At 73.4% G+C, this 57671-nt stretch carries 41 protein-coding genes and 1 riboswitch; of the genes, 24 read left to right on the forward strand and 17 right to left on the reverse strand.

Annotation, left to right across the window (positions count from 1 at the left end):
• A partial coding sequence (locus LV78_RS00005) for a transposase (RefSeq protein WP_253842427.1) occupies positions 1-316 on the forward strand: 316 nt, incomplete at its 5' end.
• Positions 317-527: 211 nt separating this feature from the next.
• A riboswitch (guanidine-III (ykkC-III) riboswitch) is annotated at positions 528-593 on the forward strand.
• Between the two features lie 31 nt (positions 594-624).
• Positions 625-939: a DMT family transporter gene (locus LV78_RS00010; RefSeq protein ID WP_253842428.1), complete on the forward strand. Its 315-nt coding sequence runs from the start codon at positions 625-627 to the stop codon at positions 937-939.
• Between the two features lie 378 nt (positions 940-1317).
• Here the strand turns inward: LV78_RS00010 and LV78_RS00015 are convergent, their stop codons facing one another.
• From LV78_RS00015 to LV78_RS00025, 3 genes are all read right to left on the reverse strand, one after another.
• Positions 1318-2166: an SGNH/GDSL hydrolase family protein gene (locus tag LV78_RS00015; RefSeq protein WP_253842429.1), complete on the reverse strand. Its 849-nt coding sequence runs from the start codon at positions 2164-2166 to the stop codon at positions 1318-1320.
• 198 nt (positions 2167-2364) lie between these two features.
• Positions 2365-4683, reverse strand: a complete 2319-nt coding sequence (locus LV78_RS00020; protein WP_253842430.1) for a hypothetical protein — start codon at positions 4681-4683, stop codon at positions 2365-2367.
• Between the two features lie 414 nt (positions 4684-5097).
• Entirely contained in the window at positions 5098-5667 is a 570-nt protein-coding gene (locus tag LV78_RS00025; RefSeq protein WP_253842431.1) for an HhH-GPD-type base excision DNA repair protein, read from the reverse strand.
• 62 nt (positions 5668-5729) lie between these two features.
• Between LV78_RS00025 and LV78_RS00030 the strand changes: the two genes are divergently transcribed.
• From LV78_RS00030 to LV78_RS00040, 3 genes are all read left to right on the forward strand, one after another.
• On the forward strand, positions 5730-6335 hold the full coding sequence (locus tag LV78_RS00030; protein WP_253842432.1) for a phosphoribosylanthranilate isomerase: 606 nt from the start codon (positions 5730-5732) through the stop codon (positions 6333-6335).
• Positions 6336-6468: 133 nt separating this feature from the next.
• On the forward strand, positions 6469-7806 hold the full coding sequence (locus LV78_RS00035; protein WP_253842433.1) for a hypothetical protein: 1338 nt from the start codon (positions 6469-6471) through the stop codon (positions 7804-7806).
• A gap of 58 nt (positions 7807-7864) precedes the next feature.
• A complete protein-coding gene (locus LV78_RS00040) occupies positions 7865-9079 on the forward strand; it encodes a WxL protein peptidoglycan domain-containing protein (RefSeq protein WP_253842434.1) in 1215 nt (404 codons plus the stop codon).
• Between the two features lie 30 nt (positions 9080-9109).
• Here LV78_RS00040 and LV78_RS00045 read toward each other — a convergent pair whose 3' ends face one another.
• Positions 9110-9790 carry a TetR/AcrR family transcriptional regulator gene (locus tag LV78_RS00045; RefSeq protein WP_253842435.1) on the reverse strand — a complete coding sequence of 227 codons (681 nt, stop codon included), beginning with the start codon at positions 9788-9790 and terminating at the stop codon, positions 9110-9112.
• Between the two features lie 76 nt (positions 9791-9866).
• Between LV78_RS00045 and LV78_RS00050 the strand changes: the two genes are divergently transcribed.
• On the forward strand, positions 9867-11003 hold the full coding sequence (locus LV78_RS00050; RefSeq protein WP_253842436.1) for an FAD-dependent oxidoreductase: 1137 nt from the start codon (positions 9867-9869) through the stop codon (positions 11001-11003).
• Between the two features lie 39 nt (positions 11004-11042).
• Here the strand turns inward: LV78_RS00050 and LV78_RS00055 are convergent, their stop codons facing one another.
• From LV78_RS00055 to LV78_RS00080, 6 genes are all read right to left on the reverse strand, one after another.
• Positions 11043-12083 (reverse strand): HtaA domain-containing protein, encoded by a 1041-nt coding sequence (locus LV78_RS00055; protein ID WP_253842437.1) that lies wholly within the window; start codon positions 12081-12083, stop codon positions 11043-11045.
• Complete coding sequence (locus LV78_RS00060; protein WP_253842438.1) at positions 12080-13180, reverse strand: hypothetical protein; 1101 nt, start codon at positions 13178-13180, stop codon at positions 12080-12082. The genes LV78_RS00055 and LV78_RS00060 overlap by 4 nt, the downstream gene beginning before the upstream one ends.
• A complete protein-coding gene (locus LV78_RS00065) occupies positions 13180-14013 on the reverse strand; it encodes a heme ABC transporter ATP-binding protein (protein WP_253842439.1) in 834 nt (277 codons plus the stop codon). The genes LV78_RS00060 and LV78_RS00065 overlap by 1 nt, the downstream gene beginning before the upstream one ends.
• Positions 14004-15086, reverse strand: coding sequence for a FecCD family ABC transporter permease (locus LV78_RS00070; RefSeq protein ID WP_253842440.1), 1083 nt, complete (start codon positions 15084-15086; stop codon positions 14004-14006). Before LV78_RS00070 ends, LV78_RS00065 begins: the two co-directional genes overlap by 10 nt.
• Positions 15083-16177, reverse strand: coding sequence for a heme/hemin ABC transporter substrate-binding protein (locus tag LV78_RS00075; protein WP_253842441.1), 1095 nt, complete (start codon positions 16175-16177; stop codon positions 15083-15085). Before LV78_RS00075 ends, LV78_RS00070 begins: the two co-directional genes overlap by 4 nt.
• 131 nt (positions 16178-16308) lie before the next feature.
• Positions 16309-16713, reverse strand: a complete 405-nt coding sequence (locus LV78_RS00080) for a cysteine/serine endopeptidase inhibitor (protein ID WP_253842442.1) — start codon at positions 16711-16713, stop codon at positions 16309-16311.
• A gap of 183 nt (positions 16714-16896) precedes the next feature.
• Here LV78_RS00080 and LV78_RS41425 point away from each other — a divergent pair, with 183 nt between their 5' ends.
• A complete protein-coding gene (locus LV78_RS41425; protein ID WP_253842443.1) occupies positions 16897-18471 on the forward strand; it encodes a nucleotidyl transferase AbiEii/AbiGii toxin family protein in 1575 nt (524 codons plus the stop codon).
• 1173 nt (positions 18472-19644) lie between these two features.
• On the opposite strand, the gene LV78_RS00090 is transcribed toward LV78_RS41425, so the two are convergent.
• Positions 19645-26352, reverse strand: coding sequence for an RHS repeat-associated core domain-containing protein (locus LV78_RS00090; RefSeq protein ID WP_253842444.1), 6708 nt, complete (start codon positions 26350-26352; stop codon positions 19645-19647).
• 931 nt (positions 26353-27283) lie between these two features.
• On the opposite strand from LV78_RS00090, the gene LV78_RS00095 reads away from it, so the two are divergent.
• Positions 27284-27811, forward strand: a complete 528-nt coding sequence (locus LV78_RS00095) for a hypothetical protein (RefSeq protein WP_253842445.1) — start codon at positions 27284-27286, stop codon at positions 27809-27811.
• 1288 nt (positions 27812-29099) lie between these two features.
• Here the strand turns inward: LV78_RS00095 and LV78_RS00100 are convergent.
• Both LV78_RS00100 and LV78_RS00105 read right to left on the reverse strand, forming a co-directional pair.
• On the reverse strand, positions 29100-29804 hold the full coding sequence (locus tag LV78_RS00100; RefSeq protein ID WP_253842446.1) for a YbaB/EbfC family nucleoid-associated protein: 705 nt from the start codon (positions 29802-29804) through the stop codon (positions 29100-29102).
• On the reverse strand, positions 29801-30127 hold the full coding sequence (locus tag LV78_RS00105; protein WP_253842447.1) for a type VII secretion target: 327 nt from the start codon (positions 30125-30127) through the stop codon (positions 29801-29803). The genes LV78_RS00100 and LV78_RS00105 overlap by 4 nt, the downstream gene beginning before the upstream one ends.
• Before the next feature lie 282 nt (positions 30128-30409).
• On the opposite strand from LV78_RS00105, the gene LV78_RS00110 reads away from it, so the two are divergent.
• The 3 genes from LV78_RS00110 to LV78_RS00120 all read left to right on the forward strand — a co-directional run bounded on the left by LV78_RS00110 (position 30410) and on the right by LV78_RS00120 (position 37571).
• Positions 30410-33163 (forward strand): exo-rhamnogalacturonan lyase family protein, encoded by a 2754-nt coding sequence (locus LV78_RS00110; protein WP_253842448.1) that lies wholly within the window; start codon positions 30410-30412, stop codon positions 33161-33163.
• Positions 33164-33621: 458 nt separating this feature from the next.
• Entirely contained in the window at positions 33622-36048 is a 2427-nt protein-coding gene (locus LV78_RS00115; protein WP_253842449.1) for a nucleotidyl cyclase domain-containing protein, read from the forward strand.
• A gap of 44 nt (positions 36049-36092) precedes the next feature.
• Positions 36093-37571 carry a type 1 periplasmic-binding domain-containing protein gene (locus LV78_RS00120; protein WP_253842450.1) on the forward strand — a complete coding sequence of 493 codons (1479 nt, stop codon included), beginning with the start codon at positions 36093-36095 and terminating at the stop codon, positions 37569-37571.
• On the opposite strand, the gene LV78_RS00125 is transcribed toward LV78_RS00120, so the two are convergent.
• A complete protein-coding gene (locus LV78_RS00125) occupies positions 37568-37969 on the reverse strand; it encodes a hypothetical protein (protein ID WP_253842451.1) in 402 nt (133 codons plus the stop codon). The genes LV78_RS00120 and LV78_RS00125 overlap by 4 nt on opposite strands.
• 377 nt (positions 37970-38346) lie before the next feature.
• On the opposite strand from LV78_RS00125, the gene LV78_RS00130 reads away from it, so the two are divergent.
• Positions 38347-39084, forward strand: coding sequence for a DUF8817 family protein (locus tag LV78_RS00130; RefSeq protein WP_253842452.1), 738 nt, complete (start codon positions 38347-38349; stop codon positions 39082-39084).
• A 30-nt stretch (positions 39085-39114) separates the two neighbouring features.
• Here LV78_RS00130 and LV78_RS00135 read toward each other — a convergent pair whose 3' ends face one another.
• Entirely contained in the window at positions 39115-39675 is a 561-nt protein-coding gene (locus LV78_RS00135; RefSeq protein ID WP_253842453.1) for a TetR/AcrR family transcriptional regulator, read from the reverse strand.
• Between the two features lie 111 nt (positions 39676-39786).
• Here LV78_RS00135 and LV78_RS00140 point away from each other — a divergent pair, with 111 nt between their 5' ends.
• Positions 39787-41364, forward strand: coding sequence for an MFS transporter (locus LV78_RS00140; RefSeq protein WP_308208652.1), 1578 nt, complete (start codon positions 39787-39789; stop codon positions 41362-41364).
• 93 nt (positions 41365-41457) lie between these two features.
• Here LV78_RS00140 and LV78_RS00145 read toward each other — a convergent pair whose 3' ends face one another.
• Positions 41458-42438 carry a helix-turn-helix transcriptional regulator gene (locus LV78_RS00145; RefSeq protein WP_253842454.1) on the reverse strand — a complete coding sequence of 327 codons (981 nt, stop codon included), beginning with the start codon at positions 42436-42438 and terminating at the stop codon, positions 41458-41460.
• A 105-nt stretch (positions 42439-42543) separates the two neighbouring features.
• Between LV78_RS00145 and LV78_RS00150 the strand changes: the two genes are divergently transcribed.
• The gene (locus LV78_RS00150) at positions 42544-43227 is read left to right on the forward strand and encodes an alpha/beta fold hydrolase (RefSeq protein WP_253842455.1); all 684 of its coding nucleotides are present in this window, start codon (positions 42544-42546) and stop codon (positions 43225-43227) included.
• Positions 43228-43586: 359 nt separating this feature from the next.
• On the opposite strand, the gene LV78_RS00155 is transcribed toward LV78_RS00150, so the two are convergent.
• Positions 43587-44255, reverse strand: coding sequence for an SDR family NAD(P)-dependent oxidoreductase (locus LV78_RS00155; protein ID WP_253842456.1), 669 nt, complete (start codon positions 44253-44255; stop codon positions 43587-43589).
• A gap of 319 nt (positions 44256-44574) precedes the next feature.
• Here LV78_RS00155 and LV78_RS00160 point away from each other — a divergent pair, with 319 nt between their 5' ends.
• From LV78_RS00160 to LV78_RS00205, 10 genes are read left to right on the forward strand one after another with little or no spacing between them, the layout of a single operon-like run.
• Entirely contained in the window at positions 44575-45678 is a 1104-nt protein-coding gene (locus tag LV78_RS00160; protein ID WP_253842457.1) for an ABC transporter substrate-binding protein, read from the forward strand.
• 16 nt (positions 45679-45694) lie between these two features.
• Positions 45695-46777 carry an ABC transporter ATP-binding protein gene (locus LV78_RS00165; RefSeq protein ID WP_253842458.1) on the forward strand — a complete coding sequence of 361 codons (1083 nt, stop codon included), beginning with the start codon at positions 45695-45697 and terminating at the stop codon, positions 46775-46777.
• On the forward strand, positions 46774-47613 hold the full coding sequence (locus LV78_RS00170; RefSeq protein WP_253842459.1) for an ABC transporter permease: 840 nt from the start codon (positions 46774-46776) through the stop codon (positions 47611-47613). The genes LV78_RS00165 and LV78_RS00170 overlap by 4 nt, the downstream gene beginning before the upstream one ends.
• Positions 47610-48431 carry an ABC transporter permease gene (locus LV78_RS00175; protein WP_253842460.1) on the forward strand — a complete coding sequence of 274 codons (822 nt, stop codon included), beginning with the start codon at positions 47610-47612 and terminating at the stop codon, positions 48429-48431. The genes LV78_RS00170 and LV78_RS00175 overlap by 4 nt, the downstream gene beginning before the upstream one ends.
• Positions 48428-50500: a hydantoinase/oxoprolinase family protein gene (locus LV78_RS00180; protein WP_253842461.1), complete on the forward strand. Its 2073-nt coding sequence runs from the start codon at positions 48428-48430 to the stop codon at positions 50498-50500. Before LV78_RS00175 ends, LV78_RS00180 begins: the two co-directional genes overlap by 4 nt.
• Positions 50493-52358 (forward strand): hydantoinase B/oxoprolinase family protein, encoded by a 1866-nt coding sequence (locus tag LV78_RS00185; protein WP_253842462.1) that lies wholly within the window; start codon positions 50493-50495, stop codon positions 52356-52358. Before LV78_RS00180 ends, LV78_RS00185 begins: the two co-directional genes overlap by 8 nt.
• Positions 52355-53275 carry an LLM class flavin-dependent oxidoreductase gene (locus LV78_RS00190; RefSeq protein WP_253842463.1) on the forward strand — a complete coding sequence of 307 codons (921 nt, stop codon included), beginning with the start codon at positions 52355-52357 and terminating at the stop codon, positions 53273-53275. Before LV78_RS00185 ends, LV78_RS00190 begins: the two co-directional genes overlap by 4 nt.
• Positions 53272-54873, forward strand: a complete 1602-nt coding sequence (locus LV78_RS00195) for a M20 metallopeptidase family protein (protein WP_308208653.1) — start codon at positions 53272-53274, stop codon at positions 54871-54873. Before LV78_RS00190 ends, LV78_RS00195 begins: the two co-directional genes overlap by 4 nt.
• Positions 54870-56594, forward strand: coding sequence for a thiamine pyrophosphate-binding protein (locus tag LV78_RS41430; protein WP_253842464.1), 1725 nt, complete (start codon positions 54870-54872; stop codon positions 56592-56594). The genes LV78_RS00195 and LV78_RS41430 overlap by 4 nt, the downstream gene beginning before the upstream one ends.
• A 14-nt stretch (positions 56595-56608) precedes the next feature.
• A complete protein-coding gene (locus LV78_RS00205; protein ID WP_253842465.1) occupies positions 56609-57262 on the forward strand; it encodes a GntR family transcriptional regulator in 654 nt (217 codons plus the stop codon).
• Positions 57263-57671 lie beyond the last annotated feature (409 nt).

Below are 57671 nucleotides of genomic sequence, written 5' to 3' on the forward strand. Positions count from 1 at the left end.
CGACCAGCTGCTCTACCTGGTCATGGACAACTTCTCCCCGCACCGGCACCCCGACGTCCGCGCCTGGGCCGCCGACAACAACACCGAACTGGTGTTCCTGCCGATCTACTCCAGCTGGTTGAACTGGATCGAGTCCGAGTTCGCCGCCCTGCGCTACTTCGCCCTCAACGGCACCGACCACCGCAGCCACACCGAACAGAACGCTGCCATCGCCTCGTTCATCCGCTGGCGCAACGCCCGAGCCCGACCCAAGACCGGCTTCGCCACCGACTCACCCATCCGCACCTGGACCGATTACCCGGCCAGGGCTGCGTGACAAGCCACTAGTACGGCTCAAGGCTTTCATCTCGGCACCAGTCCACAACCGGAACAGCACCGACGAGCGCACCCACAGCAGCGAGCACCACCGCGTTCGGGCCTGCCACCAGTTTACCGGAGAGTGCGACAACAAAGCGACGATCTGAATTCACCCGAAAGCTGCGACTCGGATCACCCGCGCTTTGCCGCCGGGCGGTGCTATTGTCTGTCCCAACGTCGCATTGACGGCGTTCCGGACGAGCGCGCCGTACCCGGTCAGGACAAGACGGTGCAGTGGACCACTGGACACTGCGGAAGGCGTTCGTCATGGCATGGGTCGTTCTTGTGCTCTCAGGGATCTTCGAGACGGTGTGGGCCGCAGCGCTGGGCGCGTCACGCGGGTTCACCCGACTCGGCCCGAGCCTGCTGTTCGGCGCGGCCCTGCTGGTGAGCATGGGCGGACTGGCGTTCGCGCTGCGGACCATCCCCCTGGGCACCGGGTACGCGGTGTGGGTCGGCATCGGCGCGGTCGGCACGGTGGTCTACGGCATCGTCGCACTCCAGGAACCCGCTTCGATCCTGCGGTTGCTGTGCGTCGCCCTGATCGTCGGCGGCGTGCTGGGCCTGAAGGTCCTGCACTAGCGGGAGTCCCACCCCGAAGCGCGCGGCGGCCCGCTCCAGGCCGTCGTGCACAGGACCCCGGCTCCGCCCGTCCTTTCCGGGTGTGACCGGCGGGGTCGGGGTCTCCCGCACCACCCGCGATTCGGCCTCGTTCGCGGGTAAGCGCCACTTGCGATTCCGCACCGGGCAGCCCTCACGCACGGAAGAGCTGAATGATGTCGGCTATCCGGATACTCTGGATAATCAAATTTGCCGAACATCCGAATACCTGGGCAATCAGAAATCGGATTGCGCCGCGCGGTCGCGGAGGTCGGTTCACATCGCCTGGAACGGTGCCACGTCCAGGCGGCGATGTGGCGCGCGCTTTTCCAGGAGAGCCGAGCAGCCGGTGAGCGAGGGTCAGGACCGCTCTTGCTCCCACGAGTGCGCGGCCACCAGTTCGGCCACCGCGGCCATGCCCGCTTCGTTCGGGTGGTACCCGACGCGACCGGGCGGTGGGACGTAGGGCTCCATCCACGGTTCGGCGGAGCAGACCCCGTGGTCGCGGGTGATCGGCGTGGTGTCGACGACGGTCACGTCGTGCGCCTGCGCGGCGCGCCTGGTGGCCGCTTCCAGCCTGGTGACGACGGTGCGCTCGAACGCGAGCTGGTCGTCGGTGAGCGGCAGACCGGCGCACGAGGGGCCCTCGGGCGGGAGCACGGCCTGGTAGGTCAGGGCGAACACGCGGGCGGCGGGCGCGCGGCGGTGGATCTCGGCGTAGACGGCGCCGATCCGCTCGTGCAGGGTGTCCAGGCCGCGCAGCATGGCGGCGCGGTCCACGGTGGGGCAGGCCTTGGTCCGGTCCTTGGCGGCCTTGCTGTTCTGGCAGCCGTACGCCATCAGGCTGCCCATGTAGTTGACGTCGTTGCCGCCGATGGTCACCGTGACCACGTCGGCGTCTGCGGTGACCGCCTGGATCTGCGGGGGCAGGCCTGCCTGCTCCTTGCTGAGCACGTTGGCCGTGGTGGCGCCGCCGCAGGTGACGTCGACCAGGGTCGCGCCCTTCGCGGCGGCAGCGAGCGTCGGGTAGTTGCGGGTGGACCGGCCGCACGCGCCGGGGACGCCGGGTTTGAGGTCGGGCACGCCCGGCCCCGCGGCGAAGGAGCTGCCCAGCGCGACGTAGCGCGGGCTGCCCGAACCGTGCGCGGCGCCGGCCGCGACCACGACGGACATGAGCAGGGAACCCACGACGAGGGCCCTGAAGAGCACCCGTCTCACGGGCGGCTTGCGGTGCGACGACGGAGCCACGGGACGAGCGTGCCTGGCGGATAGGGGTTTCGGGAACACCGGTGGCGAAGGTGACCTGTTCGTGTCCCGTGTGCCCGGTCACGTTCCCGGTCGGCGAGCGGTCCCGCGACACCGGACCGGGTGGTCCGGCGTCGCGGGATCACGGCTCAGGGGCGCGCTCTAGGACATCGCGCCGCCACCCGTGGAGCCGCTGTAGCCCGAGCCGCCCTCGGGGCCGTCACCCCGGTCGGTGCTGGACGGGTCGCTGTCGTTCTGGTTCGGCGTGGAGTCGTTGTCGCCGGACCGGCCGTCACCGTCCGCGTCGGACGGGTCGCCCGAGGAACCGGTCGACCCGGACCCGCCGGAACCCGAACCGCTGGAGCCACCGCTGCTCGAACCACCCGACGAGGAGCCGTTCGAGGAACCGCTGCCGGACGAGCTGCTCCCGGAGGAGCCGCTGCCGGACGAGTCGTTGGACGAGGACCCGCCACCGGACGAGGACCCGCCCGAGGAACCGGACCCGCCGGAGCTCGACCCGTTGGAGCCGGAGCTGCCGGAACCGGAGCTGTCGGAACCGGAGCTGTCGGAACCGGAGCTGTCGGAACCGGAGTCCGAGCCGTTGGAGGACCCGGAGTCACCGCCACCGCCGAACCCGGAGTCGCTCCCCCGGTCCCCGGAGGAGCCGCTGTACCCCGAGCCGCCCTCGGGACCGTCGCCCCGGTCGGTGCTGGACGGGTCGGTGTCGTTCTGGTTCGGCGTCGAGTCGGCGCTGCCGGACAGCCCGTCCCCGTCGGAGTCCCGACCGCCGAGCCCGCCACCGGACGTGCCCCCGAGGCCACCCGAGCCACCGGAGTCGCTCCCACCATCAGAGCCACGACCACCCGTTCCGGTGGCCGCGCCGGACCCGGAGTCACCGGAACCCCCGAGGCCATCGGCCCCGCCGGACCCCTCGGACCCGTTCCCGGCACCGCCGGACCCGTTCCCGGCGCCACCGGCTCCCTCGGGCGCGTTCCCCTCGGCCCCGTCCCTGGAGTCCCCGCCACCGTCAGACCCGCCGGAGCGCCACTCGCCTTCGAGCCCCCAGGTCTCGCCGGGCTCGTCCGGGCGGGACAGGTCCCACCCGCCGTGGGAGCGCGGGCTGGTCTCCGGCCCGTCCCCCCGCTCGGCGCTGGTCGGGTCGCTGTCGTCCTGGTTCCAGGTCGGGTCGAGCGAGTCCGGCTTCCCGTCCCCGTCGAAGTCCCCACCGCTCCCGGCGGGCGGCTGCGCGGGCGGCGGGTTGACCACCCGGTCGCTGCCGTACCCGGCCCCGCTCTCCGGCCCGTCACCACGATCGGCGCTGGCCAGGTCCCGGTCGTTCTGGTTCGGCGTGCTGTCCTCGGCGTCGGGGACGCCGTCGTGGTCGCGGTCGGGCAGCGCGTCCCGCTCGGCCGCCTCGGCTGCGGCGGCCCGGTTGCGGGCGTGCTCCAGCGCCTCCCGGTGAGCCAGGTCGGGCCGGTTCTCGGCGCGCCACTGGTTCTTCCGCGCTCCCTCCTCGCGCAGCCTCTCCAGCAGCTCGGGCACTTCCTGCCGCGTGGTGGGCGGTTCGGGCGCGGGCTTGAACGTCTTGTCGAAGCTCAGCCCGAACCCGAGGTCGGACCAGCGCCCCTTGTCGTTCTTGGGCGCGGTGCGCGGCACCTCCGGCACCGACGCGCCGTCCGGCGTCTTGGGCGCGGGAGCGCTCGGGGGCGCCTGCGGCGCGGGTGCCTTGACCTCGGGGCTCTTGCCTGGCGAGAGCGGGTCGGCGGACTTCTCGGTGCTCACCGAGCCGCCGCCGGGCACCGGGGTGCTCTCGGTGACGCTGTCCGGGGTGTTGAGGTGCCACGACCCGTCGGCGCGGCGCTCGAGAGTCACCCCGATCTCGCGACTGCGCCCGTCCGGTGTGGTGACGGAGGCGGTGCCCTTGTAGCTGAACGTCACCTTGCCGTCGGGCGAGATGTTCAGGCTGAGCTTGGACTGGTACTGGGCGCCCAGCACGTCGAGGCTGTCGCTGAGGTCGGTGTTGAACCCGTCGCGCTTGGGCCCGATGTCGGTGAACTGCGGCCCCGGCGGCTTGCCCACCCGAATCCCGCCGCTGAGGAAGCCCTCTTCCTTGTAGCGGTCGTAGGCGGCGGTGCCGGTGACCGAGCTGCGCGGCCCGATGGGCACCCCGCCGGAGATCCCGACCCCCTTGGTGTCGGACGGGGCGCTCAGGAAGTGCTGCCCGCGCGCTTCCATCTCCCTGGTGATCTCCCTGGCGCGCACCGGGTCGTTGCGGAACACGCGCCCCAGCTCGTCCCGGAGCTCCTGATCGGTCATGGAGCGCGCGGCGACACCGCCGAGGGGCGCGGACTCGGAGGTCGCGGGCTCGGCCGAGGCGACCCCGACCACCGCGCCCATGCCGACGGCGGTGAGCGCGGCTCCCACGACGACCCGCCGGACGACGCCGAGCGGGTGCCCGGCAGGTAACAGCGGATTAACCATGAAACATCCCGACTTCCGTGTTGGCAGTTTTCCCGTACAACGAGTATCCGGTGGCAGGGAAACGCTAACTACCCCTTACGGTCAGTTCCACTGCACCGAATGACGGCTATGCGCCGAAAACGTTCGGTGAAATGCTTTTCACGCTGCGGTCGAGCCGTCGGAAGGGTTTTCCGGAAATTCCGGGCACACCAAAAGAGCCGGAGTCGTCACCCCGAGGCGCTTCGTACCCTGCGCATACCGCGAACGCCACCCGGCACCGGCGTCCCGGCCGCGACGACCGCCTGATCGCCGCCGACTACCCGCGAACTCCCCTCTTCCCGCAGCTAGAGCCCTTCACGACTTCCACTGTGACGCGCCTGCGGACCGCCAGGTTCCCCAAAACTCACCCGACGGCCGGATTAGGGAAGCGCCCCCTCACTTGGCGGCGGCTTTGGCGGCCTTCTTGAACTCGCGGACCTCCAGCAACGAGGCCGAGTCGGTCACGTCGGCGACGCTGCGGCGCGACCCCTCTTCGCCGTAGGCGCCCGCGGCCTCCCGCCACCCCTCCGCGTCCAGTCCGAACTGCTTGCCGAGCAGCGCGAGGAAAATCGCGGCCTTCTGCGCCCCGAATCCCGGCAGCGCCTCCAACCTCTTCCGCACCTCCGCCCCAGTGGGCTCACCCCTGGTCCAGATCAGCGTCGGCTGACCGTCGTAGTGCTCGACGAGGTGCTGGGCGAGCACCTGGAGCCGCTTGGCCATGGAGCCGGGGAAGCGGTGGACGGCGGGCTTCTCGGCGACGATCCCGGCGAACTCCTCGGGGTCGGCCTCGGCGATCCGGTGCACGCTGAGCCCGCCCATGCGGTCAGCGATGATCTTCGGGCCCTTGAAGGCCTTCTCCATCGGGATCTGCTGGTCGAGCAGCATCCCGAGCAGCAGGGCCAGGGGGTTGGTGGCGAGCAGGTGGTCGGAGTCGGGGTCTTGCGCCAGGCACAGCTCGGGGGTCATGGCGCGAAGCATGGCACGGCCGTTCGGGCGGGCGGCCCGCTCGCCCGGGATAGCGTGGCCGGATGTTCGTGAAGCTCTGCGGGTTGCGCACCGAGGCCGATGTCGCCGTCGCGGTGGAGGTGGGGGCCGACGCGGTCGGGTTCGTGTTCAGCTCCAGCCCCCGGCAGGTCGACCTGGCCACCGCCACCCGGTTGGTCGCGGACGTGCCCGACGGGGTGCGGTCCGTCGGGGTGTTCCGCAAGACGCCCGTGGACGAGGTCGCGAGGCTGGCCACCGCGAGCGGGGTCGGCGCGGTCCAGCTCCACGGGGATTACCCGAAAGAGGCGTTCGAGGCCCTCGCGCACCTCGGGGTGCCGTTGATCCGCGCGTTCGCCCCCACCCCGGACAGCGACCTGCGGGTGGGCGCGTTCGGCGAGGAGCTGCTGCTGCTCGACTCCCCCGTCGCCGGGTCCGGCGAGCGGTGGGACGCGGCGGCGCTGCGCGACCGGGTCGACGGGCGCTGGCTCCTCGCGGGCGGGCTCGGGGTGGACAACGTGGCGGCGGCCGTCGCGGAGGCGCGGCCGTGGGGGGTCGACGTCTCCAGCGGCATCGAGTCCGAGCGCGGGGTCAAGGACCACGGGCTCATGCGCGCGTTCACCTCGGCCGCCCGCGCCGCCCAGACCGGCTGACCCCCGTGACGCGAAGCCCGCGGTGGATCTCCCGCCGTGGGCTTCGCCATGTCCGGGGGCAGCGATCTTGTCCTCGGCAATCACTCCACCATAAGGTGAGCCTTGCCTAACCTTTTGGTGGAGAGGCTCAACCATGACCAGACCCAGTCGCCAGTGGCGCGTCCTCGGGCTGTGCGGCGCGCTCTGCGCGGCGTCCGTGCTCGCGGCCGCACCGGCGCAGGCGCAGTCCGCCGAGAACGTCCAGGACGCGTCGTTCGTGTGGGGCCTCAACGGGTACGCCCAGGCGGGCATCTTCGGCCCGTGGACGCTCAAGGACTTCACCGGCAACGCCACCCAGCTCACCGGCACGGTGTCCGGCGGCTCGCAGACCGAGTACGCGGTCGACCCGCTGCCCGCGACCTCGATGCCCGTCTCCTCCCCACAGAAGACCCCGAACGCGGTGAAGTTCACCGGCGGCACGGGCACCGTCGACCCGGTCACCGGCGCGGGCACGCTGTCCTGGACCGGCAGCTACACCGTCAACGCCTACCCGGCGCAGTTCAACGCCCCCAACGAGATCTACCGCGACCCGGTGCTGACCGTGGCCGCCGACGGGTCGGGCAGCGTCACCGCCGAGTTCAGCGTCGGCGGCGGCAACGACATGAGCGGCAACCCGATCCCGCCGGAGGAGCTGGGCAGGCTCACCGTCATCACCTTCGACGCGGGCTCCCTGGACGGCCTGACCAGCACCGGCTACCGGGTCACCCCCGACTACCGGGGCGTGACCGTCGACCTGGCCGAGGGCACGCCGCAGGTCCGCACCTGCTCGGACGCGGGCGGCGCGACCGGCTGGTGGGGCTCGTGGCCCACCGAGTTCGTCACCAAGGCGCCCTCGGCGGTGCGCTCGCACTTCTACTCGACCGGCTGCGGCGGCAACCAGGACTACAAGGCGCCGCTGCCCTTCGACGTCGCCTACACCACCGCGGCCACCCCGCCCTCGGGCTCCGACAAGGACCAGGACCTGAAGGTCGTCGTGCCGCAGGCCCCGACCGAACCCGGCGAGTTCGTGTGGACCGTCGACGGCAGCAACGGCCTGGTCGACCTCGGCACCGCGACGCAGCGCGGCGACCACTACCTCGCGACCGGTTCGATCAACCCGATCCGGGTGACCGACACCCGCGAGAACGCCCCGGCCTGGTCGGTGTCCGCGCAGGTCAGCGACTTCACGGCGGGCACGACCTCGTTCGACGGCAAGTACCTCGGCTGGACCCCGGCCGTGACCGAGAACAGCGGCAGCGCGGTCCCCGGCGCGGCGGTGGCGCCGGGGTTCGACTCCGGGGCCGGTCTGTCCTCCCCGGCCACGCTGGGCAGCGCCCCGCTCGGCCACGCCTCCGGGTCCGCCCGGCTGGGGGCGGAGCTCGTGCTGAAGACGCCGCTGAGCGTCGGCGCGGGCTCCTACTCTGCGACGCTCACGCTGACCGCGCTGAGCTGACCGCACCGGGGCGGGCCTCGCGCCCGCCCCGCACCCCTCCCCCACCGCTGAGGACACCATGACCGCCCGGACGCTCGCCGCGCTCCTGATCCCACCACTGCTGCTGCTCGGCCCGGCGCCCCTCGCCGCCGCGCAGGAGAGCCCGAGCGTGACGTGGGGCGTGCGCCCCGCCGACAACGCGCTGGGCAAGGCGCGACCGAACTTCGGCTACACCGCCGCGCCCGGCGCGGTCATCGCCGACGAACTGCTCGTCACCAACCACGAGCGGCGCGCGCTGACGTTCCGCGTGTACGCCGCCGACGCCTTCACCACCTCGTCCGGGCAGCTCGACCTGCTGCCCGCGGGCACCCCGTCCGAGCACGTGGGCACGTGGGTCGCCTTCCCCGAGGGCGAGGTGACCGTGCAGGCCGGGCAGACCGCGCAGGTCCCGTTCACGGTGACCGTCCCGGCGTCCGCGACCCCCGGCGACCACAGCGGTGGCGTGGTGACCTCGCTGGGCGTCGCCGACGCCTCCTCCGGCATCACCGTGGACCGCAGGCTCGGCTCGCGGATGCACGTCCGGGTCGGCGGCGCGCTCGCGCCGTCGCTTCAGGTCCGCGACCTGACCGTCGACTACGCGGGCTCGGCGAACCCGGTCGGCCCCGGCTCGGCGAAGATCAGCTACACCGTCGTCAACACCGGGAACACGCGGCTGACCGCGACCCAGTCGGTGCGCGTCGACGGGCCGTTCGGGTGGTTGGGCGCAGACGCCGAGGCAGCCGCGCTCCCCGAGCTGCTGCCCGGTGAGAGCGCGACCCGCGAGGCCGTGGCGAGCGTCCTGCCGTCCGGTCGGATCACGGCGGCGGTGACGCTGGTCGCCATGGTACCCGGCGGAACGGCGTTGGAGCCGGTCGTCGGCTCCGGCGGGGCGCTCGCGATCCCGTGGGCGACGGTGATCTCGCTGCTCCTGCTGCTGTGCGCGGTGTTCGGGCTGCGGGCGCGGGCACGGGCGCGCAAGGCGGGTGAGGAGCGCCGGATCGCGGCGGCCGTGGACGCGGCGCTGAACCGGGACCGGGGCGGGAGCAAGGCGGACGCGGCCAGCGCTGAGAAGGCGAAGGCGGACACGGCCGTCGACCCGGCTGCGCCCATCGACCGCGCCGAGCCTGCGGACTCCGCTGCCCCCGCTGAGCCCGAGACCGCCGAGACCAAGCCCGCTGGTCCCGAGACCGCCGAGACCAGGATCGCTGAATCCAAGGCCGCCGAGACCGGGACCGACCAGGCGGCGAAGCCCTAGCCGGACCCGGATCCGAATGGCGCGGCACCGCTACCGGATGGTCGCGATGCCCGCCAGGATCAGGTCGATCCCGGCGAGGAACTGCGCCCGGTCGTCGTGCTCGACCAGGTGCGCCGCCATCCGGTGCGCGTGCGGGTGCCGCTCGGGGTCCTGCCGCCGCCACCGCTCGGCGACGGACTCCAGGAACTCCGCCCGGTCCACCCCCTTCGGGGCGAGGCGGGCGTTGGCGGCGTTCTGCCCGGCGACGCCGAGCACGTAGTTGCCGAGCGCGGACGCGCAGTCGAACTGCGCCCGCTCCGGCACGCCCAGGGCGTCGACCAGCCCGCCGATGGCCTCGAAGACCTCCAGCAGCGCGGGCTGCCACGGCTCGCGGGCGAACTGGGCCCCCACCCACGGGTGCGCGTCGATCGCGTCGAACAGCCCGAGCGCGAGCGCGCGGACGTCCTCCTCGGGTTCCGCGCCGCCCCGCACCCCGGCCAGGACGCGCCCGATGACGTCGTCGGTGGCGACGGCGAGCAGTTCGTCCTTGTTCGCGACGTGCCAGTAGATGGCCCCCGCGCCGGTCGCGAGCCGGGTGGTGAGCGCGCGGAAGGTCAGCGCCTTCTCGCCCTCCGCGTCGAGGATCTCGATCGCGGCCTCGACGATCCGCTCCTTCGAGAGCGCGTCGGCGCGCCGCCTCCCCCGCTGTGCCCCGCTCGTCATGGGCACCATCTTGACACGACTGGAACAACGTTCCAAACTCACCGCTGGAACGCCGTTCCATTCACCGTCGAGCAAGGAGCCCCCGATGGCAGCACAGGTCACGATCGTCGGCGCGGGCCTGGGCGGACTCACCCTCGCCCGAGTCCTCCACGTCCACGGCGTCACCGCCGAGGTCTACGACGCCGATCCCTCACCCCAGGCCCGCACCCAGGGCGGACAGCTCGACATCCACGAGCACAACGGACAACCGGCGCTGGCCGAGGCGGGCCTCACCGCCGAGTTCCGCGCGATCGTCCACGAGGGCGCCCAGGCCACGCGGGTGCTCGCCCCGAACGGCGCGGTGCTGCTCGACGAACCGGACGACGGCGCAGGCGTGCGCCCCGAGGTCCTGCGCGGCGACCTGCGCCGCGTCCTGCTCGACTCGCTGCCCGCCGGAACGGTGCGGTGGGGCAAGAAGCTCGTCCGGGCCACCCCGCTCGGCCGGGGCAGGCACGAGCTGACCTTCGCGGACGGGACCACCACCGACGCCGACCTGCTGGTCGGCGCGGACGGCGCGTGGTCGAAGGTCCGCGCGCTGGTGTCGGACGCGGCCCCGGAGCGCACCGGCATGATCGTGATGGAGACGTACCTGCTCGACGCCGACGAGCGGCACCCCGAGGCGGCGGGAGCGGTGGGCGGCGGCGCGATGTACGCGCTCACGCCCGGCAAGGGCATCGTCGCGCACCGCGAAGCGGGCGGAGTCCTGCACGCCTACGCCCAACTGCTGCGCGACGCCGAGTGGGTCGAGGACCTGGACCTCGCGGACAGGGGCGCGGCGACCGCGCGGATCGCCGCCGAGTTCGCCGGGTGGGCGCCCGAGCTGACCGCGCTGATCACCGGCAGCGACACCGCGCCGGTCGCGCGCGTGATCCACGCGCTGCCGGACGGGCACCGCTGGGAGCGCGTCCCCGGCGTGACGCTCGTCGGCGACGCCGCGCACCTGATGCCGCCGTCCGGCGAGGGCGCGAACCTGGCGATGCTCGACGGGGCCGAGCTGGGCAGGGCGATCGCGGCGCACCCCGGTGACGTGGAGAAAGCACTGGCGCTGCACGAGGAGGCGATGTTCGCACGCAGCGCGGCGGAGGCCGTCGAGGCGCACGGGACCGTGGACCTGTGCCTGGGCGACGACGCGCCGTTCGGGCTGATCGCGCTGCTGGGCGGGAACGCGCCCGCGCACGCGTGACCCCGGCCCCGGCGTCGGGAGCGCCGGGGCCGGACGGGGTCAGCGGCGCGCGGGTCGGTAGGCCGCCAGCAGCACCGCGGTTCCGGCCAGCAGCAGCGAAACCCCCAGCCACAGCACGTTCTCCACGTCGCTGCCGGTGTTCGCGAGCTGCTGGGTCGGCCGGTGGCGGACCTCGGGCACGAGATCGCCGCCACCACCGCCTGACTGCGCGGGCGGCGCGGCGGGCGGGGGCGCGGCGGGCGGCCCCTCGGGGAGCTTGGCGCAGTCGGCGGCGACCGCGAGGTCGACCGGGTCCAGCGCCGTGCCTGCCTGGTAGAAGCCCGCGAACGCCTCGGCGGTGGTCAGCGCGGCCGGGACCCCGGTCCAGGACAGCGCTTCCGCCGTCCCGGTGTGCGCTCCCCCGCCGAGGTCCAGCTTCGCCAGCGCCACGTCCGGCAGGTCGACCGGTTGCGCGGGCGCACCGGGCTGGGCGCGCAGGGCGATGTCGGCCTGCATCGTCGCCGTCGTCCCGCTGACCGTGATCGACGGGTCCTTGAGCACCAGGGTGAAGAAGTGCGTCGGGTAGGCGAACTCGACCTTGCCCCGGTAGTGCGCGGTGAAGTCGCTCTTGGTGCGGAACTCCGCGCTCTGGAAGGAGAACCGGTAGGCGCCGGTGGGCACGCCGGTCGGGTTGGGCTTGCCGTCGCGGACCACCTCGTCGACCGCCGTGATGGTCGCGCCGTCGGCGGCGGTGATGGAGTTGCCGGTCGCGCCGCCGATGCCGACGCCCACGTACTGCCGGAAGCTCTTCTTGAAGCCCCACAGCAGATCGCCCTTGCCGACCGTGGTCGGGGTCAGCTCGCAGGTCTGGGGCGCGGTGGTCGTCGTCGTGGTGGTGGCGCTGCTCTCCTGGGCCTTGCGCACCTCGGACGTCGGGTTCGCGGCGGAGCTCGGCGTGGAGTCCGAAGTGGACGGCGCGGCCGAGGAGGGAGCCGTGGTCGTCGTCACCGGGGGCTCCGCGCTCTCCTCCTGCGCCAACGCCGGTCCGGGAGCCACGACGAGCAGCACCCCGGCCGCGAGGACCGCGCTGGTGAGCCTCACTGCCCGACCTCCGCCCTGCGCCGCTTGCGCAGCACCACGATCCCGGCCACGACGACGACCAGCGCGGCAACACCCACGCCCACGAGCAACCAGGTGTTGTCGCCTTGCTCGGGCGTCTGCTGCGTGGCGGTGTCGGTCGCGGCCTGCTGGGTCGCTGCGGCGACCGCGAGATCGACGCCGCCCAGCGCGCGGGACTTGGTCCCGGTGAACTCCAGCCGGTACTGCCCGGCCTGAGTCCCCTCCGGCACGACCGCCGAGTAGGTCAACGCCCCCGCCGCGTCGGCCGTGGCGACGGGCAGGAACAGCGCGCCGGGCTGGAGCAGCACCTGCACCGGCTCGTCGGCGGCGAACCCGGACCCGGTCACCTCGACCGGTTGCCCGACCTCGGCGGTGCCGCTCGCCGCCGCGAGCACCGCGGCGGGTTGCTGCGCCTGGGTGTTCTGCGCTTCGGGCTGCTGCGGGGCCGGTTGCTGCGCCGTGCCGGGGGGAGCCTGCTGCGGGGTGTTCGGCGCGGGCTGCTGGTTCGGCGCGGCGAAGGTGATCGGCGTGAACGTCTCGTTGTTCGGGTTCACCACGCCGTGCGCGCCGATCGTGATGATCCCGCACTGGACCAGGGTGCAGTCGACCTGCGTGGTGTTGCCCGCGCGGTCGACGGCCGGGAAGCGGGCGCCGGGCACGACCAGCCTGGTGCTCCACGAGCCGTCGGCGGACACCGTGCCGCCGTTGGCGCTGCTGGCGGTGTCGCTGCCGGGGAAGGACACGAAGCGCTGGAAACCGTTGTTGTCCTTGGCCTCGCTGTCCTGCACGTACCGGTAGGTCGACCCGACCTGGCCGCCCGCGCTGGGCCGCCAGCTCCCGCCGGGGTCGGACACCCAGCCGAACAGCACGTAGACGCCGCCGTGCGCGTTGGGCACCGACTGGAACCCGCTGCCGCGCAGGTCGATCGTGGTGGCGTAGTCGGGATCGGCGGTGGAGGTCGACAGCTCGACCCGGCCCGCCGCGTGCGCCACCGGCGCGCCCACCGCCACCGCGCAGGCGACCGCGCCCGCCACGGCGGTGATCCCCGCCAACCGTCTGCCGAAGTCCTTGCTGGACATCACACTCCGCCTTCCCCGCGTACCGGCAGGACGACCGGCTTGCCGGTTCGGGGGTGCGGGAACACCTCGACCGGGTGCTGGTACACCTGCGTGAGCAATTCGGCCGTGCACACCTGTTCCGGCGGCCCGACCTCGATCAGCCGACCGTCCGCGAGCACCGCGACCCGGTCGGCGTGCGCCGCGGCCAGCCCGAGGTCGTGCAGCACGACCAGGACGGCGGCGCCCGCGTCGGCGCGCCTTCGGGCCAGCGCCATCACCTGCTCCTGGTGGCGCACGTCCAGGGCGGCGGTGGGCTCGTCAAGCAGCAGGACCCCGGTGCCCTGGGCGAGCACGCGGGCCAGCGCGGTGCGGGCCTGCTCGCCTCCGGAGAGCCTGGTGTGCGGGCGGTTCGCCAGTTCCACGAGCCCGGTGTCGGCCAGCGCGGCGGCGACCTCGACCTCGTCGTGGTCCTCGGCCTCGGTGCCGCGCCAGGGCGCGCGCCCCATCTCCACGACCGCGCGGACCGGGAACGGGAACGCCACCGGGTTGTGCTGCGGCAGCACGGCGCGGGTGCGGGCGAGCGCGGCGGGCGGCCAGTCGGCGGCCGGGCGCCCGGCGATCTCCACGACACCGCCGTCGACCTCGCGGTCACCGGCGAGCGCGGCGAGCAGGGTGGACTTGCCCGCGCCGTTCGGCCCGACCAGCACGAGCACCTCACCGGCGACCAGGTCGACGCTGACGCCGTCCACGAGCCGGTTTCCCCGCGCCAGCACGACGACCTCGCGGGCGCGGGCGGCGACCTGGCCCGGTTGGGCGGCGAAGGGCTCCACGACGTCGAGGGGCTTCACAGCCATCCCCCTTCCACCGCTCGGGTCCGGTGCAGCAGCCAGAAGAAGAACGGTCCGCCGACCAGCGCGGTGACCATGCCGATGGGCAGGTCGGCGTGGGCGACGAGGGTGCGGGCGAGCAGGTCGGCGGCGGACAGCAGCACCGCGCCGCCGAGCAGGCTCGCGGGCACCAGCACGCGGTGGCCCGGCCCGACCGCCATGCGCACCAGGTGCGGCACCACCAGTCCGACAAACCCGATCACCCCGGTGTAGGACACGGCGGCGGACACGCCGACCGCGACGAGGCAGATCACCAGCAGCCGCAGGCGTTCCACGTCGACGCCGACGTGCCGGGCCTGCCGGTCGCCGAGCGCGAGCAGGTCGAGCTTGCGGGCGACGGCGAGCGCGCCGATCGCGGTGACGACGACGAGCGGGGCGACCAGCGCGACGTACGGCCAGCGGCTCCCGGCGAGCGAACCCAGTTGCCAGAACACGATCTGCTCGCGCGCGGCCTGGTCGCCGAGGAACACCAGCAGCGCGATGGCCGCGCCCGCGACGGCGTTGACCGCCACGCCGGTGAGGATCATCGACACCACGCCGGTGCGGCCGTCGGAGCGGGCCAGGGCGTAGACGGCGAAAGTCGTTGCCAGACCGGCGATGAAGGCGACGCCGGGGGTGGTGAAGGCGCCGAGGAACGTCCAGTTGAAGACGATGGACAGGCACGCGCCGACCGCCGCGCCCGAGGAGACGCCGACGACGCCCGGTTCCGCGAGGGGGTTGCCGAAGGTGCCCTGCATGAGCGCGCCGCAGACGCCGAGGACCGCGCCGACGAGCGCGGTCATCACCACGCGCGGGAAGCGGATGGCCCACAGCGCGCTGTCGGTGAAGCGGTCCAGCGGCGCGGGCGCCAGCCCGACGCGGTGGGCGAGGGAGGCGAGCACGTCGGAGACCGGGACGCCGAGCTGGCCGGTGCCGGTGGAGACGAGCGTGACGACGACGAAGGTCGCGACGAGGCCGGTGAACAGGGCCAGGACGCGGAGCCTCCCCGGTCGTTCGGGCAGCGATCCCGTTGCGGCGGAACGGGTCTCGGTGGCGGTCACGAGCCCTCCGGCGCGTACAGGGCGCGGGCGAGGCCGTCCAGGACCGAGGCGGTGAGCGGGCCGAAGCCGAGCACCTGGTGGTCGCTCATGTCCACGAACCTGCGGCGCTCCCCCGCCGGGGTCTGCGCGATGCCGGGCACCTCCAGCGCGCCCTCCGCGCCGCCGACCGATTCGAGGCCCTTGGTCATCATCAGGATCACGTCCGGCTTGGCCCTGGTGAGCGCCTCGGGGTTGACCGGGCGCATCCCGTCGATGCCGACCTCGGTGGCCACGTCGACCGCGCCGAGCGCGGTGATCAGCGAGTCCGCGCCGGAACCCTTGCCGAACAGGTAGTACACGCCCGCCTGACCGCGCAGGTAGAGGAAGACGACGCGGAGCTTGCGGTCGGGTTCGGCGGGCGCGAGGCGGGAGATGGCCTCGGTGGTCGCGGCGATCTCGCGGTCCATGCGGTCGGCGAGCGCCTGCCCCTGCTCGGGGACGCCGAGCGCGGCGGCGACGGCGTGGACGATGGCGGCGTTGGTGTCCATGCCGCGCTTGTGGGTCACGACGACGACCGGGACGCCCATGTCGCGCAGCTGGAGCATCGCGTCCCACGGGCCGAGCGTGGTGTCGGTGAGGATCACGGTGGGGCGCAGGTTGACGACGGCCTCGGCGTTGAGCTGGTGGCCGTTGACGGTGACCAGCGGGAGGTCCTTCGCGGCGGGGAAGCCGGTGGAGACGTCGCGGCCGACGACGTTCGGGCCGAGGCCGAGCCCGAAGACGGTGGCGGCGAGGGTGCCGGAGACGTCGAGGGCGAGGATGCGGGAGGCGTCAGTGACCGTGGTGCTGGTGCCCTGGTCGTCGGTGACGGTGGCCGGGAGGACGGGTTTCGGGTCGGTGGCGACCGGGGTGATGTCGGCCTGCTCGACGACGGCGGTCGTGGGGCCGGTGCGGCTCCTGGGATCGGCGAGGCCGGTGAGCTGGGCCAGCGGTGTGCGGGGCGCGCCCGGCCGCGCGGGTTCCTCGGCCGCGCCGGGCGGCGGGACGGCGACGCAACCGGCGAGCAGTCCCGCCACGCAGGTCAGCAGGGCAGCTCGGAGACGTCCGCGCATCACAACTCATCCTTCGGTTAGGTAAGGCTAACCTAGTGGATGGTCGATCTCCGGCGAAAGGGGCAGGTCGGGCGCTGTCGATCACACGCGGCGGCGCGGGCGCGACCGTCCGTCGCGCCCGCCGGGGCGGATCAGGAGCGGACGAACTTCCAGGTCACCCCGACGTTGCCCAGGTTCGGGTCGGCGAGCTGGCGGAACGCGGGCAGGCTCAGGTCGATGTGCCCCGGCGCGCAGCTCGGGCACTTGTCGCGCACCGGCACCTTGACCGTCTTGCCGTTGCGGGTCACCTCCACCGAGATCCCCTTGCACAGCGGGTCGTTGTTCGGGTTCGCGGTGGTCCAGTAGCTCGCCGAGACCGCGACCAGCAGCTCGGTCGAGGCGTTGAGCCAGGTCCCGCAGGCCCCGTAGCCGGAGTCCGTGTAGTAGGTGGTGTTGCCGCTGACGGGCTGGCCGATCGGGATGGCCGCCTCGGCTGTGCCGGGCAGGACCAGCGCCAGCGCCGCGGCCAGGGCGGCGCTCCAGCGGGTCGCTCGCATGGGGACTCCCTCGTGCTCGGTGGACTTGTGAGAGCGCTTCCAAGCCTTCCGGATTGGTCTGGACCTCTGTCAAGGAAGTGAGGGGGGCGGTTACCCGGATGGCCGACACCCGGCCGTTGCCACCCCGCACCGCCTTTAGTCAAGTCGCCCTCGCCGCGCGAGCTGGAATGCGAGGATTCCGAGGTGTTCAGCGGTGACTTCGAAGTGCGCGTGACCGGCTCCGAGTGGGAGGCCGACGGGTTTGCCGCGTTCGCGCGCGAGCACGGGGTGAAGTTCACCCACATCGTGCTCGCGCGCGGGACCAGCCCGTCGCAGCCCATGCTGTCCTTCGGCGCGCGCGGCACGCTCGACGAGGTGCGCGCGCTGGCGCGGCGGTGGCGCGAGGACCTGGCCACCGAGGGGCTGCGGGTGCTGCGGACCAAGGTCGAGGCGGCGCCGTCGGCGGCGGGCGTGCCCACCAGCGACGAGCAGGCCAGGCCCGACCTGTACTTCGAGCACCACGTCAAGCTGCTGCTCACCCGGTCGGACGCGGCGGTGCTGCACGAGCTGGGGCACGCGGTGCAACCGCACAACGCGCACCTGTCGGCGAACGCGCTGCGCGTGCCCGGCGGTGACCACGAGGAGCGGTTCGTCACGCAGCGCTGCCACGGGGTCGGGCGGGAGACCGCGCGGGAGCGGTTGGCGGCGCTGCTGGCGGCGGTGCGCGGGGTGCTCGGCGAGGGTGAGCGGGTGCTGGAGGTCGAGGAGGAGTACGTCGTGCACGACGACGCGCTCGACCTGGACCGGGGGTGGCTGGAGGGTTCGGCGGACCGGCACGCGTGGCACGAGGAGCGGTTGCGGACCGCGCCCGCAGGGGCGCCGGACTTCCCCGTGACCTACCAGCCGATGCGGGTGCACCCAGGGGTCGGGTTCCAGCAGCGGGCGGTGTTCGACCCGGCGGTCAAGCAGTACGGGCACTCGTTCCGGGCCGGTGAGCCGGTGTTCGACGACCCCGAGCAGGGGGCTCGGTGGTTCGCCGCGCGGCGGGAGGCGGTGGCGCACGTGCTGGAGGTGGTGGCGCGGTCGCCGTGGGCCGGGAACCTGGTGCTGCGCGGGAGCGCGCTGCTGCGGGCGTGGTTCGGGGACGCGGCTCGGGAGACCGGTGACCTGGACTTCGTGGTCGTTCCCTCGACGGTCGGGGTGCGGGACCACCTGGCCGAGGAGCTGCTGGCCGGGTTGGTGGTGGCGCTGCTGACCGAGCCGGGGCCGGGGGTGCGCGGCGAGGGGGTGACCTCGGTGGACATCTGGACCTGCGAGCGGGCGTCCGGGCGACGGCTGGTGTTCCCGTTCGACGTTCCGGGGCTGCCCGGCGGGTCGGTGCAGCTGGACCTCTCGTTCGCGGAGGAGCTGCCCGCGCCGCCGAGCCGGGTGGTGGTGACCCCGCTGGGGACCACGCTGCTCGCGGCCTCGCCCGAGCTGGTGCTGGCGTGGAAGGTGCAGTGGTTGATGACCGACATCTACCCGCAGGGCAGGGATCTGCACGACGCGGTGCTGCTGGCCGAGCGCGCGACGTTGCCGCTGGAGGTGGTGCGCGGGTTGCTGGAGCCTGAGCTGGGTGAGCAGGGGCGGTTGTTCACGGCCGGTGACCTGCGGTCCTTGGAGGGCGAGGTGGACTGGGCGAACTTCGCCGACGAGGACCCGGTGGCCTCGGCCGGTGGGGACGCTTCGGCTTTGCTGGACCGGTTGGTGGCTGCTCTGGAGCGGCAGGTTCGCGCGTAGTCGCGCTTCGCCGGGGGCGTTCCAGGGCTGGTTTCACCTGCGCCTTTCCCCGAAAGAGTGATCCTGAAATACGTGGCTCGCAGGGTCTTAGCACAGCCTGTTCCACCGTGGAACAATTATCAGCAGGACGACGCGAAGCCCGCGATCGAGCATTGCGCGAACGGCCCGGACCGGTCAGGTGCACCCCGGTTTCCGCGCCCGTTCCGCAAGCCTGATTTTCGACTTCGCGCGCTCATGCGCACTCGACACCTGACAGCGCGTTCCAGGCGTGTCCTCGCCTGGGCGCACTGGGAAAGGAGGAACTGCTGAACGCTGAACCCACAACTGAATGCGCAAGACGACCGCGAAGGCCGCGGGCCGGGTCGGTCGGGCCATCACCTGCGAGCACCACGTCCGACGGTGCCGTGACGACCTCCGGGAGCGCGCCCCGGCGGTCCTCTCACCTCCGCTCGGACGAGCAGGCCCGACCACCCACAGAGGCGCCGTCTGGTGCGAACCGACCCGAGCCGAATCGAGAGATGGCGCCAACTCGATCCGGACGAGGGCGAATTCCACCAGCGGCGCCTCACCACCATAACCGGGCAATAACTGTGCAGCATAATCAAACACAGGTCGCCCCGACCGACCGCTGGGACACCCCGGTGGCACAACAGCAGCATTTCCACCTAAGCACACGCGGCACGCCCGGTTGCGTCGACAAGCCAGTCAGCCTCCCCAACTGTTCAGCCCCAGAAAACGCTCACCAAAGGCTGTGAATCAACTCGATAATCGGCCACTCAGGTGAATGGGTGAGCCTTTTCATCGTGACGTCGCAGGTCAGCACGGGCTAAGCGGTGGAAGCGCAATGGGCGAGGCTTGCGGCAAGACAGTAGTCGACCAAGATCCGATGTCTCGACCAGAGCGGCACCGCCCTGCCCTGCCGTGATCCCGCTGTCCAGCCACGCCTCGTCCGCCCGGCCAAGCCGCACTACTGCCCACGCCGAGCAACCGTGATCATGGCGGGGTGCGAGTGATCGACACGATCACGGGCGGCACCCCGGCACCCACCCGCGACCACCGCTTCACAGCCGGATCCAAGAACCAACCGCAACGACCAAACCGTCCACCGAGAATCCGGCATCGCCCACATCCACAAGTACCGAGCACCCTGACGGCTATCCGGTGCTCAGGGGACTACCGCTCGCCTCCGCTCCGGTGACTCCCAGCAGTGCCGTCCACGTACAGATCGCGCTGATGACGGTCGGCCAACTCCTGCAAACGGGACCCGCAGGTCCCGGACATCGGTCCAGCCACCACAGACGGCTCCCCCACACCAGGTACGCCCGTCCACGCCCGTCCAGGCCCCGAGTGCCAGGGCCCGAGTTCAGCGTGCGCCGGATACGCACGCCCGACCTCGCCCACGCCGTACCCGCGCTGCGGGAACGGTGTGGTCGCGGACGGCAGCAGGCGCTCGGGAGACGCAGCCCCGAAGCGCCCCACCGGTGGCGCCCAGCCGCTCAGGTAGCCGCTCACCGCACGCCCGGACAGCGGCGAGCACGGAACCAGTCCCACCAGGTCGACCGCAGCCGTGGGGTTCTCCGCGTAAGTCCACGGGTTCGACCTGGGGGCCAACCCCAACGGGTCGCGGGTCAGGTAGCGACCGGTCGCCGGGTCGTAGTACCGGTGCACGTCGTAGTGCAGACCGGTCTCCGCGTCGTGCTGCTGACCGGGGAAGCGCAACGGCGTCCAGGAGTGCCCCGAGGACAGCCCCCACAGGGTCGCAGGACGCCTGGGGAGGATCGACCCGATGTCCGGGTCGACCAGATCCGCAGGCGCGCCGACCAGATCGGTGACGACGGACAGGAAACGACGGTCGGCCCACTCACCACCCGCTTCACCCAGCTCCGCGCGGTCCACGGCCTGCTCAGACCGACCACCGTGCTGCTCCGCCCGGCCAATGGACTCGCCGTGGCCCGGCTGTCCAGCAGCGCCGATCAAGTCGGCACGGCTGACCTGCTCGGTACGCCCGTCCTGACCAACTCGCCCGACGTGACCAAGCGGTTCACCACGCCCGCTCTGAGCGACCTGCCCGAGCTCGCTCGACTGCTCAGCACGATCAGCCGTCCCACCGACCTGGTCAGAACGCCCAACCTGCCCACCGCGCCCGACCTGGTCAGAATGCCCAACTTGCTCACCGCGCCCGACCTGCTCGGCAGGACCTGCCTGTCCACCCCGTCCAGCTTGCTCGACAGGCCCAGCCTGTCCGACACGTCCGGCTTGCTCGACACGTCCAGCCTGGTCGCCGTACCCGCTCTGGTCGCCGTACCCACCTTGGCCGGAGTAGCTGACCTGACCAGCGTGGTCACCCTGGCCGGAGTGGTTGTTCCACTCACCGGCCCCCAGGCGCGCAACCTGATCATCCTCACCGCTCCGACCGCCTTGGCCGAGGCGAGCGGCGTAATCGGGCTGCCCCTGCACCGCCCCGGTCAGCGGCTGCTGAGCCGCAGCACCCTGCACCGGTGCGGACCGGGTGGCAGGCGCGCCCAAGGCTCCCCCCGCCACCCGTGAGCGCTCGGTCTGGGTCACCACGTGGCCGGTGGTCGGGGCGTGGTCCCACACCAGGGACTCGGCTCCCGTGAACTGCTCTGCGGGAGCCGCGCCGTCCCAGGTCAGGTCGACGCGTTCCACCGAGGTCACGCCGTCGTCCGCCATGCGCTTCTTCCAGACCCTGCGCCCGAGGGCGTCATAGCCGTAGCGCCACAGGGCACCGCTCGGGGTGCGCGCCGACAGCAGGCGGTCCTGAGCGGACCACTCGAACTCCCAGGTGTCCACGCCACCGTCCGGGCGCTGCACAGAACGGCTGGAGGTGCGGCCCGCCTCGTCGTACCTGAAGGTCAGGTCGCCCGCTCGGGTCACCCGCATCAGGTCGTGCTCGCGCGGGCCCGCACCCGGTTCGGCGTCGGACCAGTGGGCGTGGACCACGTTCCCGGTGCGGTCGTACTGGTAGACCTCGGTACCCGAGGAGCCGCGCACGGCCAGCACCCGGCCGACCTCGTCCAGGTCCAGCACTTGACCGCCGGTGACCTGGTCGTACACCGACACGAGCTTGCCGTCCGGCCGGTAGCCGTAGGTGCGGCGCTGGGCCAGCGCGGGCGCCGTGGAGCGCAGGCCGGTGACCACGGTCTGCGAGCGCAACCGGTCCACCTCGTCCCACACCTGGGCCACCAGCACGCCGTCGTCGACCCTGCGCTCGACCTCGCGGCCCACCGCGTCGAAGCTGAACCGCGTGGTGCGCCCCGCCGCGCGCAACGCGGTGGGACGTCCCAGCAGGTCGTAGGCCCACACGCTCAACGCCCCGGACGGGGTACGCCGGGTGACCCTGCGGCCCAGGACGTCGTAGCGGGACTCCAGGACCCGGCCGTCGACCGACTCGCTGAGCACCCGCCCGCACGGGTCGTACGTGAGGACCAGGTCGGCGTCGGGCCCCTTCGCGCGCAACAACCTGCCGACCGGGTCGTAGGCCAGGTCGGTGCGCCCCTGCGCGGTGTGCACGGCGACGACGCGGTCACGCGGGTCGAGGTCGAGCATGACGCTCTCGCCCCGCTCGTTCGCGTGCCCGTGCAACCGGCCCGCCTGGTCCCACACGTAGGTGGTGATGCGCTGGTCGAAGTCCACCTCGGACACCAGATGCCCTCTGGAGTCGTAGGCGTACCGCCACTCCTGGCCGTGCTCGTTGACAACGGCGACCGGGCGCAGCTCGGTGTCGTAGCGGAACTCCAGGCGCGAGCCGTCCGGGCGCACCTCGGCGACGGGCAGGTCGAACGGTCCGACCTCGATCGAGGTCACCGCGCCCGTGGCGTCGGTGTGCTCCCTCAGGTTGCCCTCGCCGTCACGGCGCAGGACAGTGCGCGCCCCGTCCGGGTCGACGCGTCCCGCGAGCCTGCCCTCAGGGGTCCAGGTGAACCGGGTGCGCCCACCCGCGGGGTCGATGACGACAGCGCGGCGGCCGAGTTCATCGTACTCGTAGCGGGTCGTGCCGCCCATCGGATCGGTGACCGATTCGACCAGGCCGAGCGAATTCACCTCGTAGTGGGTGGTGGCCCCGCTGGCGTCGGTGACCTCGACCAGGTCGCCGCCCTCGTCGTAGGTGCAGGTGGTGCGCGCGCCCATGGGGTCCACGACGGCGGTGAGCGCGCCGTTGGGCCCGTACTCGCGCCGCCACACCGCCCCGTCCGGGTCGGTGATCACCACGGGCCTGCCCGTGTCGTCGTGCTCGGTGCGCACGCGCGCGCCGTCGGGCAGGACGGCCTCGACGAGGTCGCCGCGATCGTCGTAGCGGTACGCCGTCCTGAGCCCGAGCGGCCGGGTGCGCGAGAGCAGCCGGTGGTGCGCGTCCCACTCGCTGACCGTGCGCGCGCCGGTCGGGTCGGTCTCGCACACCACCTGGTACCGCTCGTTGACCTGGTAGGTCGTGGTGTTGCCGAGCGAGTCGGTGACCTTGGTCAGACCGGGCGCGTGCTGGAGCACGCACGACGAGTACCCGCCCGCGCCCTCGGCCGCCGTGCACCGGTCCGCGTCGTCGTAGGCGTACCGGTGCCACATCCCGTTGCGGTCCTCGTACCGCACGACCCGACCGAGGTCGTCGTACTCGAACCGCAGCGGCAACCCGCTGGAGTTGACCGCCGCGACGAGGCCGCGCCGCTCGTCGTACCGGAACTCGCCGAGCACCACCTCGGTGCCCGCGCCCGCGAGCCGGTAGGCGGTGATCAGCCCGTCCTCGCTGTCCACCAGCACCCGGTACCCGCCGGAGTGCGCCACCTCGACGAGCACCCCGCGCTCGTCGCGCCGGAACTGCACACAACGACCGTCCGCGTCCGTGATGGCCGCGAGGAGCCGCTCCCGGTCGGGACCGGGGGCGAAGTGGAGGATCTGGTCCCGGTCCGCGCGGTGCACGGCGTAACCACCGGCGGTGGTGCGCACCAGCGGCCAGCGGGGCCCTGCCTCGGGGAGCGCCTCGGCGTCGTCGGCCGGGTGGGGGTAGAGCAGGAGCGTGCCGTCCTCGGCCGCGAGCGCGACGCCCTCGGGGTCGACTTCGAGCCGCTGGTCGGCGGTGCAGGCCCAGGTGGGGCCGAAGGAGCGGCCGAGGCGGTAGTGCGACACGTGGGTGCGGGTGAGCAGCAGCGGGAGGGTGGAGGCCAGGTCGACGTCGACCTGCGGGAGGACGACCCAGCCGGTGGTGACGTCGATCGGGCCGCCGTGGGTGGGGCGGTTGGCGAACGGGTTGTCGTGGGCGCCCTTGGGCGAGGCGGCCTCGGTGGCGATCGTGCGACCGGAGGTGGTCGCGGGAATCGGCAGCACCTGATCGGCGCTCTCCTGGACGGCTTCCCCAGCGTCCGGAACATCCGGAACAGCTTCTTCCGGAACTGCGGTAGTCACCGTCTCGCGCGCAGGCGGCACCGGCACAGGCGCACCACCGGAATCGGACGCCACAGCAGGTTGCAACGCGGCACGCGGCACGCGGGCAGTGGGCGCGGCAGCAGGCGACTCAGCCTCAGGTTCTGCCGCAGGCGGCAGAGACGTTCGGGCTACCCGAGCCGTGAGCTCGCCACCGGCCGGAGCACCTGCGGTGGGCACCCCAGAAAGCGACGACGCGGGATCGTCCACGCTGGTAGCAGAGGTGACTCCCTGCACCTCGGAGACAGATTCCCCCGAAAGTGGCGGCTCCGAGGGGGTCCTACCGGGGGCATCGAGGCCGGTAGGCTCATCACCGGTCGTAGTGCGCGATGAAACCGCGATGCGCAGGGTCGGCGGGTCAACCGGCGGACGCTGGGACGCGGCTGGTCCAGTGCTCGCAGCCGGGCCGGTCGTGGTCGCCGGGGGTGCGGGCGGCTGAACGCTGCTGGGCGCGGACGTGCCGCTCAACAGCGTGGGAGCGTCGAACTGAGGCGGTTCGTCCCGCTTCGCCTGAGCCTGCTTGGCGACACCGGAGTGGGCGGCACCTGAGTGGACGGCACCGGGGTGAACGGTGCCTGGGCGCGTGGTGCCAGGGTGAGCGGTGCCGGGGTGCGCGGCCCCCTGACGGCTGTTGGCAGCTTGGGGTGCTGCCTGCTGGCCAGCGGGGTCCGAGGCAGCGCTGACGGGCGAGCCCGCAGGGGCTTCCGGCCGTGCGACGGTCGGGAGGTCTCCTCGGGGAGCCGTCAGAAGGTCCGCGCTGGAGGTGGTCGTGGTGCCCTCGGCACGGGGCCAGCCCGCTTCGGCGACCGGGGTCCCGGCGGCGCTGGTCACGCCATCGGCCGGGGGCGGGGGCCAAGCGAACACATCCGCGCCCGCAGTTGCTGCACTCGGCGGCGGGATGCTCGCCGGTGGCCACTGCGTCTCGGCCGACGAGGTCGTGGTTGCCGCGTCAGCCGGGGGCGAGGGCCAGGCGAAGGCATCGGCGCGTGGCTGGGTGACCGGCGAGTCGCTCGGGGGCAGGGTCCACACGGACTCCGCAGGCGCGGGCAGCCGAGCGCTCGTGGCGTTGGCGCTGGCTGGCTGTGCCGGGTCGGGGGTCGCTTCGGTCTGGGCCGTCTGTTGCGGGACGGGCTGGTCAGCGGACTGGAGCCAGGGCTGGGCCACACTGGACTGCATCGCACCGGACTGCACGGGACCCGTCTGGACTGCGGCGGTCTGGGGCGCGGCAGTCTGGGGCACGGCGGAGGCTGCGCTGGGGCTGGTCGTGTCGGTCCCAACGGCACCGGGATGCGCGGTGCCGGACTGGGGCGTGCCCGGTTGGGACGCGTCGAGCTGAGCAGCGTTCGGGTGCGCTGAGCCGGACTGGAAGACGTTGGCCTCAGCGGCGTCCCAGTGCTGCCCGGCACCGGCTCGGAAGACGTCGGGCTCAGCGGCACTCGGGTAGGCCGTGCCAGCCCGGAACACGTCGGGGTCGGTCGCGCCCGGTGCGGCCATGCCTGCCCTGGGTGCACCTGGTTCGGTGCTGTCGAGGTGGGCTGCGCCGGACTTGTCCGTGTCGCTCTGGGGCGTTCCAGCCTGGGGCGTTCCGGACTGGGGCATGTCGGGCTGCCGGTCTGGGGCAGTGGTCGTCTGAGCTGCGGCAGTGGTCGTCTGAGCTGCGCCGGACGACTGGCTCGGCTCGGTCGACTGCGGGGGCAGTGGTGCCGCAGCGGCCAGGGTCGTGGCCGGGCCGGGGGTTGTGGCGGTCTGCAGGGTGCGCAGCGCGGTCGTCGCCTCGCCGAACAGGTCACCGGTCTGCCTGAGCAGCGGGGTGAGTCTACGGAGGGCGTCGAGCAGCTTCGAGGTCAGCGCGGTGATGCGGGCGGCCGTGGCGGCTACGGTCTGGGAGATGTGCGGGATGGTCCACGGGGCCGCCATGCCCCCGGTGCCCATGATCTGGAGGGCGACCTTGACCAGGTTGTCCACCGCGTCGGCGATGACGTCGCGGACCAGGCCGCGGACCGCGCCGACCAGTTCGCCCGCCTTGCGCAGACCACCCGACGCGCCGTGCGCGCCCTGGCTGGCGGCGGTGAGCAGTGCTGCGGTCCGCTCGGCCCGCACCCGGTAGTTGTCGGCCGCCTCACCGGTCCACGCGGTGGTGTCGGAGGCCACGGCGGTGACCAGGTCGGTCGCGATGGTGGCCAGCTCCGTCGCTACGGCGCTCCACGTCTCGGCCTGCGCGGTCACGGTGGCGGGATCGCCGCGCAGTTCGTCGAGCGCGCGCTGGAGCGGGGCGACGTGCTCGACCAGCCACTCCACGCCCGCCTGTGAGAGGGGCTTGAACGGGTCCGAGACCTCCCCCAGCGAAGCCAGGCCGTCCTTCCCCGCACCGGGGGTCTCACCGATCCAGGAGCCGTTCGCGAGGGAGGTCCTCAGCTCGGTCGCCGCCTCGGTCAGGCCCGTGTCCACCGAGCCCGGACCGGACGTCGCCGTGCTGGACTGAGGCCCGCCGATCCCACCTGCGCCGAACGAGCTCGCGCTGGTCTGGGGTCCACCGGGGGCACCTGCGCCGAACGAACCAGCACTGGGCTGAGGTGCGTCCGCAGCGCCTGCACCGAACGAACCGGCACTGGACTGGGGCGCGCCCGCGGCACCTGCACCGAACGAACCGCTGTTGTTCTGGGGCGCATCAGCCACGCCCGTGCCGAACGAGCCCGTACCACCGGTCTGGGGCGCGACAGGAGCGCCGGCGGCAAAGGAGGGGGCATCGGTTTGGGGCGCACCGGGCGCGTTCACGCCAGATGAGCCCGACTGGCCAGGCTGAGCGGCGCCCGGCACACCGGCGCCGGACGAGGGCGCGCCGGGAACTGCCTGGCTTGGCGTGAGCGGGGCATGACCGGCTGTGGGAAAAGCCGCGGGGTGCGAACCGGCTGTGGGGAAGCTGGTCGGCGCGAAACCCGTTGCGGTGGGGGCTGCCTGCGCCTGGATGGGCTGGTCAGCGTCGAACGTGCTGGGAGCGGCGGCACCGGGGCCGGAGGAAGCCGCACTTGCCGGAGTGGCCTCGGACGCGTCTTGCTCCGCGAGAGGCGCGGACGGGACTGGTGCGGGTGGGCCCGAGGGGAACGTGGCCGTGTCTGCCGGGACGGTGGGGTAGGCGTCCGCGTCTGCTTGGTCGGCGAACGCGTCGGAACCGATCACGCCACCGTCGAATGCGGCTGCGCTGACCGAGCCCGCAGCGGCCGGGGCCGTGCTGATCGGGGCTGCCAGGTCAGCGGAGGTGGGGCTCGCGTCGAATGAAATGGGGCTCGTCGTTCCCGCCTGGGGATTGCCCGCAGCGAACGAACCGGTATCGGGAGCACTGACACCGGGGCCACCCGCATTGGCGGAAGTAGCCCCGATCGTGTCAGCGCTGGAGCGGCCGATTCCGAACGAACTGGCGCTGGTCGTGCCAGAATTGGAGTCGCTCGCAGTGAATGAACTGGTTCCCGTGGTGCCGGGACCTTGGGTGCCCGCGCTGAACGCGCCGGTGGCCGCTCCGAAGTTGGCTCCGTCGGCCTGGTCGAAGTTGCGCGTGCCGGAACCGGTCTGGGTGGCGCCGAATGAATTGGTGCCCGCCGATGATGCGGCGAACGCGCCTGCGCCTGACTGGTCAGTGGGCTCGGTCGTGGTGGACGGTGGGGTGGCGAACGCGCCTGGAGCGGTTGGTGGCGCGGCCGGGATGCCTCTGCCTGCGGTCATCGTGCCTGCGTCGAACGTGCCCGTGCCGAATGCTGCTGCGTTGGCGCTGTCGGCGGAGAACGGGGTCGCGCTGAAGGTGTTGACGCCTGCCGGAGGGGCGTTGAAGGGGTTGGGAGCGCCCGGCAACGTGTCGGCCTGGTTGAAATCGGCCGGGTCGGAGTTGGCGGGGGCGCCCTTGGCCTGGGGGTAGGTCGGGCCGAAGGCGCTTTGGCTCGGAACGCCTTGGGCCGAGCCTCCCTGGAAGAAGCCGCCTGGGGAGAGGCCTGCTTCGGGCAGACCGGTTTGTCCGAACGCGCTTTGAGACGGACTACCTTGGCCGAAAGAGGCCTGGGACAGACCGCCCTGGTCGAAATAGCCCTGAGGTGGGCCGCCTTGGCTGAAAGAGCCCTCGGGCAGGCCGGCTTGGGCCGAGCCGTTCTGAGCGAACGCGCCTTGGGACGGGTCGGCTTGGGCCGAGCTGCCATAGCCGAACGCGCCTTGAGACGGGTTGCCCTGGGCCGAGCCGTCATGGCCAAACGCGCCTTGAGGCAGGTTGCCTTGGGCTGAGCCGTTCTGGGCGAACGTGCCTTGAGGCAGGCTGTCTTGGGCTGGGCCATTCTGAGGGAATGGGCCTTGGGGCGGGCTGGCTTGTGATGGGGTGTTCTGACTGAACGTGCCCGGAGTCAGGTCGGCTTGGGTGAAACCGTTCTGTGCTGGCCCGCTTTGGGACGGGCCGCTCTGCGCGAGACCACCTTGGGGCGGGCTGCCCTGCCAGGGGCGTTCCTGGGTTACGCCGCCTTGGCTCAGGTCGGTCTGAAACGCACCGTCCTGTCCCAGGTTCGGTTGGGGAGTGCTGCCTTGCCCTAGCCCTCCTGGGAACGGGCCTCCTTGGGGCAGGCCCGCCTGCCCGAATCCGCCTTGGCCGAATCCGCCATGGGCAGATCCATCCTGTGCAGGAGTGGCCTGGGCAGGAGCGCTTTGACTCAGGCCACCTTGAGCGAGTCCGCCCTGCGCCAGGCCACCCTGGGACAAGCCGCCCTGAGACAGGGGGAATTGACCGAGGCTGCTCTGGCCGGAACCGGCCTGGTCAGGGACAGTCTGGCCGTAGCTCGGCTGGCCGTGACCGGCCTGTCCGTGACCTGCCCGGTCATAACCCGTGTGGTTGTGACCGGCGGGGTTGTAATCCGCCTGGCCGTAGTCCGGTTGGCCGCGGTCTGGTCGGCCGTAGCCGGTCTGGCCGTGGTCAGGTTGGCCGTGGCCTGCGCGGTCCTGATCGGCCTGGGTGTAGCCGGTCTGGCCGTAGCCGGTCTGCGGGTGGCCGCCTCGGGTGGCTCCGTAGTGCCCCAGGTCGGCCTGGTCGAAGGCGTCCTCGTCTCCCCCGGATTGCAGCACGCCGCCCTGGCTCAGTGCGACGCGGTCGTAGCCGGTGTGGGCGAAAGGGGAGCGGTTGTGGTCGGTGGGGTCCTGGGGTGGTGGGGGCGACGGCCAGGAGTGGGGGGTTACCACGGGTCGTTCCTGTCGTCGTCATCGTTGGCGTGGGCCGCGTTGTCGGCGGCGCGCGCGTCGCGGAAGTCGTCCAGGTCGTCGGCTGCCGCGAAGCGGGACCTGAGGTTGCCCAGCACCATGTCCCTGGTCTGCTGGTCCTCGTCGCCCAGGGTGCGCGACATGAGGTCGGAGACCTCGTCGGCGATGGTGGCCTGGGCCTGCCTGACCGTCTCCATGACGACCACCGACAGGTGCTCCAGGGGGATGGTGCGGGCGCGGTCGCCGAACTGGAGGTCCACGAGGCTGCCGTCGGCCTTCACCACGACCTGCACGGCGCCGTCCGGGCTGACCGCGCTCAGGCGCAGCTCCTCGGTGCGCTTGCCCGCCTCCCGGTAGCGGTCGGCCTTGTCGGACAGGGCGCGGGACCACTCGGCCATGCGCTCCTCGGCGCCGTCCGCGTCGCCGTTGAACGCCGAGTGCGCCATGCCCGCGCCCGCCAGGCCGCCGCCTCCCGCAGCGGCTGCGGCTGCGGCGCTGAAGTTGTCCGCGTCGCCGAACGAGTTGGCGTAGTGGTCGCCCGCGAACATGTCGACGTCGCCCGCGGAGGTGCTGGAGGTGGTCGGGCTGGCGAACGCACCGCCGCCGTCGGACTGGTTGCCGGGCGCGCCGGAACCGCCCGTGGGCGAGCCGTAGCCGTAACCGGAGCCGAAGCTGGTCATCGGGCACCGCCCAGGGTGCCGTTGACGAGCCTGGTGAACGGATCGATCGTCTCGTTGTCCTCGTAGTCCGCCGCGGTGCCGCGCACGCCGTGCGCCGACGCGGACACGCCCTCGGCCGCTGCGGAGAGCACTTCGCCGACCTGGTCGCCCAGGGGGGTGACAGCCTTCGGGAGGAACGAGCACAGCGAACCGTAAGCATCGCCGGGCATGGCCGTGTCGCCCGCCTTGGCCGCGACGGCGGCCAGCCGGTCCACCAGACCCTCGAGGTGGCTGCCGTGCGCTCTCAGCTCCTCGGGTACGGCCGCGTAACCGCCTGCGCTCATCTGCGCTCTCGTTCCTTCCTCGCGGAACCCGGACCGGGTGGTTCGGCAAAACCGTATCGACGCGCGGGTGCTCTTTCCAGATGGGGTTCGGCACGAATGGCCTTGACGGGGTTCCGCACCCCGGACGAGTGGCGGAGTACCGAGGCGGTCACCGCGCGTGAGCAGCCCGGCGAGGGGGTTCCCATGATCGCGCACCGGGGTCGGGCGTGCTTGACGCAGGGTCGCGGGCGGTGGTGCAGTGCCCAGGTCGGAAAGGGCTTTCCACGAGGTGAGGGGACCCGGATGGCATCCGTGCAGCGCCGCACGTTCCTCGGTGGTGTCGTCGCTGGGGCGGCCGGGGGCGCCGCTCCGGGGCTGGCCGCGTCGGCGCACGCGGCGGCCCCCGGAGGGCGACCAGGGCAACGACCGGGACAGCGACCGTCGAGCCTGGAGAGCACCGAGGTGCGGTGGCTGGAGGGCAGGCCGGAGTTGCACGCGGGCGCGGCCTGGGGTGTGCCGTGGCCGCGTGGGCAGCACCGCCGGGACCAGGCGTTCGCGCTGGTCAGCGCCTCGGGCGAGCCGATCCCGGTGCAGACCTGGCCGCTGGCGCTCTGGCCGGACGGCTCGCTCAAGTGGACCGGTCACGCCATCGCGGGCGGCGCGGCGGTCGAGAGCTGCCGGGTGGAAGCGGGCGCGCCCCAGGCCCCCGCGCACCCGGTGGAGGTGCGGGAGGAGCCGAGCAGGCTGGTCGTGCGCACCGGCGACCTGGAGGCGGTGATCGTCCGGCGCGGCGCCCACCTGGTGGAACAGGTCACCAGGGGCGGGCGCGCGGTGCTGCGCCGGGCGCGGCTGGTCTGCCTGCGCGAGGAGTTCGCCGAGGCCGACGAGGACGCGGCCACGACGCGCAGGGAGCCGTTCACGAGCAGCGTGCGCTCGGTGAGCGTGGAGCAGCGCGGACCCGTCCGGGCCGTGGTCCGGGTCCAGGGGGTGCACCGGTCGCCGAGCACCGGCCGCGAGTGGCTGCCCTTCACGGTACGCCTCTACTTCACCGCGGGCTCGGACGCGATCCGCCTCGTGCACACCTTCGTCTGGGACGGCGCCGACGACGACCGGGTGCGCGGGCTGGGCGTCCGGTTCGACGTGCCCATGCGCGATGTCCCGCACGACCGGCACGTGCGCTTCTCCGGTGACGACGGCGGTCTGGTGCGGGAGGCGGTGCGCGGCGTCACCGGCCTGCGCCGCGATCCGGGGGCCCCGGTCCGCGCGGCGCAGGTGGCCGGGCGGGCGCTGCCGCCGGTCGAGACCTGGGACACCAGGGTGAGCGGCAGGCTGAACCTGATCCCGACCTGGGGCGACTACACCCTGACCCAGCCGGGCCCGGACGGCTGGCTGCTGCGCAAGCGCACCGCGCCCGGCCACGCGTGGGTGCGGGTGGACGCCGGTCACCGCAACCCCGGACTGGGCTACGTGGGCGGCGCGTCCGGCGGCCTGGCGATCGGGCTGCGGGACTTCTGGCAGTCCTGCCCGTCCGGCCTGGACGTGCGCGGCGCGGCCGGTGACACCGCGACGGCGACGGCGTGGCTATGGTCGCCGGACGCGCCGCCGATGGACCTGCGCTTCTACCACGGCGGTCTCGGCATGGACACGTTCGCCGAGCAGCTGGAAGGCCTCCAGATCACCTACGAGGACTACGAACCGGGCTTCGGCACGCCGCTCGGGATCTCCCGGACCAGCGAGCTGACCCTGTGGGCGGTCGACGCGACCCCGGACGCGGACCGGCTCGCCGCGATGGCCCGCGCCGCCGCGACCCCGCCGCAGCCGGTGGTGTCCCCGGAGCGGTTGCACGCGGCGCGCGTGTTCGGCGACTGGGCCCCGGTGGACCGCTCGACGCCCGCGCGGGCCGCGATCGAGGACCGGCTGGACTTCCTGTTCGCCCACCACCGCGACCAGGTCGAGCAGCGGCGCTGGTACGGCTTCTGGGACCACGGCGACGTGATGCACACCCAGGACGCCGACCGGCACCAGTGGCGCTACGACGTCGGCGGCTACGCCTGGGACAACTCGGAGCTGTCCACGGACCTGTGGCTGTGGTACCAGTTCCTGCGCTCCGGCCGGTCCGACGTGTTCCGGATGGCCGAGGCGATGACCCGGCACACCGGCGACGTCGACGTCTACCACCTCGGCCAGTGGAAGGACCTCGGCACGCGGCACAACGTGCAGCACTGGGGGTGCAGCGCCAAGCAGCTGCGGATCAGCACCGCGGCGAACCGCCGGTTCCACCACTACCTGACCACCGACGAGCACACCGGCGACCTGATGCGGGACCTGGTGGACGCCGACCGGACGTTCGTCGCGCTGGACCCGCTGCGCAAGATCCGCACCGAGCCGTACGAGCCCGATCCGCGCGCGCTGGCCGTTGGCCTCGGCACCGACTGGGGCGCGCTGGCGGCGGCGTGGCTGACCGAGTGGGAGCGCGACGGCGACCCGGTGGCGCGCCGCAAGCTGCTGGGAACGGCGGAGGACATCGGCGCGCTGCGCAACGGTTTCCTCACCGGCGAGGCGCTGTACGACCTGGAGACCGGGCGGTTCGCGCGGGACCGGGTGGCGATCAGCGTCTCGCACCTGTCGGCGGTGTTCGGGCTGGTCGAGGTGTGCAGCGAGCTGGTGGAGCTGGGCGCGGGCGCGGGGTTCGAGCGGGCCTGGCTCCAGTACTGCCGGTTGTACGGGGCGACGCGGGCCGAGCAGCAGGCCGAGGTGGGCGGGTCGTGGGACACCGGGTTCCGGCAGATGCACTCCCGGTTGACCGCGTACGCGGCGGCGCGCACCGGTGACGCGGCGCTGGCGAAGCGGGCGTGGGACGAGTTCTTCGGCGGGCAGGAGGGGTACGGGCCGGGGCTGCCGTGGCGGTCCGAGCGGGTGCCCGCGCCGCTGGCGCACCGGCCGGTGGACGAGGCGGCGTTCGTGTCCACCAACGCCAGCGCGCAGTACGGGTTGGCCGCGATCCAGAACCTGGCGCTGATCGGCCACCTGCTGCCGCCGGACCGCGTCGACCGCTGACCCCTGCGGATTCCCGCCCCCCTGGACCCGTGCCCCTCCGGATTCCCGCCCCCTGAAAGCTCGGCCCGTCGAACGCCGCCCCTGTCGAACTCCGCCCCCGTCGAGCACTCCCCCGTCGACCGCCGGTCGAATTCCGCGCACAGGTGGGACGCCCGCTCGGGCGTCCCACCTTTCGGTTGTGGCCGAATCCGCCGGTTCCCCTTTTCCTGAAGGAAAACTCAGCCGGTGCCGCCGGTTTCCCGCAGGCGCGGGACCGGTTGGGGCAGGCAGGGCGGTCGCGCCAACCAAGCGCCAATGCCCCGGCCGGAGGAAAACGCGCTTTTCCCGTGATTACGCCGCGTTTTCTGGGTCAGATGAAGAAGACAGCGCGTTGTGGCGCCCCGGACCTCGGGCGGGGACCGGGGCGTGCTCGCGCGGGGCGAGGGGGCGTGCTCACCCAGGGGGTTCCAGTGGCGCCAGTGGTTTCGGGGGATCAGGCGGAGGCGGTTCACCGGTCGATCGTCTTCGTGGACATAGCGGGGTCGACCGCGTCGGCGCGGCGGCAGGGCGACAAGGTCAGGATGATCGGGGCGCTGCCGAAGATGCTGGAGGAGGCGGTGTCGGCCACGCGGGCGGGCGCCGGGCAGGTCACGGTGCGGGAGCGCGGGGACGGCGCGCTGATCCTGTTCGACCCGGCGATCCCCAAGGTGCGCCTGGTGACCGAGTTCGCGCGGACGCTGGTGCGGAGCCTGCTGCGCTACAACTCCGGGGCGAGCGAGCAGGCCAGGATGCGGTTGCGGCTCGCGGTGCACCACGGCGAGGTCGTGCCGCTGGCCAACGAGGAGGTCGGGTCGGCGATCGACGAGACCAAGCGGTTGTGCGACGCCCTGCAGGTCAAGGGCAGGCTGCGCGAGTCCGGTTCGGCACTGGTCCTGGTGGTGTCCAGCGGTTTCCACCGGGACGTCGTGCGGGGCGACCCCGGTTGCGAGCCGCACCTGTTCGAGGAGTTCGCGGAGATCGTCCAGGGCAGGACCTACCGGGGCTGGATGCGCGCGCAGGGCGAGATGCCCTGGGCGGTGCGGGAGGAGGACCCGCCGCTGATCGCCGTGCCACCGCAGCCGGAACCGGCCGCGCAGGCGCCCATGGTGCCGGAGGAGCGCGGTCAGCGGTCGCTGCCGCCGCTGCGCGAGGACGACGACGATCCGTCGGTGGCGGCGGTCCGCGCGGTGCTGAACCCCGGTGGTCCGGGGCGGGCGACGGCGGTGGTGCTGTTCGGCCCCAGCGGTTCCGGGCGCTCGCGGGCGTTGCGGGTGCTGCGCGGGGAGCTGCTGGCCGGGCGCCAGCCGCACGCGCTCATCGCGCTGCCCCGGCACACCCGGCGGCGTGGGCGGGCGGTGCACGAGCTGCTGTTCGTGGTGCTGCTGGAACTGGCCGCGCAGGGCTGGAAGTGGGGCTTCCCCCGGTTCCTGGCCGATTGCGCGGCGATCGCGGCGCCCGCGCGGCGCGGCGAGCAGGAGCCGCTGCCGGTGGCGCTGGAGCGGTTGCGGGAGCGGCTGGAGGTCCCGGCGGCGGACGGGGTGCTGGCGGGCATCGCGCGCCGGGCGACGCGCGGCCTGTTGCGGCGCGGGCGGGTCGGCGCGGAGGCGCGCGACGAGGTGGTGGCGCTGCTCGGGCGGGACACCCCGCAGGCGCGCGCGGAGCTGGACCTGCTGGTGCTGCGGCACTTCCTGGCCGACCTGGACGACGCGCTGCCGTCGCGGGCGCGGCTGCTGGACCCGACCGTGCTGGTCGACGACACCGTGGACCCGACCGCGCTGCTGGTGGCGTGGCGGCGGGCGCGGGCGTGGCGGGAGAGCCTGGGGCAGCCGCCGCCGAGGCTGGCGCTGGTCACCACCGGCGAGCGGGACCTGGTGCGCGGGCTCGGTCTGCTCGCCGAGGACGGCGGTCCCGGACCGCTGCTGGCCGAGGGGCTGCGGGTGCCCGAGCGGCGCAGGGAGGTGGCGGTGGCGGCGTTGACCGAGCCGCTGACGGCGCTGCCGGTGCTGGAGCTGACCGAGCGGCAGGTGGACCGGGTGGTGCGCGCGGCGGGCGCGGGCGGTCGGCACGCGGCCGAGGTGGTGCACGCGCTCGCGTCCGGGCACGCGGCGGCGACGCGCGAGCTGGCGCTGGCCGCCGCGCTGCTGGGCGGTGCGGTGGTGACGCCGGACGAGCTGCTGTCGGCGCCGTCGTCGGACGGCGCGACCCCCGTGGGCGACCGGCTGCTGAACCTGTTGCTGGACGGGCTGGTCGTGGGTTCGGACGCGCTGGTGGCGTGCGCGGCGGCCAGGACGCTGGAGGAGGCGGCGACGCTGATCACCACGGCCGGGCTGCACCCGCGCAGCAACCTGTTCAGCCTGGCGGTGTGGTCGCGCACCGGGCCGGACGGGGCGGCGGTGATGCACCCGCTGCTGCGGTTGCTGCTGCTGCGCAGGTTGGCGGGCAGAACCGAGGGGGAGGTCGGCGGCTGGGACTCGGTGTTCGCCGAACTGGTCAAGCTCGCCGAGCGCAGGGGCGACGAGGCGGGACGGCTGCACCACCTGCTCGCGGCGGGCGAGGTCGAGGAGGTGGTGTGGCGGGTCGAGGAGAGCCTGGAGCGGGACAGCGGGCAGGCGTGGTTGGACGTGGTGCGGGTCGTGACGACGAGTCCGCTGCGGCCGGGGGCCCACGTGCCCGCGCGGTGCGATTCCCCGGTGCACTCGGTGCTCGCGCACTGGCAGGCGGCGAACGACCCGCACCGGATCGCGCACCGGCGCGAGCACCACTCGCGGGTGGCGGGCAGCCTGCGCGAGGTGGCCGCGCGCGGGAGGGACGGGCACCTGGCGTTCCGCCGGGTGGTCAGGGAGCACGAGGAGAAGGCGGACCGCTGAGCGGTTCTCCTCGAACACCGACGGATTCGCGGGGGAGGAAGAACGTGGCGATACCCGATTCCCGACCTTGGTGGCACAGGCCGAAGCTCGTCGGCGCGGCCGTGGTCGGCGCGCTGGTCCTGGTGGCGGGCGCGGTGGTGGGGGTCCGCGCGATGCCGGTGGACTGCGGCGGGCGGGACGAGCTGGTCCTGGTGGACGAGCAGTGCGTCGGGGTCGCGGACGCCGACAGCGACTTCGACTTCGGGCGGTCGGAGTACGCGGACGTGGTGCGGACGATCCGGGAGCAGAACGCGGCGGTGGCCGACGGGCCGAACGTGGTGAGCGTCGTGGTGCTGCTGGCCATGACGCCCGAGGAGGAGAGCTTCGAGCTGGCGGAGCAGGTCCGGCACGACGCGCTCGGGGCGGCTCGGGCGCAGCTGGTGCACAACCGGAGCGGCCACACGCCGAGGCTGAAGCTGTTGCTGGCCAACGCGGGCGACCGGTTCGAGCACTGGGCGGAGGTGGTCGGGCGGATCGACGCCAGGCAGGCCGCGCCCGACCGGGTCGTCGCGGTCACCGGCCTGGGGCAGAGCCTGGGAACCGTGCACGAGGCGGCGGAAGCCCTGTCCGCGCTGGGGATCCCGATGGTCTCCTCGACGTTGACCTCGGACGAGTTCGACGACGTCCACGGCCTGCTGCGACCGGCTCCCAGCAACCGAGCCCAGGGCAGGGCCGCCGCCGAGTGGGCGTTCGGCGGGCTCGGGGCGGAGAGCGGGCGCACCGCCGCGCTGGTGGTCGACACCAACAAGGAGGACAGGTACCCGGCGAGCCTGGCGGAGGGGTTCAGGGAGGGGTTCGAGCAGCTCGGCGGGAAGGTCGGCGAGCCCACGCTGCGGTACAACTCCGGCGTGGACACCGGAACGACCGTCGCCGTGCTGAAGTCGAGCCTGGCGGGGATCTGCGCGGAGGGGATCGACCTGGTGTACTTCGCCGGACGGGGAAGGGATCTGGCGCTGCTGGTGGACCAGATGGCCACGCGCGACTGCCCCGACGGGCTGCTCGTGCTGACCGGTGACGACAGCCTGACCGAGAGCCAGTTGGGCGAAGCGCGGTTCCAGTCCGCGCTGGCGGACAGCAAGGTGCGGATCGTCGCCACGAGCCTGGCGGTGACCGGTGCGGGCGAGCTGCGGGCGGCGTCGACCAGCAACAAGAACGCGCACTTGGTCGAGCAGTTCATCGGGGGCGCGGGGGGCGTTCCCGAGCTGGACCGCGCGGCGCTGGGCGACGACGGGACCGTGCTGTCCTACGACGCGGTGAAGACCGTGGCGGAGGCCGCGAGCGGGGCTCCGAAGGACAAGCCGGTGAGCGCCTCGGTGGTCGGCGGGATGTTCGACGCCCTCCGGAACGAGAGGAACGTCATCGGTGTGAGCGGGCCGCTGTCCTACGGCGAGGACGGGAGCGCGGTGGGGAAGGTGGTGCCGCTGCTGGAGATCCTGCCCAGTGGCGAGCCGAAGCTCGTGTTCCCGGAACTGCCCGCTTCCTAGCGGGCCCTGGTCGACCGCTTCGGCGGGGACGGCTTGCGCTTGGTGGTGGACTTCGCGGCCGTCCTGGACCGGGCGGCGGGCTTGGGCTTCGCCGCGGTCTTCGCCCTGGGCTTCGCACGGCGGCGCGGGGCAGCGCCGCGCTGGGCGGCGGCGGTCATGTCGTCGACCTCGCGCGGCGCGCGCTTGCGCGGGGTCCGGCGCCTGCTGTCCAGGAAGTCGGCCAGCCACAGCTGCACGCGGACCACCAGGTACCACAGGCCGCACAGCAGGACCGCCAGCGCGGCGGCGAGCCCGATGGTGGTGACAGGGTCGTCGATGGCGGAGGGCAGCACGGGAACCACCAGCAGGGTCAGGAAAGCCATGCCCAGGAGCAGGCCCAGCCCCTTGATGTTCGCCATCTCCACTCCCCGACCGCGCCGTCCGAAGCCCGCCGCGCGGGATCCGTCCACCGACCCGCGCCGCGCTCGTGACGGTCAGGACGACCACCACAAGATCAAAATCTCACACCCCTCCCCCCGGCCGCCACCGGGCCCCCCGAGATCACGCGGGACCCCGGTGCGCGCTTCGGGAAACCGAAGCGCGCGGGGTGCGCCGGACGGGCGGGCGCGACCGGTGAGTCGCATGTGGACGGTGACGTGACGGGCGGGCGCCCTCCGCCGTGCGAGGAGTGCTCACGAGCGTGGGAGCTGAATCGATTCCCATGTGCGGGCGAGGGGTTTCCCTTGCCAGACTCCGAACCCGTCCCCCTTCACGAGATCCGGTGAGGAGCACTGCCGTGCCCGAGGAGACCGTCCGCCCGAACGAGACGACCGTCCCGCTGCTGTGGTGCACGTCGGCCGAGGAGACCCTGGCGTTCTGGCGCGCGCTGGGGTTCGAGACCGCCTACGAGCAGACGCGGCCCTACCTGTACCTGGTGTTCGCGTGGAGCGGGATGGCGCTGCACTACGCGAAAGCGCCCGAGCACGTGGACCCGGAGTCGGAGAGCACCGGCGGCTGCCTGGTGATGGTCGACTCGGTGGCCGCGTACCACGCGGCGTTCACGGCGGCGATGCGCGCGGCGCACGGGAAGGTTCCGTCGAAGGGGGTGCCCAGGATCACCCGGTTCCGGCAGGGGTCCTCCCGGTTCACCGTCGTGGACCCGTCGGGGAACTCGCTGGTCTTCATCCAGCGCGACGAGCCCGAGGTGGAGTACGGCGGGTCGTCCGCGCTGGAGGGGCTGGCGAAGGTGCTCGACAACGCGCGGGTGCTGAGCGAGTTCAAGCAGGACCCGAAGGCCGCGTTCCGGGCGTTGAACTCCGGGCTGCGGCGGCACGGCGACGGGGCGCCCGCCGTGGAGCGGGCGGTGGCGCTGGGGATGCTGATCGACCTCGCGGAGGAGGCGGGGACGCTGGAGCGGGTGCCGGAGTGGGGGCGGCTGCTCACCGAGGTGGAGCTGACCGGGCCGGAGCGGGAGCGGGTGCTGGACGCCGTCGCGGACCGGGAGCTCGTGGCGGGGTGGCTGGCGCGGCGGTGACGCGGCGGCGACGCGGCGGGCGGCGGGGGCTCAGCCCTCGCCGTGCCCCAGCGCCGCCATGGCCGTGGCGACGATCCGGTCGCGCCACCGCTCGTGGCAGCCGAGCTCGACGGCGGCCAGGGTGATCGACATCAGCCCGGCGGTCGCCACGCCGAGGCGGATGAACCGCGTCTCCTCGTAGTCCTCCGGGTCCAGGCAGAAGATCGCCAGCATGATCCGGCCCATCTCCAGGAACTCCTCCTGGTCCAGGGGGTCGCCGCCCGTGCTCGCGCTGAACGACAGCATCGACAGGCCCGGCCAGTCGATCGTGATCTGGACCGAGCCGACGATGGCCGCGTGGTCGCGCTCCCGCCCCGGTGGGAGGTGGTCGACCCGCTCCAGCAGGGCGCGCGTCTCGGCGGTCCCCCGCTCCAGCACCGCCTGGTAGAGGGCTTTCTTGCTCGGGTAGTGGTGCAGGAGCCCGGCCTTGGTGTAGCCGACCGCGTCGGCCAACTGCTGGAGCGAGGTGTGCGCGAAGCCGTGCCGGGCGAAGAGCCTCGCCGCCGAGTCGATGATCTCCGCGTCGAGCTCGTGCTTGGTCGGCCTCGGCATCCGAACAGGCTAGCACCGCTGCCGACCGGATCGGTTTGTGACCTACCACATCGGTAGGTCGTCTACCGTTTTGGTAGATTCCCTACCGAATCGGTAGGCAGACGAGGGGTGGTGGGGACCTTGCGACGCGATGTCGTGGTGTACCTGGGTTCGTACGGGCTGGGGTTGCTGGGCAACACCATCGGCGGGGTCGTGCTGCCGCTGCTGGTGCTCGCCCGGACGGGTGACGTGCTGGCCGCCGGGCTGCTGGCCACGACCTCGGCGGCGGCCTCGGCGGTGGTCGGGGTGCTCGCCGGGGTGCTGGTCGACCGGTTCAACCGGCGCACGGTGTCGGTGGTCGCCAATATGCTGTCCGCGGTCTCGGTCGCCGCGCTGCCCGTGGTCGACGCCCTGTGGGGGCTCGACCTGGGCTGGTTCATCGTGCTGGGCGTGCTCGGGGCGCTGGTCGACGCGCCCGGCATGACCGCGCACGAGGTGCTGCTGCCCAACCTGGTCCGCGACCAGCCCAAGACCGCGCTCGACCGGCTCGTCGCCACCCGCGAGGCGCTGTCCGGGGTGCTGGTGCTCGCCGGTCCCGGCATCGGCGGGCTGCTGGTGTGGCTGCTCGGGGCGTCGTCCGCGCTGCTGCTGATCACGGCGGGCACGAGCGCGCTCGCCGCGCTGCTGACGCTCGCCCTCGACAAGCGGGCGGGCGAGGTGCGGCCGAGCGAGGGGTCGGTGCTGCGCAGGGCCGGGGCGGACCTGGTGGTCTCCTGGCGGTTCATGGCCCGCAGCCGGGTGCTGCTGGGCAGCACCCTCGTGTCCGCGGTCTTCGTCTCGGTGCTGCTCGCGCTCCAGACCACGGTCATGCCCGCGTACTTCACCCGCGAGGAGCTGCCGGGGCTGACCGGGTTGACGCTCAGCGCGCTCGCGGCGGGCGGGATCGTCGGGTCCGTGGTGTACGCGACCGCGGCGGGACGGGTGACGCGGCGGACCTGGTTCGTGGTCGGGATGGTCGGCACGGCGATCGGGATCGGGCTGATCGGCGCGCTGGTGTCGCCGTGGGCGGTGCTCGCGGGCGCTGCGCTGCTGGGGGCCGCGAACGGGCCGATCGGGGCGGTGCTCGGGGTGCTGGCGATCGAGGTGACGCCGGACGAGCTGCGGGGGCGGGTGATCGGGGCGCAGAACTCGCTGCTGCTGGCCGCGCCCGCGCTGACCACCGCGCCGATCGCGGCGGTGGCCGCCGGGGCGGGGCTGGAGGTGGCGGGGATGCTGCTGGCCGGGGTGCTGGTGGTGACGGTCCTGGTGGCGCTGGTCCTGCCGGTGTTCCGGACGCTGGACGACCCGGTGCACGTGGGTGGCGGCGGGGGCGTGGCCGGTCACGGAGGCACCGGTGGAGACGAGAGCACGGGTGGCCACGGGGGCGCGGAGGTGCACGAAGTCGCCGGGGGCGGCGGGAACGCGAGTGGCCACGGGGGCGCGAACGTGCGCGAAGTCGCCAGTGGCGGGAGCGCGGGTGGCCACCGAGTCGCCGAGGGCGGCGGGGGCGTGGAAGGCGACGGCTCCGGGAATGGCGTGGCGCGGGATGGCGGCGCGGAGAGGGGCGCGAGCGCTTCCGGGAGCGCGGTCGGGGCCGGGAGCGTGACCGGTGGTGGCTCAGGCGCCGGTGGGGGTGCCTCGGGTGGCGGCGGTTCTGCGGTGAGCGGCTGATCCTCGGCGGTGGTCCGCGACGGCGGCGGTCCCTCGGACGGCTGGGCTTCCGGGCGGCGGGGGCGCGGGTCGGGGAGCGTCGTCCGGGGTGCGCTAGCGGGGTGGGTGCGGATCGTCCTCCGGGGTCAGGGCCGCCGCGAAGCGGGTCGCGACGGTGGCGACTGCGGCCCGCAGCTCGTCGCCGCCCTCGACCCGGAAGTCGAAGGGCACGGTCGCGAGGTACTCCTGCGCGTACATCGCCGGGTTGCTGGTGCTGCCGACGAGCAGGCACCCGCTCCCCCGCGCCTCCAACCTGCCCATGGACGGGTGCACCCACTCGGCCACCTCGGGCAGCGGCGCGGCGAAGCGGACCCTGGTGGGGAACTCCCAGCCCGTGCCGAGGTTCTCCTCCAGCGCGGCCACCGGGTCCAGGTCGGGTGGCGGCGTGAACGGGGTGCGGGTCGGGGTGATCGCGCGGACGCGGTCGACCCGGTAGGTGCGGATCGCGTCGGCGTGGTGCGAGTGGCACAGCAGGTACCAGCGGCCGTGCCGGACGACGACCGCCCACGGGTCCACCTCGGTCTCCCAGCGGCGGCCACCCGCGCTCTCGTAGGCGATGACGACCCGGTTGCCCTCGGCGATGGCGGTGACGAGGGCGCCGGTGGTGGCCGGGTCCAGGCGGGCGCGCCACCGGTCGGGGGCGGCGGAGGCGTGCGCGCGCAGCGCCTCGGCCTGGCGCGCGACCTGCTCTGGCAGGGCCCGGACCACGCGGTCCAGCGCCGCGCCGACCGGGTCGCCCGCGCTGGTGGCGGTCGGGTGGCCGTCCAGGACGGCCATGACCAGACCCAGCGCCTCGTCCTGGGTGAACGCGATCGGGGGCAGCCGGGCGCCGCGCCGGATGCGGTAGCCGCCGTGCGGGCCGCGCTCGGACTCGACCGGCACGCCCGCCTCGCGCAGGACGCCGACGTAGCGGCGGGCGGCCCGCTCGGTGACGCCGAGCCGGTCGGCGAGCTGCCGCGCGGTGGTCGTGCGGCGGAGTTGCAGCAGTTCGAGGGCGAGCAGCGCGCGAGCGGTGGGGCTGGTGTCGCTCGACATCCGGCGAGGCTAGATCAACCCCTTCGGGGATCAGGAAGCGGATCGTCCGGAATCGCCCTTACGGTTCCGTCCACAGTGCTGGTCCACCGCTTGAGGGGAACGCCCGTGGATGTGTTGCTGATCGCCGGTCTGTGGTTGCACGGGGCCGTCTGGGAGGAGGTCGCGGCCGAGCTGCGGGCGCTGGGGCACCGGCCGGTGCCGCTGGTGCTGCCGGGGCAGGGGGTCGGGGACGGCGCCGCTTCGCTGGACGACCAGGTGGCGGCGGTGGTGGGGGCCGTGGACGCGGCGGAGCGACCGCTGGTGGTGGGGCACTCGGCGGCGGGCAGCCTGGCCTGGCTGGCGGCGGACGCGCGACCGGGCGCGGTGGCCGGGGTGGTGCTCGTCGGTGGGTTCCCCGTGGCCGACGGCGGGACCTACACCAGCGGGTTCGAGGTGCGCGACGGGGCGGTGCCGTTCCCCGGCTGGGAGGTGTTCGAGGGACCGGACAGCGCGGACCTGGACGCCGAGGCCCGGCGGGAGATCGAGGAGGGCGCGATCCCGGTGCCCGAGGGGGTGGCGCTGGGGGTGGTGCGGTTAAGCGACGAACGGCGGTTCGAGGTTCCGGTCGTGGCGGTGTGCCCGGAGTTCGGGGTGGACGACGCGCGGAAGTGGATCGCGGACGGGGACGTGCCGGAGCTGGCTCGGGCGCGGCGGGTGGAGTTCGTGGACATCGACTCCGGGCACTGGCCGATGCGCAGCAGGCCGGTGGAGCTGGCGCGGATCTTGGCCGAGATCGCCGGGAAGAGCTGACCGGGCGCGGGGGTACGGAGCACGGGGGCAGGGTGGCGCGGGGCGCGGGGGCGGGGGCGGGGGCGGGGGCGGGGGCTGGAGGGCACGGGACCAGGGAGGCATGGTGGCGCGCGGGTCCTTGCGGCGCGGCTTTCCGCAGCGCGATGGCGGTCTCTGACGAGCGGCCGGATGATCGAGGGCAGGGGGCAGCGCCCGCCTGGGCTGAACCAGGGCGGTGGTCGGGGGTACCGGCGCAAGGCGGTGGGAAGACGCAGAGCGCGCGACGGAGGGCCGCGAGCAAGAACAAGCGGTGACCAAGCGCCGAGCGTCAGTGGCGTAGGGCCGCGAGCAAGCGCAGGGCGGTTACCAGGTGCCGGGCGTCAGCGGCGCAGGACGGCGAGCAGGCGCAGGACGGTGGTCGCCGCCGCCATCCTGCGCGGGCGGGACAGGGTGGTGGGGCGGTCGCGGAGGCAGCGCAGCAGGAGTTCCACGGCCTCGTCCACGCTGAGCAGCGCCGGTTTCACCGGGGACTTCGCCATCTTGGTGTCGACGAAGCCGAACCGGACGCAGGTGACCGCCACCCCGGTGCCGCGCACGGCCCCGGCCAGGCCGCGCAGGTAGGAGATCATGCCCGCCTTGGACGCCGCGTAGCCGGGCGCCTGCGGCGAGATCAGCGCGTCGGCGAGGCTGGACAGGCCGACCAGGTGACCGGAGCCCGTCGCGAGCATCTCGGGCAGCACGGCCTGCGCGGTGCGGGCCAGGCCGAGGAGGTTGACCTCCAGGGCCCTGGTCTGCGGGGCCAGGTCGGGCAGTTCCAGCAGGTCGCCGACGCCCGCCGCGTACACGCACAGGTCCACGCGGCCGATCCCCGCGAGCACGTCCGGGTAGCCGGGATCGGTGACGTCGCGGGTGTGGTGCGCGTAGGCGGGGTGGTCGAGTGGGGCCGCGCGGCGGGACAGGCCGACCACCTGCCAGCCGTCGTCGAGCAGCCTCCTGCTCAGCGCCAGGCCGATGCCGTCGCTGTTGCCGATCACGAGTGCGCGTGCCACGGGCCGCAGGGTATCCGCCACCACTGACTGTACCGGAGCCGTGCCCCCGGTCACAGAGGTGCAGCTCCGCGTGACTTCCGCCGTTCACCCGTGCGCGACATCACCCCGCCGTGCGCCGAGCGGGGTGACGGGAGCGTTTCCGCAGCGTATCGGCTTGTCACGTAGACCACTCGGCGTTCAGCCGCCAGCTCTCTCACCCTTTGGGATGAACCTCGTTCACCCTTGTTCGCATACGAATTCGTATGCGAAGTTCCCCTCGGGCGGCTCGCCGTCCCCCGCCGTCCGTCGCGCACGGCTGGGTGTCCCGAGGAGGTCCGGCATGAACAACTTCTCCCCGACCCGGCGGAGCTTTCTCCGCGCGACGGCCTTCGCGGGCCTCGCGGCGGGCCTGGCCGCCTGCGGCACGCCGGGCGGCTCGTCCTCCTCGTCCCCGTCCGGGGCGACGAAGCTGACGATGTTCCACTGGGCAGGGGCCCAGGGCACCGTGCCCAAGCAGGTCGGCGAGGCGTTCGCCAAGGCGAGCGGCGTGGACCTGAGCTACATCGAGGGCACCAACGCCGACACCTTCCCCAAGCTGGTGTCGTCGGTGCAGATCAATCCGAACAGCCCGCTGCTGAACCTGGGGTTCTTCAACCCGCAGAGCTTCGCCCAGGGCAACACCGGCGACCTGTGGCTGCCGGTGCCGGACTCGGTCACCAACGCCGACAAGGTGAACAGCGCCTACAAGATCGCCGACCGCAGGGGCGCGTACCTGGTCATGGACGCGATGGGCCTGGTCTACAACAAGAACGCCTTCCCGGACGGCCCGCCCAAGAGCTGGATGGAGCTGTTCAACAGCGCCCACCGGGGCAAGGTGACCACCTGGGACGCGCCGTCGTTCAGCGTCAACGCGCTCCCGGTGATCTCGAAGCTCAACGGCGGCAGCGAGAGCGACTTCCAGCCGGGCGTCGACGTGTTCGGCAGGGCCGCGCGCGACGGCCAGTTCCGGGGCTTCATCTCCTCGCTGGACGCGCTGCGCCAGCAGCTCAACTCGGGCGAGGTCGTGATCGCCCCCGGCTTCCAGGGCGTGGCCGAACCGTGGATCAAGGCGGGCGACCCCATCGGGTTCGCGGTGCCCGAGGAAGGCGTGATGGCGTTCCCCGAGGGCTTCCAGATCGTCAAGGGCTCCACGGACGCGCAGGTCGACGCCGCCGCGAAGCTGATGAACGACCTGTTCGACCCGGCGCAGGTCAGCGCGTACTGCGCGGCCACCGGCACGATCCCGCTGGTGGACGGCGCGACCCTGGCCCCGGAGTACGCCGACCGCCCCAGCTTCCATCTGTCCACAGTGGAGGGTGCGATCAAGCTGGACTGGAACGCGCTGGTCGGCAGCCTCAAGGACGCCACGACCGCGTGGAACAACGACGTCAAGGCCAACATCTGACATGACGGGCGCCCCGATGGCAGCACCCCCGAAGTCCACGACCTCAAGCTCCGTCGAGATCACCGACGTCACCCGCCGCTTCGACGGGACGACCGTGCTGGACCGGGTGTCGCTGACGATCCCGGCGGGCACCTTCCACTGCCTGCTGGGCCCGTCCGGCTGCGGCAAGACGACCCTGCTGCGGATCGTCGCCGGGCTCGACGCCCCGGACGGCGGCAAGGTCGTCATCGGCGGCGCCGACCACACCCGCACGCCCGCGCACCGCAGGCCCACCAACCTGGTGTTCCAGAGCGGCGCGCTGTTCCCGCACCTGAGCGTGGCCGAGAACGTCGCGTTCGGGCTGCGCTCGGGCCCGGACCGCTTGCGGGACAAGGCCGAGGTGCGCAGGCGGGTGGGCGACATCCTGGACCTGGTGGCGATGGGCGAGTTCGCGGACCGCTCCCCCGCGACGCTGTCCGGCGGGCAGCGGCAGCGGGTCGCGATCGCCCGCTCGCTGGTGCTCAAGCCGGACGTGCTGCTGCTCGACGAGCCGCTGAGCGCGCTGGACCTGGCGCTCCAGCTGCGGATGCGGCGCGAGCTGCGGCGGTGGCAGCAGGAGACCGGCACGACGTTCGTGTGCGTGACGCACAACCAGGCCGAGGCGATGGAGATCGCCGACGAGATCGCCGTCATGAACCGGGGCGTGGTGGAGCAGAGCGGCAGCGCCCGCGAGCTGTACGCGGCGCCGCGCAGCCGGTTCGTGGCCGGGTTCATCGGCGAGAACAACGTGTTCGACACCGACGGCTCGGCCGCGCCCGAGGTGGACGGGCTGCGGTTCGCGGGCGTGGACGCGGCCGGGTTCGACGCGCTGGCGGTGCGGCCCGAGTCGCTGCGGCTGGTCGAGCCGGGGTCACCGGACGCGCGCGGCACGGCGCACGTGAGCACCACCGGGTTCACCGGGCGCAGCCTGCGGGTCACCGTCGTCACCGGCGCCGGTCGGGAGCTGCTGGTCGAGCTGCCGCCGGGCGAGAGCTCGGCGCGGCCCGGCGAGCTGGTCGGCGTGGGCTTCGCGGCGGGCGACGTGCTGCGGCTGCGCGACGAGCCGGGGGCCGCCGGATGAGCGCGCCCCGGCGGCGGCTGGCCGCGCTCCTGCTCGCGCCCGGCACGGCGTTCCTGGTGCTGGCGTTCTGCTCGATCGTCGCGCTGCTGGTGTCCTACAGCACCCGCACCGAGCAGACCAGCACCCTGTTCGCCCCGTTCGACCTGGGCACGTGGCGGGAAGCGCTGTCCGACGGCTACCTGTGGTCGGTGGTCGGGGTGACGATGCGGCTGGGACTGACCGTGTCGCTGCTGACCGTGCTGATCGCCTACCCGCTGGCCTGGTGCGTGCACACGATGCGCCGCTCCTGGCAGGCGGCGGCGGTGCTGTTCGTCGTGTTCTCGCCGATCCTGGTGAGCGTGGTGGTGCGCAGCTACGGCTGGGCGATGCTGCTGCGGCCGGGCGGGGTGTTCGGCGACGCGTTCGACGGCTGGCTCTACCACGAGCCCGGTGTGATCGTGGCGCTGGTGCACGTGGAGCTGCCGTTCGCGCTGTTCGCGATCCTGGCGTCGGTGCGGTCGGTCCCGGCCGACCTCGCGCCCGCCGCCGCCGACCTCGGCGCGGGACCGGTGCGGCGCTTCACGAAGGTCCTGCTGCCGCTGACGCTGCCCGGTGTGCTGAGCGGGGCGCAACTGGTGTTCGCGCTGACCATCAGCGCGTTCGCCACGCCCGCGCTGCTGGGCGGCGGCCGGGTCACCGTGCTGGCGCAGACGATCTACCAGAACATCCAGCAGCTGGCCTGGCCGCTCGCGGCGGTGCAGGCGGTGGTGCTGCTGGCGCTGACCCTGCTGGTGCTGACCGCGTTCACGCTGCTGACCAGGCTCGCGTCCGGTCGGTCGAGGGCGGTGGCGCGGTGAAGCCGGTTTCCCTGCTGCGCGGGGCTTTCACGCTCGCGTGCGTGGTGTTCGTGCTGCTGCCGCTGCTGGTCGTGGTGGTGGCCTCGGTCAGCACCGACCACGTGCTGACCGGCGTGCCGTCCGGGTTCACGCTGGAGTGGGTGCGCTCGGCGCTGGCGTACGAGCCGTTCCGGATCGGCGTGCAGTACTCCTTGCAGGTGGCCGCGATCGCCACCGCCTTCTCACTGCTGCTGGGCGTTCCGGCCGCCTACGCCATCGCCCGGCTGGACGTGCCGGGCGCTGGCCTGCTGCGCACCGTGTTCGTCGCGCCGCTGAGCCTGCCGCGCGTGGTGACCGGGTTCAGCTTCTTCGTGCTCTACGCCTCGCTGCTGCCCGCCGCGTACGGCACGGTCGGCGGGGTCGCGTTCGCGCACACGTTGCTGCTGCTGCCCTTCGTGGTGTCGCTGGTGGGCGCGGGGCTCGCGGGGCTCGACCCGGCGCTGGAGGAGGCGGCCCGCGACCTGGGCGCCTCGCCGGTGGCCACGTTCTTCCGGGTCACCCTGCCGCAGATCCGCACCTCGCTGGTGATCTCGGCGGTGTTCGCGTTCCTCACCTCGTTCGACGAGGTCGACACCTCGGTGTTCCTGATGCCCGCGGACGTCACCACCCTGCCGGTCGCGATCTTCCTGCGGCTGGAGCAGAACCAGGACCCGACGACGTCGGCGGTGTCCAGCCTGATGATCGTCGCCTCGCTGGCGGTCGCCGCGCTGGCCGCGCTGGGCGTGCGGGGATCGGGCTTGGCAGGCAACAAGAACTCCTCCGGGGAAGGACGGTCATGACCACCGAGCCCACCCGCCGCTACCGCCTCGGCGTCGACGTCGGCGGCACGTTCACCGACGTCGTCCTCGCCGACTCGGCCACCGGCGAGCTGGTCACCGACAAGGTGCCCTCCGACGCGGCGCGGCCCGCGCGGGCCGTCGTGGCGGGAGTGCTCGGCGTGCTGGAGCGCGCCGGTGTCGCGCCCGCGCAGGTCGAGCACTTCTCGCACGGCCAGACGTTCGCGCTCAACACCGTGCTCCAGCGCTCCGGCGCGCGGGTCGGCCTGCTGGTCACCGCCGGGTTCCCCGACCTGCTGGACATCGGGCGGCTGCGGCTGGACGACCCGATCGACATGTTCGCCGAACCCGCGAAGCCGCTGGTGGACCGGGACGACGTGCGGGAGATCCGGCAGCGGCACCGCGCGGACGGGACCGTCGAGCGCGACCTGAACCCGGCGGAAGTCGTCGCGGCGGTGCGGGAACTGGTCGCGGACGGCGTGGAGGCGATCGCGGTCGCGTTCCTGCACTCGCACAAGCACCCCGAGCACGAGCGGCGCGCGGCGGAGGTGATCGCCGAGGCGTTCCCGGACCTGCCGGTGGCCTGCTCGGCGCTGCTGTGGCCGGAGGAGAAGGAGTTCGAGCGCGCCACCGTGGCGGTGCTGGCCGCGCACGTCGGGCGCGCGCTCGGCGGCTACCTGGCGCACCTGTCGGCGGCGCTGCGCGAGGTCGGACTGGTGTGCCCGCTGCACATCACCCGCTCCAACGGCGGGGTCGCCTCCATCGACCACGAGCCGGGCCAGGTGCTGCGGGCGGCCGTGGAGACCCTGCTGTCTGGTCCGGCGAGCGGGGTGGCCGGGGTGGTGCGGCTGGCCGCCGACACCGGGCTGCGCGACGTGGTCACCATGGACATGGGCGGCACGAGCGTGGACTGCGCGGTGGTGCGCGGGGAGATCCCGTACTCCACCGAGAGCGTCATCGGCGAGTTCCCGTTGATCATCCCGTCGGTCGAGGTGTCCTCGATCGGCGCGGGCGGCGGGTCGGTGGTGCGGGTGGACCGGGCCGGGGTGCTCAAGGTCGGGCCGCGCAGCGCGGGCGCCCGACCGGGGCCTGCCTGCTACGGGCGCGGTGGCGCCGAGCCGACGCTGACCGACGCGTACGTGCTGTGCGGCTACCTGGACCCGGCGGACTTCGCGGCGGGCGCGCTCACCATCGACGTGGGCGCGGCGCGCGCGGCCATGACACCGGTCGCGCGGGCGCTCGGGCTGAGCGTCGAGCAGGCTGCCGAGGCCGCAGTTTCCGTCGCCACGGCGATGATGCACGCCCAACTGGTGCCGCTGTGCGCGCAGCACGGCGTGGACCCGTCCGCGCTGACCATGGTCGCCTACGGCGGCGCGGGACCGGTGCAGGCGGCGCTGCTGGCGCGGGCGCTCAACGTCGCCGAGGTGGTCGTCCCGGCCTCCCCCGGCACGCTGTGCGCGTACGGCGCGCTGGCCACCGACATGCGGGTCGACCTGGTCGCGCCGATCGGCGGCGCCGCGGACGACGCCGAGCTGCGCGCGGCCTGGGACGGTCTGGAGGCGCGCGCGCTGGCCTGGTACGACGAGCAGGACCACGGGCTGCACCCGAACGTGCGCGTGACGCGCTGGGCCGACGTGCAGCTGGTGGGGCAGTCGTTCACGCTCCCCGTGTCGCTTCCCGAGGACGCGCAGCCGGGTGTTCCCGCGCTGCGCCAAGGGTTTTCCGAGGCCTACCGGCGCGCTTACGCGGTGGACCCCGGTCCCGGCGAGCTGGACGTGCGCAGCGTGCGCGTGGTGCTGGCCGCGACCGCCGAGCTGCCGCGCGCCCCGTGGCGGGCCAGCGGCGACGCGGAGTCGTTGCCGCACACCGTGGTCGAGGACGGCGTGGCCGTGCCCGCGCTGGTGCACCGCAGGAACTCGCTGGCGACGGGCGCCGAGCTGGTCGGCCCGGCCGTGGTGTCCGCGCCCGACACGACGGTCTTCGTGCCCTCCGGGTGCCGCGCCGTCGTCGACGGCCTCGGCAACCTGCGGATCACCGTCACCCCCGCCGAGAGGAAGGCCGCCCGTGCGTAGCTCGCCCGTCGTGCTGGAGATCCTGGCGCACCGCTTCTCGGCGATCGTGGAGGAGATGGCGGAGAACATCCGCCGCACCAGCTTCAGCGTCTTCGTCAAGCAGACCGCGGACTTCGGCACCTGCCTGGTCACCCCGGACGGCGAGGTGTTCGCCGCGCCCCGGCGCATCTCCGGCAACCTGATGATCGGCATCCCGGCCCGCGCGGCGCTGGAATCCCTTGCGCCGTACCAGCCGGGCGACGTCGGGCTGAGCAACGACCCCGACCGCACCGGCGGTCTCGTCACGCACCTGCCGGACCTGTGGACGTGGGCCCCGCTGCACGTGGACGGCGAGGTCGTCGCGTACGCGGTGAGCTTCGTGCACTCCTCCGACATCGGCGGCACGGTCCCCGGCTCGATCGACTGGAACCACACCGACCTGCACCAGGAGGGGCTGCTGATCCCGCCGGTGCGGCTGGTCGACGGCGGGCGGCGCAACCAGGCCGTGTTCGACCTCGTGGCGCGCAACACCCGCGTGCCCGAGCAGAACCTGGGCGACCTGGACGCGCAGGTCGCCGGGTTGCGCACGGCGCAGCGGCGGTTGGACGAGGTCGCGGACTCGTTCGGCGTCGCGGCGGTGCGGGACGCGATCGCGGACCTGCTCGACACCGCCGAGCAGCGCGCCGGGGACATGATCGAGGAGCTCGCGGACGGGACCTACGCGTTCACCGACTACGTCGAGGGCGTGGAGGGCGAGCGCGGCACGGTGGTGCCACCGACCCGGTTGAACCTGGAGCTGACCGTGTCCGGGCGCGGGGCGCACCTGTCGTTCGAGGGCACCTCGCCGCAGGTGCTGGAGGCGGTGAACCTGCACACCGGCGGCGAGCCCGGCCACTACATGCTCGCGTTCGCGCTGGTGAACTGGTTCTACTCGCGGGACAAGGGAGTGCCGTACAACTCGGGGCTGGTGCGCCCGCTGACCGCCGCGCTGCCGCCGGGATCGGTGGTGAACCCGTGGCCGGGCGCGCCGTGCGGGGTCAGGGCGGCGGTGTTCTTCCGGATCATGGACTGCGTCGTGGGCTGCCTGGCGCAGGCCAGGCCCGAGGCGGCGTCGGCGACCGGGGCGGGCGGGGTCGCGATCGCGGCGATCTCGCACGTGGACGAGGCGACCGGCAGGCGGCGGGTGTCCGTGGGGCAGCCGCTCACCGGCGGGTCCGGCGGGCGGCCGGGGCAGCCGGGGTTGCACGGCACCAGCTACATGGGCGGGTGGCTGCGGAACGTGCCGAACGAGGTGCTGGAGGCGGACGTCCCGGTGCTGGTCGAGGAGTACCGGTACCGGCGCGCTTCCGGTGGTGCGGGCGAGTTCCCCGGCGGGGACGGGCTCGTGGTGCAGATGCGGTCGCTGCGCGACGACGTGACGTTCGCGGTGCGCGGGCTGGAGCGGTTGGTGCACCAGCCGTGGGGCGTCGGCGGCGGGCAGCCGGGCGCTCGGGGGCGGGCGGTGCTCAACCCCGGCGCCGAGGACGAGCGGGACCTGGGCCGGGTCGGGACGATCACGTTGCGGCGCGGGGACGTGCTGCGCGTCGAGACGCCCGGCGGTGGTGGGCTCGGTGCGGCCGAGGGCGGCGGAACCGTTGCGGCTGAAGCGCTTTTCTCGTTCGGGCGGGCCCGCGAGGCGTACGAGGCCCGCTGGCCGCAGGAGTCTCAGCGGCGGCTGGTGGACGCGGTGCTCGGGCAGGTCGCGCCCGCCTCGCAGCCCGCGACCTACCGCGCGCTGTACCTGGAAGCCGACCGCCGCGCGGGCGAGTCCGGGTCGGTGACCGCGCAAGTGCTGGACGAGGTGCTCGCCGAGGCGGGCCTGGGAGGTGGGGTGGCGTGAGCGCGCTGCGGTTCGGGTTGATGACCTACGAGGCCGCGCCGATCGGCGAGCTCGTGGAGCGCTGGCGCGGGTTCGAGGCCGACGGCTGGGACGCGCTGTGGGCGGGCGACCACCTGTGGAGCGCGCTCGACGCGGACGGGAACCCCACAAGGCCCCGGTTCGACCCGTGGGTGCTGGCCGCGTGCGTCGCGACCGCCACCGAGCGGGTCGAGGTCGGCACGCTGGTCAGCGCGATCGGGATGCGCAACCCGACCGTGCTCGCCAAGCAGGCGGTCACCCTGGACCACGTGTCGGGCGGGCGGTTCACCACCGGGCTCGGCGCGGGCGGCAACCCCAAGGACGAGGCGGCGGCGGGCATCGCGCCGCTGGCCCCCGAGGAGCGGGCCGCGCGGTTCGGCGAGTACGCGGCCGTGGTGCGGGCGGTGCTGGACGGCGGCGCGTACGAGCTCGTCGGCGAGCACCACAGCGCCAGGGGCGTGTCCGCTCCCCCGCCGGTCGCCGGGCGACCGCCGCTGCTGATCGCGGCGCACCTGCGGTCGACGATCGCGGTGGCGGCGCGGCACGCGGACGTGTGGCACACCTACGGGTCGCTGTTCAGCCAGCTCGCGCGCGGGCAGCAGCTGACCGCCGACGAGAGCCTCGCGGTGACGGCGCGGCGGGCGCGGGCGCTGGACGAGGAGTGCGAGCGGATCGGGCGCGATCCGGGGACCGTGCGGCGCGGGTTCATGCTGGGGTTCACCAGGGACGAGCCGTGGACCTCGGTGCAGGCGTTCCGGGAGACCATCGGCCGGTACGCGGAGGTGGGCATCACCGAGTTCGCGTTCCCGTTCCCGCTGCAGGGGCCGCACGACCTGGACGTGTTCCACGAGGTCGTGGCGGACGTGCTGCCCGCGCTGCGGGCCGGGGAGCGGCCGTGAGCGTGGAACACGTTGCGGTGGAAGGTTTTTCCGGGTCGCTGACCGCCGGGGTCGGGCTGGAGGACGGGGCGGACGTCCTGCTGGACGAGCTGGTCGCGCTGCGGCGCGAGCTGCACGCCGTGCCCGAGGTGGGGCTGGACCTGCCCGTCACCACCGGGATCGTGCTGGGCGCGCTGGCGGGCCTGGACCTGGAGATCACCACCGGGACCGGGTCGAGCTGGGTCGCGGCGGTGCTGCGCGGCGGGCGCCCCGGTCCGGTGGTGGCGCTGCGCGCGGACACCGACGCGCTGCCGATCACCGAGGCCACCGGGCTGGAGTTCGCCTCCGCCAACGGGGCGATGCACGCGTGCGGGCACGACCTGCACACCGCCGCGCTGGTCGGGGCGGCGCGGTTGCTGCACGCCGAGCGGGAATCGTTGCACGGCACGGTCTTGATGCTGTTCCAGCCCGGCGAGGAGGGGCACGGCGGGGCACGGGCGATGCTCGCCGATGGCGCGCTGGAGGTGGCGGGGCCGGTGTCGGCGGCGTACGCGCTGCACGTGATCGCGGACCTGCCGCACGGCGTGGTCATGACCCGGCCTGGGCCGATCATGGCCGCGTACACCGTGCTGGAGGTGACCGTCACCGGGCGCGGCGGGCACGGCGGGCGACCGCACGAGGGGCTGGACGCGATCCCGGTGGCCGCGCAGGTCGTGTCGGCGCTGCACACGCACGTGGACCGGGCGTTCGACGCGTTCGACCCGGTGGTGCTGACCGTGGGCGAGTTCCACGCGGGCAGCGCGCCCAACGTGGTCGCCGAGCGGGCGGTGCTGCGGGCCGGGGTGCGCACGTTCTCCGAGGCCACGACCGCGCGCGTCGCGGTGGAGCTGCCGCGCGTGGTGGAGCGGGTGGCCGCGGCGTTCGGGGCCGAGGCGGAGGTGGTGGTGCGGGAGGTGATGGCGCCGACCGTGAACGACCCCGCGTCGGCTCGGGTGCTGGCCGCGACGGCGACGGCGCTGTTCGGGCCGGAGCGGTACGCAGAGCTGGCGAACCCGCGCACCGGGTCGGAGGACTTCTCCGAGGTGCTGCGGCGGGTCCCCGGCGCGTACGGGTACCTGGGGGCGGCGGCTCCGGGGGCGGTGGGACCGGACCGCAAGCCCGCGGGCAACCACTCGCCTCGGGCGTTCTTCGACGACTCGCTGCTGGGGGACGCGGCGCGGTTGCTGGCCGGGTTGGCCGAGCACCACCTGGTTCCCGGCGCGCTGACCGCCGAGGACGCCATCGGGGACGGCGCGCTGAGCACCGGGCGCGGCCGAGCGACCGGGACCGCACAGGTGACCGGGAGCGGTGGCGCGACGGCCAGGGGTGGTGGCATGACGCCGGTGGCCGCAGCCGGTCAGCCGGTGCCCGCCGACCCGCCCGACAGCACCACGGGACCCGCCCACGCGCGCGACGAGACGACCTGGCCCGCCCACACCCCCGACGACCTGCCTGACGCCGCGAACCGCCCCGTGACCGGTGCGGTGGCGGGAGCGCCCGGTGACGCGCCCGACGCCGTCCCCGCCAACCCCGCCCCGCAGCACCCCGCGCCCGACCGCTCTCCCGGAGGACAGCCGTGACCACACCGCAGACCACTCCCCGCCGAGGCGCGGACGCGCTCGTGGAGGCCCTGATCGCCCACGGGGTCACCACCCTGTTCGGCGTTCCCGGCGACACCGGCGTCGTGCTGTACGACGCGCTGTTCCACCGCACCGACGAGATCGAGCACGTGCTGGCCCGCGACGAGCGGCACGCGGCGGCGATGGCCGACGGGTACGCGCGCGTCACCAACCGGGTCGGCGTGGTCGAGGTGTCCAGCGGCGGCGGGACCACCTACGTGGTCGGCGGGCTCGGCGAGGCGTTCGCGTCCGGCATCCCGGTGCTGCTGATCACCTCCGACATCCACGCGTCCAGCCGGGGCACCGGCGCGCTGACCGAGATCGACCAGGTCGCGCTGTTCACCGCCGTCACCAAGTGGCGCACCGTCGTGGAGAGCGCCGACGAGGTGCCGGGCGCGGTGGCCGAGGCGCTGCGGGTCGCGGTGAGCGGGCGGCCGGGACCGGTCGCGGTGATCGTGCCGGAGAACGTGCTGGAGGAGCTGACGTCCGCGCCGGTGCCGGTGACGACGGCGGTGGTCCCGGCCGAGCGTCCGCTGGCCGACGCGGGCGCGGTGGCGGAGGCGGTCCGGTTGCTGGCGGGCGCCGAGCGGCCGGTGGTCGTCGCCGGAGGCGGCGTGCACCTGTCCGGCGCGCACGCCGAGGTCGCCGAGCTGGCCGCACGGCTCGGCGCGGGGGTCGCGGGCACGATCCACGGGCGCGGCGCGGTCGCCACCGACGACCCGTGGTGGCTGGGCGTGGTCGGCAACAACTCCGGGCAGCCGGGCACGAACGCGCACGTCGCGGCGGCGGACGTGGTGCTGCTGGTCGGCACGCGCGGCAACGCCACCGACACCAACTCGTGGACCGCACCGGCGCGCACCGGCCAGGCCGTGGTGCAGATCGACGTCGACGCGGCGCGGGCCGGGCGGAACTTCCCCGGCTCCACGGCGCTCGTCGGCGACTGCCGCGCGGTGCTCGGGCAGCTCCTGGACGCGCTGGAGCCCACGCCGGGGGCGGCGCTGCGCACGCGGGCCGAGGCCGTCGCGGAGGCGCGCGGGAACGCCACGCCGCGCACCGAGGGCGGTGAGCACGCGCCGGGCGTGCTGTACCCGAGGGCGGTCGTGGAGCTGCTGCACGAGCTGCTCGGCGAGGACGTCGTGGTCGTGGCCGACCCCGGCACGCCCACGCCGAACACCGCCGCGTTCTGGCCGCAGGCGCGGGCCCGCCGCAAGGTGGTGATCCCGCGCGGGCACGGGCCGATGGGGTACGCGATCCCGGCTGCGATCGGGGTCGCCAAGGCCCTGCCGGGCACGCGGGTGGTGAGCGTGACGGCTGACGGGAGCTTCGCGATGGCGTGCGGCGAGCTGGAGACCGCAGCCAGGTTCAGCCTACCCGTCCTGTTCGTCCAGTTCACGAACCACAGCATGGGCTGGATCAAGATGCTCCAGCACCTGTACACCGAGGGCCGCTACTTCGGCGTCGACCCCGGCCCGGTGGACGCGGCGCTGGTCGCGCGGGCCAACGGGATCGAGGGCACGGCGGTGGCCTCGCTGGAGGAGCTGCGGGCCGCCGTGGTGGACTTCGCGGAGAACCCCCGGCCGAGGTACCTCGACGTGGTGGTGCCGCACATGATCGACTACAGCCCGCCGGTGCCAGCCTGGGACCGGGGTCTGGCCGGGGACGCCACCCGGCCGGTCTACTGACCGCCGAGGTGACCATGACCGGACCCACGCCGACCCCTCGGCTGCCGCTGCGCTCGGAGGAGGTCTACCGGACGCTGCGCGAGGAGATCGACGACGGCCTGGTGACGCCGGGCGCGCCGCTGGTGGAGGACGAGATCGCGCAGCGGCTGGGCGTCTCGCGCACCCCGGTGCGGGAGAGCATCCAGCGGCTGGCCGCCGACGGGCTGGTGGTCTCGCGCAGGCGGCGGTGGGTGGTGCGCTCCTTCACGCCGGAGGAGGTCACCGACATCTACGAGGTGCGGGCGGCGCTGGAGTCGCACGCGGCGCGCCTGGCCGCGCTGCGGGCGACCCCGGAGCAGCTGGCGGCGATCGAGGCCCAGCGCCCGCTGATGACCGGCGAGAGCCGGGAGGTGCTGGTGGAGCGCAGCCGGGCCAACGACGAGTTCCACGACCTGATCACCGGGGCGTCGGGGAACGAGCGGCTGCTGCGCACCATCCGGGACCACCGGTTGTTCCACTTCAACCGGCGGTTGGCGGTGATGTACGAGGAGGAGCATTTGCGGACGTCGTCGCGGCAGCACGGGCAGCTGGTGGACGCGCTGGTGGCGCGGGACGCGGAGGTCGCGGCCGAGGTGGCGCGGGTGCACGTGGAGTACTCGTTGGGGATCGTGCTGGAGAAGTTGTTCTGAGGGGGCGGGGTTCCGGTGGGGCCAGGGCTCGGGTGGGGGCCGGGGCTCGGGCGGGGGCCGGGACTTAGGCGGGGGCTCGGGCTCGGGCATGGCCGTTGGGAGGCGAGCGGTCAGGGCAGGTGGCAGTGGGAAGGCCGGGCGGTCGTCGCCGGGGCGTGGAGTTGCGGTGTGGGAGCGGTTCCGGCTTTGGTTGGCGGAGGTCGGTAGTGCGGCGGGCCGGGTCGGGTCGCGCCCGCGTCACCTGGCGGACCGGTTGGCGTGCGTGGCTGGGCGCTCGGGTGTTGTTGGACAGTGGTTCCGCACGCTTCGCGTGCGGGGGAGAATGTTGCAGTGGCGACGGCTGACGTTGTGGACCGGGCCGCGTCGTGCTCGCGTCGCGTGGTGGACGGGTTGGCCTGTGCGGCTGGGC

Origin of the sequence: Actinosynnema pretiosum, assembly GCF_024171695.1 — a bacterium.
In the GTDB taxonomy this organism is placed as follows: Bacteria; Actinomycetota; Actinomycetes; order Mycobacteriales; family Pseudonocardiaceae; genus Actinosynnema; species Actinosynnema pretiosum.

Bases quoted from the DNA above. Each gene is read 5' to 3' on its own strand.
- LV78_RS00010 (WP_253842428.1), top strand. From the start codon at position 625: ATGGCATGGGTCGTTCTTGTGCTCTCAGGGATCTTCGAGACGGTGTGG.
- LV78_RS00020 (WP_253842430.1), bottom strand. From the start codon at position 4,683: ATGGTTAATCCGCTGTTACCTGCCGGGCACCCGCTCGGCGTCGTCCGG.
- LV78_RS00025 (WP_253842431.1), bottom strand. From the start codon at position 5,667: ATGACCCCCGAGCTGTGCCTGGCGCAAGACCCCGACTCCGACCACCTG.
- LV78_RS00030 (WP_253842432.1), top strand. From the start codon at position 5,730: ATGTTCGTGAAGCTCTGCGGGTTGCGCACCGAGGCCGATGTCGCCGTC.
- LV78_RS00035 (WP_253842433.1), top strand. From the start codon at position 6,469: ATGACCAGACCCAGTCGCCAGTGGCGCGTCCTCGGGCTGTGCGGCGCG.
- LV78_RS00040 (WP_253842434.1), top strand. From the start codon at position 7,865: ATGACCGCCCGGACGCTCGCCGCGCTCCTGATCCCACCACTGCTGCTG.
- LV78_RS00045 (WP_253842435.1), bottom strand. From the start codon at position 9,790: ATGGTGCCCATGACGAGCGGGGCACAGCGGGGGAGGCGGCGCGCCGAC.
- LV78_RS00050 (WP_253842436.1), top strand. From the start codon at position 9,867: ATGGCAGCACAGGTCACGATCGTCGGCGCGGGCCTGGGCGGACTCACC.
- LV78_RS00060 (WP_253842438.1), bottom strand. From the start codon at position 13,180: ATGTCCAGCAAGGACTTCGGCAGACGGTTGGCGGGGATCACCGCCGTG.
- LV78_RS00065 (WP_253842439.1), bottom strand. From the start codon at position 14,013: ATGGCTGTGAAGCCCCTCGACGTCGTGGAGCCCTTCGCCGCCCAACCG.
- LV78_RS00075 (WP_253842441.1), bottom strand. From the start codon at position 16,177: ATGCGCGGACGTCTCCGAGCTGCCCTGCTGACCTGCGTGGCGGGACTG.
- LV78_RS00080 (WP_253842442.1), bottom strand. From the start codon at position 16,713: ATGCGAGCGACCCGCTGGAGCGCCGCCCTGGCCGCGGCGCTGGCGCTG.
- LV78_RS00100 (WP_253842446.1), bottom strand. From the start codon at position 29,804: ATGACCAGCTTCGGCTCCGGTTACGGCTACGGCTCGCCCACGGGCGGT.
- LV78_RS00105 (WP_253842447.1), bottom strand. From the start codon at position 30,127: ATGAGCGCAGGCGGTTACGCGGCCGTACCCGAGGAGCTGAGAGCGCAC.
- LV78_RS00110 (WP_253842448.1), top strand. From the start codon at position 30,410: ATGGCATCCGTGCAGCGCCGCACGTTCCTCGGTGGTGTCGTCGCTGGG.
- LV78_RS00125 (WP_253842451.1), bottom strand. From the start codon at position 37,969: ATGGCGAACATCAAGGGGCTGGGCCTGCTCCTGGGCATGGCTTTCCTG.
- LV78_RS00135 (WP_253842453.1), bottom strand. From the start codon at position 39,675: ATGCCGAGGCCGACCAAGCACGAGCTCGACGCGGAGATCATCGACTCG.
- LV78_RS00145 (WP_253842454.1), bottom strand. From the start codon at position 42,438: ATGTCGAGCGACACCAGCCCCACCGCTCGCGCGCTGCTCGCCCTCGAA.
- LV78_RS00160 (WP_253842457.1), top strand. From the start codon at position 44,575: ATGAACAACTTCTCCCCGACCCGGCGGAGCTTTCTCCGCGCGACGGCC.
- LV78_RS00165 (WP_253842458.1), top strand. From the start codon at position 45,695: ATGGCAGCACCCCCGAAGTCCACGACCTCAAGCTCCGTCGAGATCACC.
- LV78_RS00170 (WP_253842459.1), top strand. From the start codon at position 46,774: ATGAGCGCGCCCCGGCGGCGGCTGGCCGCGCTCCTGCTCGCGCCCGGC.
- LV78_RS00180 (WP_253842461.1), top strand. From the start codon at position 48,428: ATGACCACCGAGCCCACCCGCCGCTACCGCCTCGGCGTCGACGTCGGC.
- LV78_RS00205 (WP_253842465.1), top strand. From the start codon at position 56,609: ATGACCGGACCCACGCCGACCCCTCGGCTGCCGCTGCGCTCGGAGGAG.